A 55,693-nucleotide genomic window follows, 5' to 3' on the forward strand; every position below is an offset into this window, starting at 1 on the left:
GTCGGCGGCAGCAGCACGGGCACGCCGCCCGCCCGCTCGACCGCCCGGATGTAGGGCAGGGGCAGCACCGCCGCCTCGCGCACCCACACCCCCCAGCGGGCCGGTTCCTGGTAGGTCGTGATCCCGATCAGCGGTGGCTCGGCCCCCCGTTCTCCCGGCCCGTGCCCGGGTCCGCTCTCGCCGGTCCTTCGCCCAAGGGCCTCTCGTTCGCCGGTCCCCCGCTCGCCGGTCCCCCGTCCGCCGGACGCGTCGTCCCCGGAAGCCTGCCCTCTCGTGTCCGCCATGCGCGGTTTCCCTCCCTCCCCCCGGGAGGGCATATCTCTCCCGGAGTGCGGTGATTTTCCGCTTTCGGGGGGCCCCGATGCTGCATGCCCGCCATCGACCGTCCGCCCGGCCGCCCCCCGTTCCGGCAAGCTTGCCGCAAAGACCGAGTATTCGCAGGCCAACGGCCATACAACGGTCCACCCCCCAGGCTCGCCCCCAGCCCAGGCCCGGAGTACGCCACGGACGGGGGCACGGCGATGCGGCGACGTGACGCTCCGCCAATAGGGAACCTCATACCGGGGTAGAGAATCGCGCACCACCCGGCCGCCCCCCATCTCCACCGCGCCAATCCCCGGGTCCCGAACGCCGTGCGAACGGCATGTCGCACCGAGTTCCAATACCGATCAGTATTCATCTCCGAAATGACGAATTCACGATCGCCGGCGACAAAAACGACGGCTACTCTTCGAGATATTCCACGGCAGTTGACACGTAAGGGTTGAGCACCCGCGACCCCGGTGCGAGAATCTCGGTCAGTCGGACAACGCCGAGGGCGCCGGAAGCGCCGGAGAGCGTCGGCGTCGGCGAACAATTACCTGGGGGCGAGCCCGGTAAATGTCCTTGGAACCCCGAATCGTCAAAGAGAGTTTCGGCCACATCGAACCACACGGCGCGCAGGCCGTCGCCTATTTCTACGGACGGCTGTTCGCGGAGAATCCACGGCTGCGCACCCTTTTCCCACCCGCCATGGACCTCCAGCAGGACCGCCTGTTCCACGCGCTCACCACCCTCGTGTGGAGCCTCGACAGCCCCGGCGCCATGACCTCGTACCTGAGCCGGCTCGGCCGCGGCCACCGCAGGTTCGGCGTCAGGCCGGAGCACTTCCCGGCGCTCCGCTCGGCCCTGCTGGCGACACTGCGCCGGTTCTCCGGGCGCGCCTGGAGTCCCGAGGCCGAGGCGGCCTGGGCCGCCGCGTTCGACGCGGCGGCCCAGATCATGATCGCGGCGGCCGAGCAGGACGCCGAGCAGGCCCCGCCCTGGTGGGTCGCCGAGGTCGTCGAGCACGAACGCCGCACCCCCGACATCGCCGTCCTGACGCTGCGTCCGGGCGAACCGCTGCGCTTCGAGGCGGGCCAGCACGTCACCGTCCAGACCGCCCGCTGGCCGCGGGTCTGGCGGACGTACTCGGTCGCGAACGCGCCCCGCCCGGACGGGCTGCTCCGGCTGCACGTCCGGGCCGTCCCGGGCGGCTGGGTCAGCGGCGCGCTCGTCCGCCACACGGGCACGGGCGACACCCTGCTGCTCGGCCCCGCGCTCGGCGACATGACCCCGCCCGCCGATCCAGGCCGCGCCCTGCTGCTGGTCGCGGGCGGCACCGGGCTCGCGCCGCTCCGGGCGATCGTCGATCAGGCGGCGGCCGCCGGACGGCACCGCGAGACGCACCTGCTGCTCGCCGCCCGCACCGAACGCGACCTGTACGACCTGCCCGCACTGCGGCGGCTCGAGGAGTCCTGCCCGTGGCTGCACGTCGTCCCCGTCCTGTCGGACGCCCCGGAGCACGCACCCCGCCCCGAGCACGGCACGACCCCGGAACGCGACGTCGTCCAGAAGCGCGGCCTCCAGCCAGAGCGCGGCACGGCCATCGTCGAGGCGCTCGAACGGCTCGGCGACCTGTCCGGGCACGAGGTCTACCTCGCCGGACCGGCCGGCATGATCCGCTCCACCACCGCCGGGCTCCAGCGCCTCGGCGTCCCGCCCGAGCACATCCACCACGAGCTGCGCGAGGCCGAGCGGCAGGAGGAGGCCCTGCACCGCACCCGCGAGCACGCCCCGTCCGCCGTGTCCGCCGCCTCCCCGGTCGTGAGCCACACCGTCCTCGAGGCCAGGACGCCCGGCCTCGCGGCGGCTCCCCCACCAGATGCCGAACCCGCGGCCGTCGGCCGCGCACCCCAGGGCGCATGAACAGCCGGGCCGCAGACGCGAGCATCGTCTGCGGCCCGGCCACCAGCCGCCCCCGTCCCGCTGAGGGTCACCAGCCGGCGCGCGCCCGCAGGAACTCCGAGGTCGTCACGTCCGCCGGGTAGAACGACTCGATCGCCAGCTCGGCGACCGTGATGTCCACCGGCGTGCCGAACGTGGCGATGGTGCTGAAGAACGACAGCTCCACGCCGTCCGTCCGGATCCGCAGCGGGATGAACACGTCGTGCCCCATAGACGGCACCGCCGCCTCCTCCAGCGGGTCGGAGCCGGGGTAGTCGCGCAGCTCCTTGTAGAGCCGCTCCAGCGCCGGGTCGGCGGTGAGCGCGACGTGCCGCCGCACCCGGTCCACCATGTGCGCGCGCCACTCGCCCAGGTTGACGATGTTCTTGGCGATGCCGTCCGGGTGCATGCTCAGCCGCAGGACGTTCAGCGGCGGCTCCAGCAGGTACGGCGGCGCCGGCTCCGTGAAGATCGACGCGGCCTCGTTGGCGTCCACCAGGTTCCAGAACCGGTCCACGACCACCGCCGGGTACGGCTGGTGCCCGTCCAGCACCTGCCGCAGCGCGCCGCGCACCGCGTCCATCCGCGGCTCCTCCATCGACGTCTCGGCGTACATCGGCGCGTACCCGGCCGAGACGAGCAGCAGGTTCCGGTCGCGGAGCGGCACGTCCAGGTGCTCCGCGAGCCGCAGCACCATCTCGCGGCTCGGGGCCGACCGCCCGGTCTCGACGAAGCTCAGGTGCCGGGTCGACACGTCCGCCTCGGACGCCAGTTCCAGCTGGCTGAGCCTGCGCCGCTGCCGCCACGCGCGCAACTGCTCGCCGATCGGGTGGACGTCGCCAAGGGAGGAGGTCGCGGTGGAGCCGGAAGAGGCGGTGTTCGTCATCATGACGCAGACGTTACCGACCCCTATGTCACGAAGCCGATGACGTGAGAGGTAATGCGCACTCCGCGCGGCCGCCCGATTCTTCGCACACCTGTTCGGCTCTTTTGGGGTCGTCGTGACGCTCCGCATGCGAGCATCCCCGGAGAGACACCTGATCCGGGGAGGACCATTGACCGGCCACGCACTCGTCATCGGCACCCGCAAGGGCATGGTCGTCGCGCGCCCGCGCGACGACGGCGGCTGGGACGCCGACCCGATGCTGTTCAGCCCGTCCCCGGTCACCGCCGTCGCCGCCGATCCGCGCACCGGACGCCTGCTCGCCGCCGTCAACAACCCGTTCTGGGGCGTGTCCATCGCCGTCTCCGACGACCTCGGACGCACCTGGAGCGAACCCGCCCGCGAGGCCGACACCGCCCCGATCGCGTTCCCCGAGCGCACCGGCGCCGCGCTGCGCGACGTCTGGCAGCTCCGCTTCTCCCCCACCGAGCCGGGCGTGGTGTACGCGGGGGCCGAACCCGCCGCGCTGTTCCGCTCCGAGGACGGCGGCATGACGTTCCGCCTGGTCGAAGGGCTGTGGAACCATCCGCACCGGCCGTCCTGGAAGCCGGGCGCGGGCGGGCTGTGCCTGCACACCGTCCTGCCCGACCCGGCCGACCCCGCCACCGTGACGATCGCGATCTCCGCCGCGGGCGTCTACCGCAGCACCGACGGCGGGACCACCTGGACGCCCCGCAACCACGGCATCACCGCGAAGTTCCTGCCCGACCCGCCGCCCGAGTTCGGGCAGTGCGTGCACAAGGTCGACATGCATCCGAGCCGTCCGGAGCGGATGTTCCTCCAGCACCACGGCGGCGTCTACCGCAGCGACGACGCGGGCGGCGCCTGGACCCGCATCGACGCCGGGCTGCCCGCCGACTTCGGCTTCCCCATCGTCGTCCACCCGCACCACCCCGACACCCTCTACGTGCTGCCGCTGAACGCCGACGTCGACCGCACCCCCGCCGGGCACCGCTACCAGGTGCAGCGCTCCGACGACGCGGGCGCGACCTGGCGGGCGCTCGACAAGGGCCTGCCCGAGGGCCCCTGCTACGCCTCGGTGCTCCGCGACGCCATGTGCGCCGACACCCTCGACCCGGCCGGGATCTACTTCGGCACCCGTGACGGCTGGGTCTACGCGTCCCGGGACGACGGCGAGACGTGGACCGAGGTCGCCCGGCACCTCCCGGACGTCCTGTGCGTGCGGGCGGTGACGCGGTGAACGTCACCGTCCGGCTGCCGGCCGCGCTGCGCGACCTGGTGGGCGCGCCCGCCGCCGTCCCGCTCGACCTTCCGGCGGACGCCACGGTCGGCGACGCCCTGGCGGCGCTCGACGCGGCCCTGCCCGCCATCGGGCGCCGCGTCCGAGACGAGACCGGCGCCCTGCGCCCGCACGTGAACGTGTTCATCGGCGCCGACAACATCCGCGACCTGGCGATGCTCGCCACGCCGCTGAAGGCGGGCGCCGACCTGGAGGTCCTGCCCGCCCTCTCCGGCGGCTGACCGGCCCCGCCGCCGCGCGGGCCGACGCCTTTACGTTGTAGATCCGTTTTCGAGCTCGCCGTCCAGGAATCCGAGGATCCGCTCCCACGCCTCCGGCGCCTGCTCCTTGCCCTTGCCGAGCCCGAAGGTGACCTTGCCCACCGCGAGCAGCGGCGCGGCCAGCGACTCGTCCGACTCGGTCAGGAAGCTGTGCCCGGCCCCCGGGTACTCCTTCACGTCATGCCGCACGTCCAGCACGGTCAGCGCCCGCTCCAGCTTCGCCGCCGCCCCGGGGAGCGTCCGGTCCGCTCCCCCGTAGGACGCGACGATCGGGCACGCCCCCGCCAGCAACCGCTCGGCGTGCCGCGGCACGAGCCCGTAGTTCACCGCCGCCGCCTGGAAGTCCAGCTTCGCCGCCGCGACCAGCGCGAACCCGCCGCCCATGCAGAATCCGACGACTCCGACCCGTCCCGTGCAGTCGTCCCGCTCGGCCGCCCACCGCCGGGCCGCCTCGATGTGCGCGAATGTCGGCCCCCGCCGCGCCAGCAGGTCCCGGAACGCCTTCCGGACGCACCGCAGCCAGCCCCGTCCCTCGTACAGGTCCGGCAGCACCGCCAGGTAGCCCCGCGCCGCGAACCGGTCGGCCTGCGCCCGCATGTCGGCGGTGTCCCCGAACGACTCGAACAAGATCACCACGGCGGGCCAGGGGCCCTCCCCCTCCGGTACGGCCAGGTAGGCGGGCAGGTCACTGTGAATCCTTATCTCCGGCATGTCCGCACCCTCTCCCATCACCGGTCTCCTGCCCAGCCCCACCCCCGCCACAGCCCCGGGCGACGTAACCTGCGTCCCACGATGACGGTCCTGTCCCCCCATGCCCCAGACTGGTGGCGGAGATCGTGTTCAGAACGAGGACGGTGGCGGATGTCCGAACTGAAGGTGCTGGGCGCCTGCCCGCTGGACTGCCCCGACGGCTGCTCGTGGGTGGTGACCGTCCGTGACGGGAAGGCCGTCGGGCTGCGCGGGAACCCGGAGCACCCGTACACGCGCGGCGCGCTGTGCACGAAGGTGAACCGGTGGCTGGAGCGGGCCGGGCAGGACGACCGGGTGCTGCACCCGCTGCGGCGGGTCGGGGCCAAGGGCGAGGGACGGTTCGAGCGGATCTCCTGGGACGAGGCGCTGGACGAGATCGCGTCGCGGCTCGGTGAGATCGTCGAGCGGCACGGCGGGGAGTCGGTCTGGCCGTACTGGGGCATGGGGACGCTCGGGTTCGTCCAGGGCCTCGAGGGGCAGGCCGGACGGCGGTTCTTCAACACGATCGGGGCGTCCGCGCACCGGGCCGACCTGTGCTCGGCGGCGGGCAACGCGGGCCTGGAGCTGACCACGGGGTCGCCGGGCGGGATCGATCCGGAGGACCTGGCGCACGCGCGGCTGATCATCCTGTGGGGGACCAACACGCTGACCAGCGGCCACCACATGTGGAAGTTCGTCCAGGACGCGCGGCGCGAGGGCGCGCACGTGGTGGCGATCGACCCGGTGGCGACGCGGACGGCCAAGCAGGCGGACGAGCACCTGGCCCCGATCCCGGGGACGGACGCGGCGCTGGCGATGGCGCTGATGAACGTGATCGTGGGCCTCGGGGCGCAGGACGAGGAGTTCCTGCGCGAGCACACGCTCGGCTGGGAGGAGTTCCGGGAGCGGATCGCGGAGTTCCCGCCGAGCGTCGCGGCGACGATCACGGGGATCCCGGCCGAGCGGATCGTGGCGCTGGGCGAGCGCATCGCCCGGACGCGTCCGACGGCGATCCGCTCGACGCAGGGCCTGCAGCGGCACGGCGGCGGCGGGACGGCCCTGCGGACGCTGGCGTGCCTCCCCGGCGTCACGGGCGACTGGCGGCTGCGCGGCGGCGGCCTGACGTACTCGACGTCCGGGCATTCGCCGCTGAACACCGCCGCCGTGCACCGGGACGACCTGCGTCCCGGGCCGGTGCGGCGGCTGTCGATGTCGCGGCTGGCCGAGGGCCTGCTCGACCTGGACGATCCGCCGGTGAAGGCGCTGTTCGTGATCGCCGCGAACCCGGCCGCGAGCACGCCGGACCAGAACCGGGTGCGCGAGGGCCTGCTGCGGGACGACCTGTTCACGGTGGTGCTGGAGCAGTTCCCGACGGACACGACGGCCTACGCCGACATCGTCCTGCCCGCGACGATGCAGCACGAGCACGCCGACCTGAACGACGGGTACGGGCACCTGTACCTGGCGTGGAACGAGCCGGCGGTCGCGCCTCCGGGCGAGTGCCTGCCGACGACCGAGACGTTCCGGCTGATCGCGCGGCGCATGGGGCTGACCGAGCCCGCGCTGTTCGCCTCGGACGAGGAGCTGGCCGAGCAGGCCCTGTCCGGCGGGCACCCGTACCTCGAGGGCATCACGCTGGACCGGCTGAGGAAGGAGGGGTTCGTCCGGCTGGCGGTGCCCGACCCGTTCGTCCCGTACGCGGACGGGTTCCCGACGCCGTCGGGGCGGCTGGAGTTCCGGTCGGAGACGGCGGCGGCGCTCGGGCACGACCCGCTCGCGGGGTACGTGCCGTCGGTGGAGGGCCCGGACGCCGAGCTCGCCGGGCGGTTCCCGCTGATCCTGATCTCGGCGGCGTCGCACTTCTTCCTCAACAGCATGTTCGGGGAGAACGCGGAGCTGCGGCGGCGCGCCGGGGGCGGCCCGGTCGTGCGTCTGCATCCGGACGAGGCGTCCGCGCGGGGCCTCGGCGACGGCGACCGGGTGCGGGTGCGCAACGACCGCGGCGCGTTCGAGGCGGTCGTGGCGGTGACGGACGAGGTCAGGCCGGGGGTCGCGGCGACGACCAAGGGGCACTGGCCGCGGTTCTCGGGCGGCGCGAACGCCAACGCGGTGGTGGCCGAGCGGAGCACCGACCTCGGCGCGGGCCCGGTGTTCCACGACACCCGCGTCGAGGTGGAGCCACTGCCGATACGCTGACCGCCATGATCGACCCACGGGCGTTGCTGGAGCGGGCGCGGCGGTACGACCGGACGGGTCGTACCGACGAGGCCGCCTCCGCCTACGCGGAGGCGGCGGCGGTTCTGGAGGAGCGGCGCGAGCTGCCGATGGCGGTGCTCGCGCGCGCCCGGCAGGCGCGCGCCCTGGCGTCCCGGGGGCGGGCGGAGCGGGCGCTGGAGGTGCTCACGGCGGCCGAGCGCGCGGCCGCGGCGCTGCCTCCGGGCCCCGCCGCCGCGGAGCTGGCCGCGATCGCCGCCGAGGTGCTGGCGGAGGCGGGCGTCACGGGCGAGGCCGCACGGCGGGCGTGGGCGGCGATGGCCGCGTACCAGGCGCTCGGCGACGGGCAGCGCGCGGAGCGGGCGGGTGTGCACGCGGCCCGGCTGATCCTGCGGGACGCGGGCCGGGACGCGACGGGCCCGCTGCGCGACCTGCTGGCGCAGATGGCCCCGGGCGGGGAGGGCCACCGGAAGGTGACGGAGATGCTGTCCGAGGCGGAGCGCCGTCCGGACCGCGACCACGACGTGCTGATCACCGACCCGGAGGCCCCCGCCTGGGGGAAGCTCGCGCACGCGCTGGCGGTCGGCGCGCACCTGGCGGTCGGGAACGGCACGCCGTGGAACAGCCTCGCCGACCCGGACGGCCCGGAGGAGAACCGCAAGCTGCTCGCGCGCGACTGGAACGTGACCGATCCGGACAGCTGGCGTGAGCAGATCGACAAGCTGCTGGACGCCGAGAACAGCGACCCGGCGATCCAGGTCGTCCTGGACTGCCGGCAGTCCGACCCCGAGGCGTGGTCGCGGGAGATCCGCCGCTGGTGCGAGGAGCGGGACATCTCCCGCGACACGATCGAGGCGCTGGACGAGCTGTCCGAGCAGGTCCGGCGGTACGAGGAGCGGTTCCGCGCGGACGGCCTGCTACGTCCGCACGGCCGGGTGACCAGCGTGTACGGGTACGACTTCGGCCGGGCGGTGAACATGGCCCGGTGGGGTCTCAACGCCGGGTTCTGCGACGTCGAGACCGCCCAGGACTGCTCGCTGACCGCCGGGTACCGCGCGTACCGCACCTACGACTCCTGGGAGGAGTTCTCCGCCGGGTACATCCTGGGCCGGATGCTGCGGTTCGACGAGGGCGAGTTCGGCGACTGGTACCTGGGGTCCCTGGAGGGGCACCGCATCCTGACCACCGACCTGGCCAGCCCGTGGCGGCGGATGGCCTGGGGCTGACCGCCGCCCCGCACCCGGCTAGGCCGGGGTGACGGCGTCGATCTCGTCCAGGATCGCCTTCTGGTCGGCGGCGTCCAGGCAGGACGCCGTGACGCCGTTGCGGGCCAGGCCCGCCAGCTCGGCCGGGCCGAGGCCGAACACGTCGGCGGCGACGCGGTACTCCCCGGTGAGGGTGGTGTCGAACATGGGCGGGTCGTCGCTGTTGAGGGTGACGAACAGGCCCTCCTCCAGCAGCCGCGGCAGCGGGTGGGACGCCAGGTCGGGGACCTGCCCGGTGCGGACGTTGGAGGTCGGGCAGACCTCCAGGGGGATCTGCCGCTCGCGCAGGACGTCGACCAGGCGCGGGTCGGCGAGGCAGTTGATGCCGTGCCCGATGCGCTCGGCGCCGTAGTGGTCGAGGCACTCCCAGATCGTCTCGGGGCCGGTCATCTCGCCGCCGTGCGGGAGGCTGCGCAGCCCGGCCGCGCGGGCGGCGGCGAACGCGTCGCGGAAGGCCTCCCGGTGGGTGGGGCGGACCTCCTCCATGCCGCCGATGCCGAACCCGACCAGGGCCTCGGGGGCGTGCCGGACGGCGTGCTCGACGGTGCCGACGGCGGCGTCGCCGCCGAACTCGGCGGGGATGTCGAAGATGTAGGCGAGCCGGATGCCGTGCTCGTCACGGGCGCGGCGGGCGGCGTCGTCCAGGGCCTCGGTCACCGCGGGCATCGGCATGCCGACCCGCTGGTGGCTGTAGGGGGTGACGGTCAGCTCGAAGTAGCGGACGTTCTGCGCGGACAGGTCGCGGGCGGCGCCGAGGACGAGCGTCGCGACGTCCTCAGGGGTGCGGACGAGGTCGGAGACCGCGAGGTAGACGCGGGCGAAGTCGGCGAAGTTCCGGAAGGTGTAGAAGGCGTCGAGCTCGGCCTCGTTCGTCGGGACGCCGCCGTCCGGGTGGCGGTTGGCCAGCTCCAGGACGGTCGGGACCGACGCCGAGCCGACGAGGTGGACGTGCAGCTCCACCTTCGGCAGGGCGTCGATGAACGCGTGGACGGGGGTGTTCTCGGTCAGCATGCGGGCGAACGTAACAGCGCCGCGGGCGCCGGGACCATGCTCTGCGCCGCTATCTGCCACGATCTTGTCAAGAAGGGCCCGGTGCGCCCCAGAACGGGGTTTTTGCGCACCAGAATGGGTCCGTGCGCGCGTCCCGGCTGATCTCACTCGTCCTTCTGCTCCAGTCGCGCGGCGAGATGACCGCGACCGATCTCGCCGCCGAGCTGGAGGTGTCGGAGCGGACGGTGTACCGCGACATCGAGGCGCTGTCGGCCGCCGGGGTCCCGGTGTACGCGGACCGGGGGCCGGGCGGCGGGTACCGGCTCGTCGGCGGCTACCGGACGCGGCTGACCGGCCTGACCCGCGAGGAGGCCGAGGCGCTGTTCCTCGCGGGCCTGCGCGGCCCGGCCGGGGACATGGGCCTGGCGGACGCGGTCGCCACGGCCGAGCTGAAGGTGCGGGCGGCCCTCCCGTCGGTCCTCCAGGACGCGCCGCTGCGCGCCGGGCAGCGGTTCCACCTGGACGCGCCGGGCTGGTTCGGCGACGGCAGGCCGCCCGCCCAGCTGCGCGACCTGGCCCGCGCGGTCTGGACGGACGAGCGCGTCGAGATCCGGTACCGCCGCGACGAGGAGGTCGTCCGGACGGTCGAGCCGTACGGGCTGGTCCTGAAGAACGGCGGCTGGTATCTGGTCGGGCGGATCGGCCGCGGGCACCGCACCTACCGGGTCGACCGGATCACCGGCGTCCGGCCGCTGGGCGAGCACTTCGTCCGGGACGAGGGGTTCGACCTGGCCGCGTTCTGGCGGGAGAACACGGCCGCGTTCCTGCACGGGATGCTGCGCGCCGAGGTGACCGTCCGGCTGAGCCCGGGTGGGCTGCGGATGTTGAGGTTCCACCTCGAGGCGGAGGCCGTCACGCGCGCGCACGAGGCGGCCGAGAAGCCCGACGCGGACGGCTGGGTCACGGCCGTCCTGCCCGTGGAGTCGGTGGACGTGGCGTTCACCCAGCTCCTCGGCCTCGGCCCCGACGTCGAGGTGCTGGAACCGGCGGAGCTGCGCGCCCGGATGGCCGAGGCCGCCGAGCGCGCCGCGAGCCTCTACCGGTAGTCCTCCGGGTTCTCCGGTGTCACTCCGTCCCTCATCTGCCGGACGAAGGGCCACACGTTGGGCCGGCTGCCGTCCACGTCGGTGAAGCCGTACTCCCTGGCCAGGAAGCCACTGTCCAGGGACTGCCCGTTCCAGCGCCCCTTGTCCGGGTCGGCGGCGATGGACGTGACGGCCCGTCCGACAAGCGCGGGCGTCTCGGAGACCGCGAAGGCGGGCTCCTTCTCGGCCGCGTCCCGCCAGTTGTCCTCGGTGACGCCGAAGTTCTCCAGCATCGCCTCGGACCGCAGGAAGCCGGGCGTGACCGCCACGGCCGTCCCGCCGAACGGGCCGATCTCGTGCGCCTGCGCGGTGGCGAGCCGCAGCACCGACCACTTCGCCAGGTCGAAGAACGGCCCGCACTCGGCCCGGTAGACGGTGTTGAAGTCGGCCGTGCCGTCCGTGAGCTCGACGACCAGGCCGCCCGGGTTCCGGGTGAGCAGCGGCAGCGCGAAGTAGCTGGTGATCATGTGGGTGTCGACGGCGAGCCGCAGCAGGCGCAGCCCGTTCTCCAGGTCCTGCTCCCACAGCCGCTTGCCGAACTCGAAGAGGTGGTCGCTGCCCCACACGTCGTTGACCAGGACGTCCAGCCGTCCCTGTTCGGCGTCGATCCGCTTCACCAGCGCCTCGACCTGGGCGCGGTCGAGGTGGTCCACCTTGACCGCGATGCCCTCGCCGCCCGCCGCGGTGACGCGCTCGGCGGTCTCCTCGATCGTCTCCGGACGGTCGATCTCCGAGCGTCCCGCACGGGTCGTCCGGCCCGTCACGTACACGGTCGCGCCCAGCGCGCCGAGCTCGGTCGCGATGCCGCGGCCCGCGCCGCGCGTCCCGCCCGCGACCAAAGCGATCTTTCCTGCCAGTGTGTTCGTCGTCATGTGTCCCACGCTGGCAGGAAAGACTGACAGCCGACGTCAGGAATTCCGGGCCAGCCGCAGGGCGTTCGCCACGATCCGGTGCCCGGCCCGGCCCTGCGCGGTCAGGATCGACTCCGGGTGGAACTGGACGGCCCAGCGCCGACGCTCCGGATCCTCGACGGCCATGACCACGTCCCCGAGCAGCGCCGTCACCTCGAAGCCGCCCCGCACCCCGTCCGGCGTGGCGTGCAGAGAGTGGTAGCGGGCGGCGGTGAACGCGCCGGGCAGCCCGTCGAACAGCTTCCCGCCGGTCACCTCCACGGCGCCCGGCTTGCCGTGCGCGGGCTCGGGCAGCAGCGCCAGCTCGCCGCCCGCGTGCTCGACCATCGCCTGGAGGCCGAGGCACACTCCGAACGCGGGCAGGCCGCGCGCGTCGATCTCGTCCAGCAGCGCCGAGGTCGCGAAGTCCGCCGGACGGCCCGGGCCGGGCGACAGCACCACCAGGTCGGGCGCGTGCTCGTCCAGCAGTGCCACGGGGAAGCCGTGCCGCAGCGTCACCACGTCCGCGCCCTGCTGCCGGAAGTAGTCGGCGAGGGTGTTGACGAACGAGTCCTCATGGTCGACGAGCAGCACCTTCATGCCCTCGCCCGCCCCCTCCGGCTCCTCCGCGGCGGCGGGCTCGGCCTGCGCGCCCGCGCCCTCGGACGAGGCGAGCGCCCGCAGCAGCGCGCTCGCCTTCAGGTGCGTCTCGCGCTCCTCCTCGTCCGGGTCCGAGTCGTACAGCAGGGTCGCGCCCGCCCGGACGGTCGCGACGCCGTCCCGGATCTGCGCGGTGCGCAGCGTCAGGCCGGTGTTCATCGACCCGTCGAAGCCGACGAACCCGACCGCGCCGCCGTACCAGCGGCGCGGCGCGTCCTCGTGGTCCTCGATGAACTGCATCGCCCACGTCTTCGGCGCGCCCGTGACCGTCACCGCCCACATGTGGGTGAGGAACGCGTCCAGGGCGTCGAAGCCGGGCCGCAGCCGCCCCTCGATGTGGTCCACGGTGTGGATCAGCCGCGAGTACAGCTCGATCTGCCGCCGCCCGAGCACCTTCACGCTGCCCGGCACGCAGATCCGCGACTTGTCGTTGCGGTCCACGTCGGTGCACATCGTCAGCTCCGACTCGTCCTTGGCGGACGCCAGGATCGTGCGGATCTGCTCGGCGTCCTCCAGGGCGTCCTCGCCGCGCCGGATCGTCCCGGCGATCGGGCAGGTCTCGACCCGGTCGCCGCCCACCCGGACGAACATCTCCGGGGACGCGCCGACCAGGAACTCCCCGTCCCCGAGGTTGAACATGAACTCGTACGGCGCGGGGTTGGTCTCGCGGAGCCGCTCGAAGAACGCCGCCGGGTCCGTGCAGCGCCCGTACATGGCGTGGCCGGGCGTGACCTCGAACAGGTCGCCCCGGACGAACTTCTCCTTCGCGTCCCGCACCATCTGCGCGTACACGCCCGGGACGGGCTGCGGCGGCAGCTCGGCGACGGCCCGCACGGGCGTCGGCTCGGTCGCGCGCGGAATCCCGTCGGTGGACGCGCCGTCCACGGTGAACTCGTAGGACAGCCGGTGGGACGTCTCGCGCTTGCGGTCCACGACGACCATCTCGTCGGCCAGGTGCAGGACCAGGTCGCGCTGGTCGTCCGGGCGCTCGAGGCGGGTGCGCAGCGGCTCGAACTGGAGCGTCAGGTCGTAGCCGAACGCCCCGTACAGGCCGAGGTGCGGGTCGTCGCAGCGGAACAGGTCGGTCACCGCGCGCAGGGCGGTGAACACGGTCGGCTGGCGGCTGCGCTGCTCCTCGGGGAAGAACTCACCGGTCGGCGGGACGAACACCTCGACGAGGTCGCCGGTCCGGGCGCGGGTCTCGCCCGTCCCGGCCACGGCGGACGCGACGGCGGGCAGCAGGACCCTGCCGCGGTCGTTCAGCGCCCTGGCGGTGATCGTCCGGCCGCGCGCGACGATCTCCAGGCACGGGTCGACGTAGGCCATGTGCCAGCGGCTGTAGCGGCCCGGATACTCCATGCCGGAGCTGAGCACGCCGCCGCGCCGCTCCCCCACGGCGGCGACGAGCGCGTTGAGCACGTCGGACTTGCGCTCGGGGTCGACCGGGGCGGCCACACGCCGCACCCGCACTCCCCCGGCGGTCTCGAACTCGCTGGTCAGCGGCTTCTGCTGGACGGTCTCCACCGCGGTGGCCCCTCGTCTGCTCAAGGCCCCGCACCGCCGGACACGCGAAAGGCGACCGCCGGTGAGGGGCGATCGCCTGGTCGTCGAACATGCGAAACAACAGGCGCCGCCTCAGCGGCGCCACCACCACTGGCGGTGGGTGTCGGTTCGCATGCGCAGAGCGTACCCGCTCGCGCACCGCGCCCGCCACGCGACCCGCAGAAAGGGCGGGTCACCTCCCGGCCGGGGGCCGGGTCCCGCGCGGATCATCGACCGAACAGGGTTCTGCCGGGCCGGCGTTCCTGACAAGATGGATGAAAGGGATCACTTACCGAGACTGTGGCGGGAGGACGGCATGACCTCCACCGGGCCCGGCCGCACCAACACCGAGTTCGAGCTGCGCGGGGTGAACCACCTGGCGCTGGTGTGCCGCGACATGAAGCGGACCGTGGACTTCTACCAGGGCGTCCTCGGCATGCCGCTGATCAAGACGATCGAGCTGCCGATGGGCTGGGGCCAGCACTTCTTCTTCGACTGCGGCGGCGGGAACGCGCTGGCGTTCTTCTGGTTCCCCGACGCCCCGGAGGCAGTGCCCGGCGTGTCCGCGCCGAAGGGCCTGCCCGACCAGGGCGAGCTGCTGTCGGCGGTCGGCTCGATGAACCACATCGCCTTCGACGTCCCGCCGGACAGGATCGAGGAGTACCGGGACAGGCTGATCGCCAAGGGCGTGGACGTCGGCGTCCTGCTGAACCACGACGACAGCGAGTTCGGCGTCGCCAAGGACGTCCACGACGGCGTCTTCGTCCGCTCGATCTACTTCAAGGACCCCGACGGCGTCCTGGTCGAGTTCGCCTGCTGGCTGCGCGACCTGGACCGCCCCGAGGACGTCCGGCACGAGCCCAGGACCGCCGCCGACCGCACCGCCTGACCCACCCGAGGAGAAGCCCGATGCCCCGACTCCGCCAGGTACCCCGCGCCGAGCTCCAGGAGCGGGACGACAAGCTGGCCCTCTTCTTCTACGACCGGCTCTTCGGCGAGGACGCCGACCCCACCGAGGGCCAGGGGACGGCGACCGGGTCGCCCGGGGACTGGTGGACGACGTTCGCCCTCGACCAGGCGATCTTCAAGCACTGCGTCAAGGGCTTCCAGGTCTACCGGGGCGTCCGGCTGGACCCGGTCCTGCGCGAGCTCGGGCAGACGCGGGCCGGGTGGGCCCGCGGGAGCCAGTTCGTGTTCTCACAGCACTGCAAGCAGATGCGGGCGCTCGGCGTGCCGGACGAGAAGGTCCGGGCGGTCGCCTACTGGGAGGTGTCCGACCGGTTCGACGAGCTGGAGCGGGCCGTCCTGGCCTACGCGGACGCGCTCGTCCTCAACGGCGGCCGCGTCCACGACGAGGTGTTCGCGACCCTGAAGAGGCACCTCCCGGACGAGCAGATCCTCGAACTGACCTACGTGACCTGCCTGTACGAGATGCACGCGACGATGGCGCGGGCGCTGCGCGTCGAGTTCGACGACCGGGACGACCCGATCGTCGAGGTGCCCGCCCCGGACGGCTACGGCGCCCGCGACATCGCCGACGACATCGCGGGCGCCTGAGGCCACGGGGCCTGAAACCACGCGCACCCGAGAACCGAAGGTCGCGCGGGCCGCGTCCCCTGAGTCGGCGTCTCGCATATTGGAACGCTCCATGAGTCGTGGCGCTCTCGAGACCCCACCGTAATCGGACAAACGCTATGCTTCCGGCCACCCACCCCAGGTCAGTGGCTGTCTCATATTTTGGACAGCCCCGATCGGCCGTTTGCGTCACGTGCGCGAGGAGGACCCCTTGTCCCCGCAGGACCCACCCCCCGAGCAGCCTCCGAAGGTCGCGGCGCCCGTCCGGCCGCGCCGCTCGGACCACCACCCGGTCAACTGGCTGCTGGTCATCCCGGTCGTCGTCCCCCTGCTGACCCTGCTGTTCAACCACGACGGGCCCCGGCTCGGCGGGTTCCCGGCGTTCTACTGGATGCAGTTCGCCTTCATCCCGCTCGGCGTGCTCTGCACGGCGATCGTCTACCAGGTCACCAAGCGCCGGAAGGGGGATGACCGGTGAAGGACCACATGACAGAGTTCATCGTCTTCGCGGTCCTGTTCGTGCTGGTCAGCGGCATGGGCTTCGTGGCGGCGCGGTGGCGGCGGCCGGAGACCATGGACAGCCTGGACGAGTGGGGCCTCGGCGGCCGCTCGTTCGGCAGCTGGATCACCTGGTTCCTGATCGGCGGCGACCTCTACACCGCCTACACCTTCGTGGCCGTCCCGGCGCTGGTGTTCGGCGCGGGCGCGGCCGGCTTCTACGCCGTCCCGTACACGATCGTGGTGTACCCGCTGGTGTTCCTGGTCCTGATCCGGCTCTGGTCGGTGTCGCACCGGCACGGCTTCGTCACCCCGGCCGACTTCGTCCGGGCCCGGTTCGGCTCGCCCGGCCTCGCGGCCATCATCGCGGTCACCGGCATCGTCGCGACCATGCCGTACATCGCGCTGCAGCTGGTCGGCATCGAGTCGGTGCTGAAGGCGATGGGCGTGACCGGGCACTGGCCGATCCTGATCGCGTTCGGGATCCTGGCGGCCTACACCTACCAGTCGGGGCTGCGCGCGCCGGCGCTGATCGCCTTCGTCAAGGACGCGCTGATCTACATCGTGATCATCGCGGCGGTCCTCTACATCCCGTCCAAGGTCGGCGGCTGGGGGAACATCTTCGACACGGCGCAGGCCAAGTTCGCCAAGACGCCCGCGCCGAGCGACGGCGTCCTGCTGGACGGCACGAACCAGCTGAACTACGCGATGCTCGCGCTCGGCTCGGCGCTCGCGCTGTTCCTCTACCCGCACAGCATCACCGGCGTCCTGGCCAGCAAGAACCGGGACGTGATCAAGCGGAACATGGCGGCCCTGCCGGCCTACAGCTTCGTGCTCGGGCTGATCGCGCTGCTCGGCTACATGGCGATCGCCGCGGGCGTGACGCCGCTGACGAGCAACGGCAAGCCGGACACCAACACGGTCGTCCCGGTGCTGTTCGACAAGATGTTCCCGGACTGGTTCGCGGGCGTGGCGTTCGCGGCGGTCGGGATCGGCGCGCTGGTCCCGGCGGCGATCATGTCGATCGCGGCGGCGAACCTGTTCACCCGCAACATCTACAAGGAGTTCTTCCGCAAGGACGCGACCGACAAGGAGGAGGCGGTCGTCTCCAAGCTGGTCTCGCTGGTCGTCAAGGTCGGCGCGGTCGTCTGCATCCTGGCGCTGGACCCCCAGTTCTCCATCGACCTGCAGCTGATCGGCGGCGTCATCATCCTGCAGACGCTCCCGTCGGTGGGCCTCGGCCTGGTGACCAACTGGTTCCACCGGGGCGGGCTGATCGTGGGCTGGCTCGCGGGCATGTCGGCCGGCCTGTGGATGCTGTGGGAGATCCCGAACCTGGCCAAGGGCAAGAAGCACTTCGGCGGCTCGGCCTACAAGCTGAGCGACCTGGGCCTGGACACCAAGATGACGGTGTACGTCGGCATCCTGGCGCTGCTGGTGAACCTGGTCGTCGCGGTCGCGGTCTCGCTGATCCTGAAGGCCTCGGGCCTGAAGGACGGCGAGGACGTCACCACGCCGGACGACTACACCGCCGACGAGGGCGACCCGAAGGTGCACGAGCTGAAGGTCGCCTCCAGCACCTGACCCGGACGCCCCGGTTCGTCACCTGACCTCATGGTCACGTGACCGCAGGACCCCGGCCCGACCCTCGCTCCCGGGGGCCGGGCCGTTCCCGTCCCCCGGGAGCTCCCGGCGGTCAGTCCTCCAGATGGCGGGGGTCGGTGACGGTCAGCTTGTCGCGGACCATGGCGGTCAGCGCGTCCCGGACCTCGACGTGGCGGTGGTCCAGGTCGCCGTCCCGGATGGCCGCGGCGAGCGCCGCGTCGTCGGGAAAGCCCAGGTCGCGCAGCCGGGCGCGGTGGTCTTCGGCGTGGCCGGGGCCGAGTTCCAGCTCGCGTTCGACGATCCCGAGGGTGTTGATCGCGACGAGGGCGTGGAAGCGGGTGCGTCCGTCCAGTCCGGCGAGGACGTCCCGCTCCAGGAACTCGCGGACGGCCGCGACCAGTTCGCCGGGCCCGGGAACATCGTGTGGTTCGGGCATCGCGCGTCTCCTCCTCCTGGGACAGAATGCGATTCTAGGAGGTGGTCGGATGAGCTTCGAGGTTCCCGCGTCGGTGCGTCCCGTCCGCGACGCCGTGCACGCCTTCATGACCGAACGGGTCGAGCCCGCCGAGCCCGTGCTGCGGCGCGGCGGCGAGGAGGCCCACGAGACGATGTCCCGGCTCCAGCGCGAGGCCAAGGCCGAGGGGCTGTGGGCGCTCGGGCATCCCAAGGAGCTGGGCGGGGGCGGACTGCCGTTCCTCGACTACGTGTACGTCAACGAGGTGCAGGGCCGCAGCGAGTACGGCCAGGTCGCGCTCGGCACGCTCACGCTCCAGGACTCGCTGATGCTGCACCGGCACGCGAGCGAGGCGCAGCGCGAGCGGTTCCTGAAACCGCTGGTGCAGGGCGAGATCTGGCCGAGCTTCGCGATGACCGAGCCGGGCGTGTCCAGCTCGGACCCGACGCAGATCACCACGGCCGCGACGCTGGAGGACGGCGCGTGGGTGATCCGCGGACGCAAGTGGTTCACCACGTTCGCCGACCGCGCCGCCTACACGACCGTGATGTGCCGCACCGAGCCGGACGCGCCGCCGCACCGCGCGTTCAGCATGATCCTCGTCCCGACGGACACGCCGGGCTACACGATCGTCCGCGACACCCCCGTCCTCGGCCTTCCCGGCGGGCACTGCGAGGTGCTGTACGACGAGGTCCGGGTGCCGCGCGAGAACCTGCTCGGCGAGCGCGGGCACGGGTTCGTCATCGCGCAGGAGCGGCTCGGACCGGGCCGGATCTTCCACTGCATGCGCTTCCTCGGGCAGGCGCAGCGCGCGTTCGACCTGATGTGCGAGCGGCTGAACTCCCGGACGGCGTTCGGCGGCCCCCTCGCGGGCAAGCAGCTCATGCAGCAGCACGTGTTCGACTCCTACGCCGAGATCCAGTCGGCGCGGCTGCTGACCCTGCACGCCGCGCACCGCATCGACCAGGGCGACCAGGCGCGGGTCGAGATCGGCGTGATCAAGGTGGTCGCGGCGCGGATGCTGAACGCGGTCATCGACCGGGCGATCCAGGTGCACGGCGCGCAGGGCCTCACCCCCGACACCCCGCTGGACGAGATGTACCGGCACGCCCGCGCGGGCCGCATCTTCGACGGCCCGGACGAGGTGCACGTCACGACCACGGCCCGGCGCCTCCTGCGCGAGTACGCCGACGGCCGCGGCTGGGAGTTCGCCCTCCGCTGAGGCGGGCGCGCCCGGTCACGCCTGGGCGGTGGGCCTGACGACGATCTCGCTCACATCGACGTCGGCGGGCTGCTCGATGGCGAACGCGATGGCCCGGGCGATCGCGTCCGGGGGGATGGCGATCCGGTCGCGCATCTCGACGATGCGCGACCGGACCTCGTCGTTGCCCGACGCCTCGGCGAAGGGCGTGTCGACGACGCCGGGCGAGACCGTGGTCACCCGCAGGTCCGCGCCCGCCTCCTGGCGCAGCCCTTCGCAGATCGCCCGGACGGCGTGCTTGGTCCCGGCGTAGACCGCCATGGACGGCACGATGCGGAACGCGGCCGTGGAGGCGACCGTGACGAACTGCCCGCTCCGCTGGGCGCGGAAGACCGGCAGCGCCGCCGCGATCGCGTGCAGGACGCCCTTGACGTTGACGTCGACCATCTCGTCCCACTCGTCGACGCGCAGATCGTCCAGGGGTGAGATGGCTCCCGACCCCGCGTTGGCGACCAGCACGTCGAGCCGTCCGAAGCGTTCGCGGGCGAGCGCGACGAGCGCGTGCAGGTCCTCCCGCCTGGTGACATCGGTGCGGAGGTGGGCGGCCTCGCCGCCGAGCTTCTCGATCCGGGCCGCCAGGTCGTCCAGGCGGTCCGTCCGCCGGGCGCCCAGCACCACACGCGCGCCCCGCCCGGCGAGCAGGAGCGCCGTCGCCTCCCCGATCCCGCCGCTCGCCCCGGTGATCGCCACGACCTTGCCGTTGTTGTCTGCCATGCCCCTAGTCTGCGAGGCCCTCAGCCTGGTATCCAGAACGTACTTATTCTGGAACTGGAGGTGCCATGTCCGCGGCTCAGCGGCGTGAACTGGGAGCGTTCCTGCGCAGCCGCCGCGAACGGATCACTCCGGACGACGTCGGCCTCCCCAGGACGGGCCGCCGGCGCACCCCAGGCCTGCGCCGCGAGGAGCTCGCCCTGCTCGCCGGGATCAGCGCCACCTGGTACACCTACCTGGAGCAGGGCCGCGACATCCGCGCATCCGACCAGGTGCTCGGGTCGCTGGCCCGCGTGCTCCGGCTCGACCGGCACGAGCGCGACCACCTGTTCCGGCTGGCCGGGCACACCGACCGGGCCGAGCCGGACGAGCCGCTCCCCGACGAGGTCGCCGCGATCCCCCGGCTGCTCGAGCCGAACCCGGCCTACATCATCGACGCGGCGTACGACGTGCTCGCCCGCAACCGGGCGGCCGAGGAGCTGTTCCCGATGCTCACCGCGCGGTCACCGGCGAACTTCGTCCGCTGGGTGTTCCTCGAGCCGGAGTCCCGCCGAACCCTGCTGGACTGGGAGCCGGAGGCGCGAGGGCTGCTCGCCCGACTGCGCACGATCGCGGGGCGCGGTCCGGGCCACCCCCGCCTCGACCGCCTGGTCGAGGAGCTTCACGAGGGCAGTCCCGAGGCGCGGGCCTGGTGGCCGCGCTACGACGTCCAGGACCGGCACGGCGGACGCAAACGACTGCGGCGTCCGGACGGCACGGCGGCCGACTACGCCTACACGGCGTTCCACCTGGCCGAACGCCCCGACCACACCCTGGTCATCTACTCGGCCCCCCGGGAACTCCTGGGCTAGGGGTTCGCCGGGCCCCGTCACCGCCGGGGCCGGGGAGCGAGGTCAACCTCAGGGCCGTGTCCGGTTGCGGACGGTGGGTTCGGCCTGCGGGTTTCGGGGTGGCCGGATCAGGGCGGGCGGAGATCGCCAAGGGCCGGAAATAGGCAGGTTACTTTCCTGTTCATGTCGCAGCCAGCCCTGAGAAGACCGCCCCGGATGGCGGTGCTCGTCCCGGTCGCCGCGTTGACGGCCGCCGGGGCGGCGGTGCTCGCGTCCGCGCCCGCGTCCGCCGCCTGCCACCCGGATCCGCGTGCGCTCCAGATGACGTGGCAGCCGGTCGACCACACGGTCACCGACGCCGTCTACTTCCGCGCCCGCCTCACCCTGGACGACCACGACCGCAGGTGCGGGCTCGGGTCGTCCGGATGGGCCATGTACTTCACCTCCGTCCGGCAGCCCGCGGCCGTGCTGTCCGGGACGCCCGGCGACGTCGGCCGCAAGCAGCTCGCCGACCAGGGGCTCAGCGTCGCGCGCGCCGACAAGGCGCAGAGCGGCGACTTCTACGTCCTGAAGCCGACCGCGGCGTTCAGGCCGGTGAAGCCCGGCGAGCGCCGCCAGATCGATTTCAACATGGAGCTGTGGGCGGTCCAGAAGACCGACGCCCCGGCCGGGTGGAGCATCTCCTACGACGGCGGCGCGCCGCACTGGATGCCCGCCAAGGCCCTGCTCGACCCGACCGACCCGAAGCAGACCAAGGCGTTCAGCGGGGACAACCGGCCGGTGCAGGACGCCGCGCACCGGTACGCCGACAACACCGAGACCAAGGTGTCGCTGACGCTGAAGCAGAGCATCCTGCCGCAGCCGCTGTCGGCGGCGGCGTCCGGCGGGACGGTCGCGATCGGCGGCGGCTCGGACGTCCGCGCGCCGAAGAACCTGCGCGGCGAGGCCGGATATCTGCGGTCGGCGCTGGGCGACGTCACCCGCGCCCAGGGCGCGCCGATCACGCTCCGCACCGACCCGAGGCTGGACGTCGACCACGACGGCAAGCCGGACGCCGAGGGCTACACGCTCACCTCCGGCGCGTCCGGCGTGGAGATCGTCGGGACGGACGCGGCCGGGGTGCTGCACGGCGTCCAGACGCTGCGGCAGCTCGTCCCCGCGAAGGCGTACCAGGACGCGGCGGCCGGGCACACGAACGGCGCGGTGCAGGTACCGCGCGCGGTGATCGCGGACGCGCCGCTGTTCCCCTACCGCGGCCTCGCCATCGACGTCGCCCGCCACTTCGAGAGCCGTCAGACGATCCAGAGGTTCCTGGACCTGATGTCCTTCACGAAGCTGAACAAGCTGCACCTGCGCCTCACCGACGACGAGGGCTGGCGGCTCCAGATCCCGGGGCTGCCGGAGCTGACCGGGTTCGGCGCGCACCGCTCGTTCGACCTGAACGAGACCAACGCGCTGCACGAGGGCATGAGCTCGGTGAACGACCTCGGCGGCGGGGACGGCATCGAGGGCAAGGCCAAGAACCAGACTCAGGCGAACCTCGGCCGTCCCCCGGCGTACCAGGGGTACGAGCCGGACGTGCTGAACTTCGTCGGCAAGGGCAGCGGCTCCTACTCGATCGCCGACTACCAGACGATCCTGCGGTACGCCAAGGACCGGCACATCGACGTGATCCCCGAGTTCGACTTCCCCGCGCACGCGCGGGCGGCCGTCCAGGCGATGGAGCGCCGCTACAAGGACACCGGCGACGCGACGTACCGGATGCTCGACCCGAACGACACGTCCCACCACGTCAGCGTGCAGGGCTACACCGACAACATGGCGAACCCGTGCCTGCCGGGCACCTACCGGTTCCTGAGCAAGGTCGTCGGCGAGGTCAAGAAGATCTACGCGGGAGCGGGAGCGCCGCTCACCCGCATCAGCCTCGGCGGGGACGAGCCGCCCGGCGCGCCCGACGCCTGGTGGTCCGGCTCGCCCGCGTGCAAGAGCAACCCCGAGACCGCGGGCAAGGACGGCAACGCGCTGAAGAACCTGTTCTTCACCAAGTGGAACGACATCGCGCGCACGGCCGCCCCGGAGACGTCCGGGTGGGAGGACATCACCGACCCGACCACGTCGTTCCGCCTCAAGGGCTTCACGCCGCTGCCGTGGCAGAACGTGTGGGGCTGGGGACGCGAGGACTGGGCCTACCGGTTCGCGAACGAGGGCACGCCGGTGATCCTGGCGCACGCCACGAACCTGTACATGGACCTCGCCTACAACAAGGACCCGGACGAGCCCGGCTACTACTGGGCCGAGTACGTCGACGAGAAGTCCACCTTCACCTACCAGCCGTACGACGTGTACGCGAACGCGACCGAGGACCGCTGGGGCAACCCGCTCACGCCGAACCCGTCGTGGACGAAGCTGACCCCCGAGGGGCGCAAGAACATCCTCGGCATGGAGGCGCAGCTGTTCGGCGAGAACGGCATGACGCCGCAGCTGCGCGAGTACCAGGCGTTCCCGAAGCTGCTCGGCGCGGCCGAGCGGGCGTGGAACCGGAACACCCCGGCGCCCGCGCAGATGCCCGCCGCGTGGAACGTCTTCACCAACACGCTCGGGCAGGTCACCTTCCCGCTGCTGTCGTCGTACCGCCCGGTCGGGCTGCCCGGCGCCGGGGCTTCGGGAGCCGGTGTGAACTACCGGATCCCGCTGCCCGGCGGGAAGATCGACGGCGGGACGCTCAGCGCCAACGTCCGCGACCCGGGCCTGGCGATCGAGTACTCCACCGACGGCGTCCGGTGGCAGGGGTACTCAAACCCCGTCCGGGTCGGCGCGTCCGCGCTCACCCGCACGCGCGCGGTGGACGGCCGGACGAGCCGGATCTCCCCCGTGGACGTTCCGGGGTGGAAGCCCGGCGACTCCTACAAGCAGGGAGCGCTGGTCGCCTACCAGGGTGAGCTGTTCCGGGCGCTCCGTCCGGGCTCGGGCCAGGCCCCGGACGTCTCCCCCGCCGCTTGGCGGCTGATCCAGTAGGCGCCGCTGATCCTGTGGTCATGAGAGTGCCCCGGCCGGTCATGCCGGTCGGGGCACTCGGTAAAGAAACCGTTGGCGCCCCCTTGCGACGCGAGCATGCCGGGAAGACCGCACGTGACCGGAGAATCACTCCATGTCGCCCGCATGTTTCGGGGGGAACCGTGCGCATCGTGACCGCCCGCCACGCCGCCGCCTGCTCCGCGCTCGCCTTGTCCGCGCTCGCCGGCGGCGTGGCGCTGTCCGGCGGCACGGCCCGGGCCGACGACCTCGACGTGTCGCCGAGCGTCGTCCGGCCGGGCCAGTCGATCACCGTGTCCGGCGGCTGCCGGACCACCGACCGGTACGTGAACATCACCGGCGCGGCGCGCGGCCGGGGCGTCGTGAACGACGGCTGGTTCAGCGTCTCGGCCACGCCGACCAGGAACCGCGCCGGCCGCTACTCGATCACCGCCAAGTGCATCACGTCCAACTACTCGCAGGACGGCGCGTTCCGGATCGGGAAACGGCACCCCGAACGGGAGCGGCACGAGGGCCGCAGGCCGCACGGCGGGGCCATGACCGGCGGCGGCGGGACGCAGGGCCCGGACGTCCCGTGGACCGGCCTCGGGCTGACGATGCTCGTCGGGGCGACCGCGATCGGCGCGATCTCGCTGCTGCGGCCGCGCGGCGCGCGCGACCGCGCCTGACCGGGCAGACGGACGCCTCATGGCCGGGGCCGACGGACGCCGCATGACCGGGCCGACGGGCGCCGCATGACCGGCCGCGCCTACCTGCTCGCCGGGGGTCTCGCCGTCCTCGGCGCCGTGGCGCTCGGCCACGGCGTCCGCTCACGCCCCGAGGCCGCGCACTACCGCGACCTCGGCGGCCCGCGCGCGCTCTGGAACATCCCTGACGGCACGGACCTGCCCGCCGCGATGCCCGAACGCGTCGAGATCCCGGACGCGGGCGTCCACGCGTCCGTGATGCCGGTCGGCCAGAACCGGGACGGAACCGTCGAGGTACCGCCCCTCCAGACCGCTGAACGCGTCGGCTGGTACCGGGGTGGCCCGGCGCCGGGGACGCGCGGCTCGGCGGTGCTGCTCGGCCACTACGACGACCAGAGCGGACCGGCCGCCTTCTACAAGCTGCACAAGGTGAGGCGGGGCGCGGTCGTGAGGGTCGGACGCTCCGACGGCCGAACGGCGCTGTTCACCGTGGACGCCGTCGAGAAGGTTCCCAAATGGAACTTTCCGGGCAGCAGGGTCTACGGGGACGTCCGGTACGCCGGGCTCCGGCTGGTCACCTGCGGCGGCTCGTACGACCGCGCCGAGCACTCCTACCGGGACAACCTCATCGTCTACGCCCACCTCACCGGCACCGCCTGACGGCTACGTGGCGGGCAGCATCCGCAGCAGGTCCCACTCGTTCTCGGCGACGCGGCGGCCGAGCGCGGCCAGCTCCACGGAACGCTCGGCGCCCTGGCGATGCCGTTCCGCCTGGACGACGCAGAGGATCCCCCAGCGGGCGGTGCCGAACATCTCCCACCAGCGCAGCGCGTCCCGGTCCACGGGCCCGCCGCCCGCACGCTCGTAGCCGGACACCAGGTCGTCGTAGCCGCCGAACCCGCCGACCGGCGCGTCCGCGCCGAACCGCCACGCCCTCACGCACAGCCAGCCGAGGTCCTCGAGCGGATCGCCGAGGTGCGCCAGCTCCCAGTCCAGGACGGCGCGGATCCCGTCCGGGCCGATGATCAGGTTCCCGTTCCGGAAGTCGCCGTGGACCACGACCGGCGGACGCGCCGGAGGACGGTTCCGGTCGAGCCACCGCAACGCGAACTCCAGCGCCGGATACGGCTCCGGCGCCGCCGCGAGGATCTCCCGCCAGGCGTCCAGCTGGTCGGCGGCGGAAAGACCGGGAACGTCGTCCGCCGGGACCCGGTGGACGGCCGCGAGGATCTCCCCGCAGCGCGCCGCGAGCCGGGGCCGGACGTCCGCGAGCGCCGGATCGCGCAGGATCCGGCGCGGGATCGTCTCCCCCTCGATCCGCTCCATGACCACGAACTCGACGCCGAGCGGACCGTCCTCGTTGCCCGCCGCGAGCACCTCGGGACCGGGCACCCCCACATGTGCGCCCGCCCGCATCAGCGCCGCCTCCCACGCCAGCGGCACGCTGGCGGACGCGCCGGGCGTCCCCAGCCGCAGGATCAGCGGGACCACCGTCCCGTCCCCGCCGACGGCCTCGAACCCGCAGGTCACACGGGATGCCCCGCCGCCGCCCCGGCGAAGCCCGCGCACCCGCGTGCCCGCCCCGAACCGTTCTTCCAGCACCTCGCCCAGAGGCCCGGCCAGCCGTTCAAGGTCCATGCCCGCCATCCTGACAGAGCACCCGATCGCCGACATGCCGGAAAAGGGTCGGACCCTGGGCTCAGTCCTCGAGGCCCTGGGCTCAGTCCTCGAGGACGCGCCCGCCGGACGCGGCGGGCAGCCCGCCGAGGATGAGGTCGGCGAGGCTGTCCACGACCGTCTCGCGCGACACCTCGGCGCTGTGGTCGAGCCACCAGTCGCCCGCCGTCTGGACCATCCCGACGACCGCGTGCCCCCACACGTACGCGCGGACCGGGTCGTCCAGCTCGCCCTCGGCGACCATCACCTCGGCCAGCGTCCGGCCCAGCTCGCGGATCATCGTGCTCATCGCGCTGTGCGTCGCGGCGTCCTCGGCGCTCGCCCGGTGCATGAGGAACCGGTAGAGGTTCAGGTTCGCCGAGATCATCGACAGGTACGTGTCGATCGTGGTGCGGGTGCGGTCGCGCACCGGCACCGCGCGGGAGAACTCCTCGCGCACGCCCTCGATCAACTTGCGCGCGTGCCGCTCGGCGAGCGCCTGGTACAGCCCGCTCTTGTCGCCGAAGTGGCGGTACAGGATGGGCTTGCTGATCCCGGCCTCGGCGGCGATGGCGGCCATCGACGCCTCCGGCCCCTCCCGCTGGATCACCCGGTCGGCGGCCTCCAGCAGCGCGCGGCGCCGCCCGGGATCGCGCCCCGCGCCCCGCCCCGCAATCCCGTTGACTCTGGTCATTGTGCGCTCACCCTACGGCATCGGAGCAACCACCGACGGACCGCCAGGCCGGGAACGTCTACCCATGTCCGCGACACACCATGCGTTCGGTGACGAAAACCTTGCTCTCCGTGCACGCGGACCATAGTTTCGGGGCGATCCCTCCACCGTCTGCCGAATATCAAGAGGTGAACCGACAAATGCCGCCGGAACCGTCCAGCGTCAGCGTGCTCCAGCGCGTCGAACTGTGCGACACCGACGTCACCGGGCACTACCACCACTCGACGGTGATCCGGTGGGTGGAGTCGGCCGAGCAGACGCTGCTGCACCGGCTCGGCCTGGACCACCTGCCCGTCATGCCCAGGGTCAACTACACCGCCAGCTACCGGCGCCGCCTCTGGCGGCACGAGGTGGTCGAGACCCTCCTGCGCGTCACCCGGCTGGGCCGCACCTCGCTCAGCTACGAGTTCGAGGTCCGCAGCGGCGACGCGGGTCCCTGCGTCGACGGCTCGCTCACCGTCGTCAAGGTCGCCCCCTTCACGGGCGAGCCCCTCGTCTGGGACACCGGAGAGCGTGAGCTCCTCCTCCACTCGGGCAACCAGGAGGGCGACTTCCTCCGCCCGGGCGTCCCGCTCGTCCCCGCCGAGGGCGACCCCAGCACCCTCCCCATGCCCCGTCCGATGGCCGACGAATGGGGCATCGGCTACGGCTGACGGGCCTTCGCCTTCCCGCGGCATCGGGCCGCCGACCGGCATGGCGCCGGTCGGCGGCCCGTCCTCGGTGAGTGTCAGAGGAGGCGCCGCCCGTGTACCGGGCGGCGTTCCGTCGGGCCTGTCCCCCCAGGCCTCGTCAGCGGACGGGGCGGCAGCTCGTCCCGGGCCTCAGGACGGGTTGGGTTGGAGGGTCTCGAGGGTTCGGGTGAGCCAGGCGCGTTCGGCGGACGAGGTCTTGCGGGCGATGTGCTGGATGCCGGCGCGGAAGGGGGACTCGAGTTCGTGTTCGCGGAGCGCGCGGTCCTCGTCGACGAAGAACCCCCGCTGCGGGTCGTCCAGGAAGTCCAGGCGGCGGCGGAGGATGCCGGCCTGGGCCGGGGGCGGCAGCAGGTGCAGGAACGCCAGGATCACGAAGTACTTGTTGCGGTCGGTGATGTCCAGGTCGTCCGGGTGCGTCAGTTGGCGTTCCAGTTCGGCGCGTCCGGCGCCGGTGAGCGCGAACACCTGGCGGGCGGGGCCGCCGGAGCCGGGCGCGGGGGTCCGGGTGACCAGGTCGCGGCCGCGCAGGCGCTGCAGGGCCGGGTACAGGGAGCCGTCGCTGACCGGTCGCACGTGTCCCACCAGCTTGCTGATCCGCTTGCGCAGCTCGTAGGCGTGCATGGGGTCCTCCGCCAGGAAGCCGAGGATGGCGAGTTCGAGGATGGCTCCTACCTCCCGGTGCGGGTTCGGCCGGCGGGCCGCGCGGGACAGCGTGCCGAACGCCACGATGGCCGCGACCACGGCTCCGGCGGCGGCGAGCTGGAGTGCCGACAGGCGTTCGTCCAGCACGATCGTACCCAGCAACATGGACACGACCGGCGCGGCGAACGACACCAGGGACGCCTGGACGGCACTCACCCGCTGAACCAGGACGGTGTTGGCGAGCCAGCCCAACCCTGAGCACAGGACACCCAGTGCCAGGACCGCAGCCCACGGCCCGGGTTCCCACCGGACGGCGGAGAGGTGCGTCGCGGCGAACGGCGCCGTGATGACGGCCGCGACCATCATCTGCGCGCCCGTGAGGGCGAACGCGTCGACATCCCGCAGCCGGTGGCGGACGAGCAGGTTCCCCGCGGCGTAGCTCAGCGCGGCGGTCAGGGGCAGGGCGGCCCACAGCAGTGGCCCGCCGGTTCCGCCGCCCGCGGTCATGAGGGCCGTCCCGCACAGTGCCGCCAGCAGGCACGCCGCGCGCCGCGGGCCAAGTCGTTCGGCGGGGAACAGCAGCGGGTTGCCCAGGGCGATCCACATGGGGGTCGTGGCGAGCAGCAGCGACGTCAGGCCGGTCTGGACGTGGTGCTCTCCGACGGTGATGAGGATGGACGGCAGCGCGGCGCAGCACACCCCCACCACCAGGACGTCGACCGGCCTGGACACCAGGAGGCGGACGGGCGCGCCGAACGCCTCGGCACGTCCGCGGCGCGCCCAGGTCACCGCGAGCAGGGTGGCGGCGGCCAGCGCGAACCGGGTGCACGTCAGGACGTCGGCCGGCAGATCGCGCGCCGCGATCGAGATCAGCAGGAACGGGACGCCCAGGGTCAGCGTCACCCACAGCCCCAGCGCCCCGTTGGGGGAGAGTCGAACCATCCGCAGATACTAACTCGATTCGAGGTACTCACCACAGGCCCGACGCCCTCGCGACGTCATTGGACTCCTCCGACAACGGCCGCCAATGCGGGCGTCGTCCAGCCGACCAGGGATCTGAGCGTTCACCTCGCAGGCAGCGGGGGCGCGACAACGCCGTACCGCTCGGGCCGATCGAGACGCCGGACCGGCGGGCGGTCTTCGACCGCCCGCCGGTCCGGTCGCGCTGGAGAAGCGGCCGACGAGGACGCGGACGGCCAGGCATAGGGCCCGGCCGTCGTCCGATCCGGCGTCAGAGGCTTCCGCGCGGTTACCGGGGCGGGTTGCTACGGCCTACTGGGGAGTTCGCCTGACTTGTCCACGACGCCGCGCTGGAGGACCGCGGTGGTGGCGGTGATCATGCCCTTCTTGGCCAACTTGGTGTCCTTCACCATGTAGCCGCGTTCACCCAGGTAGGTCAGCGTCTTCTTGTCGAAGATCCATTCGTTGCGCTCGCCGTAGGCGACCAGCGCGACGGCAACGCCGTGCCGGCCCGCCGCGTCGACCGAGTCGGGCACCACGACCACTCCGGGGATCTTCGCGGCGGCCCGGTAGATGGCGACGGCGAGCTTGGGCGGCAGGATCTCCTCGGACAGGAGCTCGCCGAGGTCATGGAAGGCCGTGGCGTTCCGGACGACCGGGTCGGCGGTCTTTCCGGACTTCGGGATCTTCGCGTAGACGCCGGCCAGCAGGGCGTCCGGCTCGGTCGGCATGGCGGCGAGTTTCCGGTAGGTCAGGTCCTCCTTCGAACCGACCATCACCATCCCACTCCCGCCCCCCTCCCGGAGCAGGCCGTGCTGGCCCACGCTCTGCGCCTTCCAGATCTCCCGCACCCGCAGCGGCTGCGGAACCCGAGGCCCGCCGTCCGTACTGATGGTCCACGCGACCTTGCTCTTGATGTAGACGAACTGGTCTCCCCGTACCGGCAGGGCGGGCTGGTGCGCGGCGGCCAGCGAGATGCGGTCCAGCAGCGTGGTGGCGTTGTTCTCGTTGCCGGGCTCCGCCGCGGGCGAGGACGGGCTGTCGCCGCCGCCCCGCAGCCCGACGAACAGGCCCGCCGCCACCGCCGCGGCGGCGAGCGGGGCCGCCAGCAGCACAAGCCGGCGGCGCCGGGGACGCTTCGGGGCGGTCGCGGGCTCTTCGAACTGCAGCATCAGATGCTCCTTGAGGAGATGGCGCCGGCCGTCGGAGAGCTCAGGGTCGCCCGGGGGCGGCAGAAGCCGCACGAGCTCGGCGAGCTCGTCGGGTTCCGGTCCGCGCCGTGGACTGCCGTTCATGAACGCCTCTCTTTCGACCGGACCGCGTTCGCGCGGTCGTCACCTCGAAGCTGTCCGCCACGCGGCGAGGGTTCCCGTTCCGCGTCGGTGAGCTTGCGCAAGCGGGTCCGGGCTCGTGACAGCCGCGATCGCACCGTGCCTTGCGGGACGCCGAGCGCCGAGGCGGCCTCCGCGTAGTTCAGGCCCGCCCACACGCAGAGCGTGAACACCTCGCGTTCGGCCTTGCGCAACCGGCCGAGCGCGGTGCGCGCGGCGGCCAGCTCCTCGGCGTCGGCGAGTCGGCCCACCAGCTCGTCGGAGAAGTCCGGCACCACGTCCCGGCGGGGCATCCGGTTCAGCGCCGCCTCGTGCCGCCGCGCGGACCGGGACGCGTTGCGCAGGACGTTGGTCGCGATGCCGAACAGCCAGGGCCGCAGCGACTCGCCGTCCAGCCGGATCCTCCCCCGCACGCGCCACGCCTCCAGGAAGGTGAGCGACACGATGTCCTCGGCCGCCGCCCAATCCCCGGTGACCCGGACCGCGTAGCGGTACAACACGGACGCATGCTCATCGAACAGCTCCCCGAACGCAGCGGGGTCGCCTGCCCGTATTCGGGCTCGTGCTGACAGTTCCACGTCCCGTCCTGTCCGACGGCCCCACTGGGTTCCCTGTTCCCCCGGACACCCGTGCTACCCCAGCTGGAACTGACCCGTCACATCAACCTGGTCGACCACGACACCGGCACCATCGTCGCCCACTCCTACACCGCCGATCGCCAGGTATGCCCACCTGGTTGGATGCGGCAGTGTCCGGCTAGCCTCGTGGCCATGCTGCGATGCGGGATCTGCGGATCGGAACGACTGAGCCCTCTGGGAGTGCTGGAGACCGACAACCGACTTGGTGATATGCGCCAGCCACGATTGCGTTTCCGTCGTCCGGGAGTGTTCAAGTCCCGTCCGGAGTTCTCCGCCTTCTACGGGCGGGCGTGTATGGATTGCGGCGTACTGCTCCCCTTCCTCGGACCGGCCGAACTGCGTCGGCTCAACACCGAAGCAGACACTCTTGAGCCCGAGAGCACTGTCGACTACGAGTGATCGATCGGCCTCTCATCGGCCGCACCCACCGATGACCTCAGAAGAGTCTGAGAACGTCCCGGCCCCTCGACGGACACTCGCCGACCGGTTCGACGCAGGACGACGGACAGAACCAGGGCCAGATGAGTCTCGTTCAGCGGCACATCGCGTCGATGAGGTCCGAGAAACGCGGGAACTCTGCTCGTGCGGCGGTCACGATCTGGATGGGGAATCGGCGGCGCCCGGGTGCGTGACGCTCGGCGATCGCATGGAAGGCCTCATTCGGCTGCATAGCGGAGTCGGGGGCCGTGAAGGCTTCGGCGGGGCCCAGACCGGCGGCGAACAGCCAGAGGAGGTCGCCGAGATCTCTGGCTATCACGCCGCACTCGCCCTCGGAACCGATGTAGACGACGGGCTGGTCGGTGATCGGGCCATCGGGCCGTACGAGCCAGAAGCCGGTGTAGTCCCCCGCCCCGGTCGTGCCGAAGAACCGGAACTCGCTGCCGTCGACCTCTTGGTTGCCGGTCCATAGGCGGAACCACCACGCCGTGCGGTCGGGCTCCTCGAACTGCTCGTACAGCTCGAAGTCACAACCGCGGGTCTCGTCGGTCTCCTCGTCCCACTCCCACTCGAAGCCGACCTCGGCGACCTCGGCCAGGGCGGTGGGCAATGCGAGATCGTCAGGTGTGTCCGCCATTCCGGAAGAGTAGCGATCACCGAAGACACTGGAACGTGGTTTGCAGGGCCAGCCGACCGTAACGGCCTGAGCGAAGCGGCGCGGGAGGCCCTGCGCACGGGACGCGAGGTGCGCCGCGTGCGCAGGGCTGCAGCTTGCACGTCACCGCCCTGCCCGATCTGCACCACACGCTGCTCGCCGCAGCGGCGACACTCGGCGTCAACGGCGCGTCCCTGGCCCAGCGCAAGGCGTACCGGATCTACGCGGACCGGCTAAACAACGCTGCGGTGTCCGCAGTGCCGTGGCAGAAGACATCCAATCAATGAGGTCGATTTCAAAGATTCCTTTCCGTGAGTACGGATCGCCGGACCCATGAGCGATCCACTGGGTTTTGCTCCCGGGTCTCAGTCAGGGGCAGCGGTGGTTTAGCGGCTGCCGAGCTCTCCCTTGGTGAACCCGTATTTGTGTGCCGCGAGCACAGTGGCGAGTGCAGGGACGAGCAGTGCGAGCGTGACCCGACTCAGCCAGGATGCGCCCAATCCGCTGAGGACGATGCCACCGATGATGCCACCACCGGCGATTCCGACGTTCCATCCGGTGGTGAGGAGTGCTTGGGCGACATCGCCGGCGTCGCCTGCTGCTTCGGCGACTGCGGTCTGCAACAGGGTAGAGGTGCCGCCGAACGCGAGCCCCCAGAGCGCTGCGCTGGCGTAGACGAGCGAAGGCACGCCGGAGAAGATGCCGAGCAGCAGCGCGCATGCCGCGAAGAGCACACACGCGAGGATCATGAGGAGGCGCAGGTGCCGATGGACGAGCGCTCCGGCGATCCAGATGCTCACCAGCGACACCAGACCGAAGGTGAGCAGCACGGCGTCGACTTGACCTGCCATGCCGAGCGGCTTGAGGAACGGGGCGATGTAGGTGTAGAGGATGCTGTGGGCGAGCACGAACGTGAGGGTCACGAAGAGCACGGGCGCTACGCCGGGAATGCGGAAGGTACGGGTGAGCGGGAGCCGTGAGCCCTTGGGCTGTCCGGGGAAGTTCGGCACCGCCGCGACGACCCACACGATCAACGCGAGCGTGAGGACGGTCATGATCCCGAACGCGTATCGCCACTCGACGAGCTTGGCCAGAGACGCCGCAGCAGGAACTCCGACGGACAGGGCAACGATTGCGCCCCCCATCGCGATCGCCATTGCCTTGCCGCGCTGATGTGAGGGAACCATCCGTACCGCGTACCCGGCCAACAGCGCCCAGAGCAACCCGCCGACGATGCCGCCGAGGCACCGGGCGGCTAGCGTAAGTGCGAAGCTCTCGGAGAGCGCGGTGACGGTGTTGGCGATCGCGAATCCTGCGATCGCCACCAGCAGCAAGTGTCGGCGCGGCCAGCCGACCGTCGCCTTGGTGAGCGGGATCGCGGCGAGGATCGCCCCGATCGCGAAGACGGTGACGCTCTGCCCGGCAGCACTCTCGCTCACACCCAGGTCTCGGCTCATCCCGGGAAGCAGCCCGGCGGGCATCGTCTCGGTCAGGAGCGTAATGAACCCGGTGGCGGCCAAGGCCAGAAGACCCGCCAGCGGGAGCCGGGCGTTCGTTATCGAGGGAGATGGCACAGCATGTGTTCGTGTCATGGCCTTATGATCAAAGGGTGACATCAGTGTGAGGGTCAATTCGGTGTCCGCTGAGTCACACGACGCCAGCCTCAGAGGGCGAGGAGAGGGATATGCGGATCGGTGAGTTGTCGACGCGCACGCGGACTCCGGTGAGGTTGCTGCGCTACTACGAGGAGCAGGGACTGATCGCGTCAGATCGACTGCCCAACGGATACCGGGACTATGAGGAGTACGTCGTTGACCGGGTTCTCCAGGTACGAGGCCTGCTCGACGTAGGGCTGCCCACACGGATCATCAAGCAGATCCTGCCCTGCCTGAACACCCCCCGCACGATCCACATGCCCTACGTCACGCCAGACATGGTCGCAACGCTCGAACACGAACGCGACCGCATGGCCGAAAAGATCGAATGCCTCACCAAGAACCACCGAGCCGTCACCGACTACCTCGACGCCGTACGCCGCGATATCCGAGCCTCCTAGACGATCCCCGAACCGGCCGACCAGGCCGGCCACCGCCTACGCCGCGGGGCCCGCGGCGGCCGACCGCCCGGGTTCGATCCGGTCGACTACCGCGAGCGCCACGCCGTGGAGTGCGGCATCAACCGGCTCAAACGCCATCGGGCACTGGCCACCAGGTTCGACAAACTCGCCGTCCGCTACCAGGCCACCATCCACATCGCCGCCATCAACGAATGGCTCTGATCAACTTTGAAACAGGCCCTAGCTGATGTGGGGTGGCATCCCGTTCAGGACGGCATCGGTGGTGAAGAACCGGCTTCTGCCCGCACTCAGCGTCTGACTTCCCATGCGGGCCGCTGGAGTTCGTCGTTGTTCACGATGATGTCGGCGTGGTCGGTCGGACGGGCCTGAGCGAAGTGGAGCTGTTGGGAGGGGATGTAGCGGTTGCGCCAGGACCGCTCGATCTCGGTTGTCTCGGCGGTGAGTCCGGCCAGTGCGGTGCCTCGGGCCTGGGCGCGTTCCAGCGTCCGATCGAACTCGACCGAGACGAAGATGCTCAGGTCCCACCGGTCGATCAGCTCTGGGCGCAGGAGGAAGACGCCGTCGAAGAGCAGTACGGCGTCCGCGGGGGCCGTGGCGGCCGGGAGGGACAGGGTGGTGTCGGTTTCCCGGTGGTAGACCGCTGTCTGGAATCTTCGATCTCCGTCCGGGCCCAGCGGGTCGAGCAGCACTCGGCGCATCGCGTCGCGGTCGTGGGCGTCGAAGTAGCAGCCTTCGGCCGAGTACTGGCCGCGTCGATAGCGCTGGGCACGGGGGAACAGGAAGTCATCGATCGTCGCGCGGATGACGTCGCGGCCCTGCGCGCCGAGAACGGCGGCGAGTTCGTCGGCCAGTGTGGTCTTGCCGGCGGCGGGCGGCCCGTCGATGGCGACCCTGAGCGGGTGCGTGGTCGTGGTGGATTCAATCTCTGCGGTCAGTCGGTCGAGGGGATCGCCGCGGGTGCCGTGTCGCATCATCCGTCCCCATCCGTGCGGTCTGGCGCAGTGACCTCAATGTATCGACCGACATATCGAGCTGAATGGGGAGTTGGCGCTGCTGCGTAAGGTCTCATCGCGATCCTTGTGATGTAGGTCCAATACCTTCGGATCCGGAGACGGATGTTCGTGTGGGCGGCGGGTCATGGCACCAACGGAGTGCGCGCGAACCTGAGGCGGGAGCAGCTCATGACCACCACCCATCGGCTGAACTGGGCCGAGCTGCCCGCTCATGTCCGTGAAGCCGTCGCCGAGGGGCTCAACTCCCCGGTCGTCCGGACGCACCCCTGCACCGGCGGATTCTCACCCGGCCTAGCTTCTCGTCTCATCTTGGCCGACGGCCGCAGCGTCTTCGCCAAGGCGATCAGCGCCGACCGCGACGCCTACGCCCAGGACCTCAACCGGCGAGAAATCCAGGCCATGCAACGGATGCCGCGCGCCGCGCCCGCACCCCGGCTCCAGTGGAGCCTGGACGACACCGGCTGGGTCGTCCTCGTCATGGACTGGATCCCCGGCACCATGCCCACGCAGCCCTGGCAACCCGCTGACCTCGACATCGTGGTTCGGGCGCTCGCCGCCATGGCTGAGGACTTGACGCCCGCGCCGCCGGGCACCATGCCGATCACCAGCGACCTCGCCGACGACTACAGCAGCTGGCGACGCCTCGCTGCGACGGCGAGCCCCGAGGCCGACCTGCTGCCCGACTGGGCCCGGGCCCACCTGGACGCTCTGGCCGACATGGAAGCCGGGTGGGAGCAGGCCGCCACCGGAACCACGCTGGCCCATACCGACCTCCGCGCCGACAACGTCCTGCTCACCCGGCACGACAGGCAGCCCGTGATGATCGTGGACTGGGCCTGGGCCGTCGCCGCTGCACCCTGGGTCGACCTCGTCATGCTCCTGTCCTCCGCCGCCGTTCACACCCCAGACGTCGAACAGATCTGGAGAAGCTCCCCGCAAGCACGTCTCGCAGACGACGGCCAGGTCAACGCTCTCCTCGCCGCCATGTGCGGCGACTACCTGACGCAGTCGGTGCGCCCTGCCCCGCCCAACATTCCCGGCCTGCGCGCTCATCAGCGAGAGAAAGGCGAGGCCGCCTGGCGATGGCTCACCTCACGGCCAGGCGGCATCGCAGCCGTCACCGCTTCCTGATACCGCTCCGCCAGGACCGACCGCGGATCCTGCTCACGCTGCGGCGATCTGGGCCAGGACGGACACAACCTGTGGGTGACCTCCGAGCAGCGTGTTACGTGATCGTCCACATTGGATGTACCGCTGAGGGCGCGGTCGTTGAAGCTGCTCAGCAGATCATGCCAACCCACTACTGGGAGCTTGATGACGACGCTGCCCCCTCCGTGGAAGGAGCCAGCGTCTCGGGTGACCGCAGTACGTAGCCGTCAGCAGCAGGTGGGACCCGCTGCGGCCTTCTCTCCCTCGCTGGGAGCGGCAGGGGTGCAGCAGGTCGAGTCCGTGGCCTTCTCCAGGGTGTCGGCGTCGCCCTTCACCACGTAGACCTCCCAGGGCTCGCCGCCGGGGGCGGTGACCCAGACCTTGTCCTGCACGGCGTAACAGCAGGAGGTGTCGTTCTCCTCCAGGGTGACCAGGCCCGCGTCGGTGAGACGGTCGGTGGCGGCGTTGACCTGTGCGGTCTCCTCGACCTCGACGCCCAGGTGATCCAGCCGGGTCGGCTCCTCGTCCTCACCCTCGATGAGGACGAGCTTCAGCGGCGGCTCAGCGATCGCGAAGTTGGCGTAACCGGGGCGCAGCTTGGCGGGCTCGGTGCCGAACAGCTTGGAGTAGAAGGCGATCGAGCCCTCCAGGTCGGACACGCGCAGGGCGAGCTGGACGCGGGACATGCGACCTCCTGTTTTGAAGACTGTCTAATCAGTCACGATGCCCCGAGTTTGCGTCCATGGATAGATAGATGTCAAATTAGAGGTATGTCGAAGCAGGAGTTGCCGGTCGTGGACGTCTCGTCCGCCTCCTCGCCGATCAGCGGCGAGGGCGGAGAGGCGTGCTGCGCGCCGCTGGTGTGCGAGCCGCTGAACGAGGGCGAGGCGGTGGAGCTCGCCCCGCTGTTCAAGGCGCTGGGTGATCCGGTGCGGCTGCGCCTGCTGTCGCTGATCGCCTGCCACGAGGGCGGGGAGGCGTGCGTGTGCGACCTGACCACCGCGTTCGAGCTGACCGCCCCGACGATCAGCCACCACCTGAAGGTGCTCAAGCAGGCCGGGCTGATCGACTCCGAGCGGCGCGGGACATGGGTGTACTACTGGATCCAGCCCGCGACGCTCCAGCGGCTGTCGGCGATCCTCGGCCCCCGCACCGGCTCAGGGTTCGCCCCGGCCCTCGCGTCGCCCGTGGCCGCCTCATGACCAGCGCCCCACCCGACCAGCACCCCGCTCCTTCGACGCCTGTCGGACCGGACGGCGCCGTCGCCGCCCGGCTCGGACGGTTGGACCGGTTCCTGCCGGTATGGATCGGCGTCGCCATGGCGGTCGGGCTGCTCGCCGGACGCACCATCAGTGGCCTGAACAGCGCGCTGGACGCGGTGAAGGTCGACGGGATCTCACTGCCGATCGCCCTCGGGCTGCTGGTGATGATGTACCCCGTCCTGGCCAAGGTCCGCTACGACCGCCTCGACTCCGTCACCGGTGACCGGCGGCTGCTGATCGGCTCGCTGGTGGTGAACTGGCTGATCGGCCCGGCCGTGATGTTCGCCCTGGCCTGGATCTTCCTGCCCGACCTGCCCGCCTACCGGACCGGGCTGATCATCGTGGGGCTGGCCCGCTGCATCGCCATGGTGATCATCTGGAACGACCTGGCGTGCGGGGACCGCGAGGCCGCCGCCGTCCTGGTCGCGCTCAACTCCCTGTTCCAGGTGATCGCGTTCGGACTTCTCGGCTGGTTCTACCTGACCGTCCTGCCCGGCTGGCTCGGCCTGGACCAAGCCCACCTGGACGTGTCGGGATGGGACATCGCCCGCAGCGTCCTGGTGTTCCTCGGCATCCCCCTGGCCGCCGGGTACGCCACCCGCCGCCTGGGCGAACGCGCGCGCGGCCGCACCTGGTACGAACAGAACCTCCTGCCCAGGATCGGCCCCGCCGCGCTGTACGGGCTGCTGTTCACCATCGTCATCCTGTTCGCCCTGCAAGGCGACGCGATCACCTCCCGTCCCTGGGACGTCGCGCGCATCGCCCTCCCGCTCCTGGCGTACTTCGCCCTCATGTGGGCCGGATCCTTCGCGCTCGGCCGCGCGGTCGGCCTCGGCTACGCCCGCACCGCCACCCTCGCCTTCACCGCGGCGGGCAACAACTTCGAGCTCGCGATCGCGGTCGCCATCGCCACCTTCGGCGTCACCAGCGGCCAAGCCCTCGCCGGAGTCGTCGGCCCTCTCATCGAGGTTCCCGTCCTGGTCGCCTTGGTCTACGTCTCGCTGGCGGTCCGCCGCCGCCTGTTCCCGCAGGAGTCCCGATGACCCCACATGAGAACCCGGCCGACGAGCGCGTTCCCGAGGTGCTCTTCGTGTGCGTCCACAACGCCGGACGCTCCCAGATGGCCGCCGCGCTGCTCGACCACCACGCCGCCGGACGCGTCCGGGTCCGCTCCGCCGGATCCGCCCCCGCCGACAGCGTCAACCCCGCCGTCCTGGTCGTGATGGACGAACTAGGCCTGGACCTGTCCAAGGAGTTCCCCAAGCCGCTGACCGGCGAGGCCGTCCAGGCCGCCGACGTGGTCATCACCATGGGCTGCGGCGACGTCTGCCCCGTCTTCCCCGGCAAACGCTACGAGGACTGGCGACTCGACGACCCCGCAGGCAAGGCCCCCGACCAAGTCCGCGCCATTCGCGACGAGATCGATCAGCGGGTCCGCGCTCTGCTGGGCGAACTCGCGGGCAACTGAGACCCCTTCGAACAGAGCAAGCCGACGGGCGCGCGGCGCACCACGAAGGACCGCCACCGCGCCCATGACCGGACGGGCCTCGCCCCTGCCCAGACCATCAGCCGGACGGGGCCGTGTGGGCTGGAAGTTGGCGCCGAAGTAGAAGCTCGCGAGGAGCCAGGCCTGCGGCCGGTGCGGCCGAGCCGTTGCAGGAACGACCGAGACTCCGGACCAGCCCTGCTGTTCCATCGCGGTCAGCAAGGGGAAGGCGGCGGCCTCGGTCTTGCCCTCGGCGGTCGGCGCGAGCAGGACGGCGTCGGAACCGTCCGGGAGCGGCCTGAGCGCCTCCCGCTGCAGGGGCCTGAGCGTGGGCCGGCCGAGAGTGTTGACGATGTGGTGGGTGAGCGTCGGGTGAAGCGCCTCGACCCGTTCGGTGTTCACCCCCATTCGGCGTTCACAGGTCCAGTTCCACGTCCCCGGCGCGAGCCGCTGCACGCCTTGCGGTCCTTCGACGCCCGCAATATGCATGTATGGCGAGGGCAGAATACCCGCCGGGCCTCGCCCGGACATGCGCTTTTATGATCATGGATGCCATCAATCCGGCACAGATGGAAACCAGCCCTGGCCGGGCCAGGGGTCAGGGGTTTTGGACACCATCACATGCAATTGAGGACAGGTTCGCAGTCGCGTCAGGTGCGCGTCCGCTTGAGGAACGCGTCAGACGACGGAGCTCGGAGTCACGGAGAGTCGGCTGACGTGTCGCGGATCTGACCCGTTGGATGACGTGCTCGGAGCGGCCCGTCGGAGGAGCCCCGGTACGCACTGGTGTTGATCTTGACCTGAGAGGTGAAGATCGTCATTCTGGGGAGCCCTCCTCCCCCGTGAATGGTGAAGCAATGCGTCCTGCCCTGCCCGCAGTGGCCCTTCTGACCGGATCGATAGGGGCCTTCGCCGTCGTCCCGGCCGCGCATGCCGCACCCGTGACGAAGACGCGGGTCGCCGACTTCCGCGCCTCGCGGGACCAGGTGGACGCCGACCACGACGAGGTGACGTTCACCGGCAGGATCGTGACCGACGAGGCCGAGCCGCGTCCGGTCGGGGACGCGCTGGTGGTCGTCCGGTGCATGCGCGGCTGCGACAACTTCCTGGAGGTCGGCAGGATCCACGCGGACGCCGAGGGCCGGTTCAACCTGTCCGGCCACCTGGAGTCCGCCGGTTTCTATGCCGCGCAGTACGCCTCTTCCCAGCCCACGCGGTACAACGACGGGTGGTCGCCGCTGGTCAAGATCACGGCGGGGGCGAAGGCTCCGGCGATCGTCACCCTCGACCCGCCACCGGCCCGCGTCCTCGGCTACGGCACCAAGTTCGCCTACACCGGGCGGGTGCGGCGCCAGGACGGTCGTCCCGTCGCCGGCGCCGGGGTTCTCGTGGCGGAGTGCCGGACCGGCAACCTCTGCTACACCGGGATGGTCCGGACCGCCCCGGACGGGCGGTTCCGGTTCAACGCCGTCGCTGTTGCCCCGGCGGTGGTGGACGCCGATCTCTCCAGCGGCCTCTTCTCCGTCGCCCGCGTCCCGACCATCCGCTACGACGTCCGGTACGAGACCCGCGTCACCGACATGAACGTCCGCGTCGAGCCGAAGTCGAGCGGATGGGTCGAGGCCGACATCCGGATCCAGCGGAAGACGACCCGGTGGGAGCCGGACGAGGGCCTCTACAACGCAGTCGCGTTGTACTTCCGCCCCAAGGGCGGCAAGACGTGGACGCGGCAGAACGGCTGCGGCGTTTCCGACGCCGACGGCTGGATCCGCCGGTGCGTCGCTCCCTCACCCGGGGACGGCGACTGGCAGGCCAAGGTCGCCCTGACCGACTCGACGCGGCCGAGCGTGAGCGTCCCCCGCGCCCTGACCATGCGGTACCCCACGCGCATCGAGATGTTCGACGCCGCGCCCGAGCCCGTCCGGAAGGGCGGCACGGTCAAGCTGTCCGGCTACCTGTTCTGGATGAAGCCGAACGGGCGGGACAATCTCGGGGTGTCGACAGCGCTCGGCAAGCGCAGGGTCGCGTTCTACTTCCAGGCCCGCGGTTCCACGAGGTGGAGCTACCTCGGGGGCGGCGCGACCAACCGCTACGGCTGGTTCAGGTCCCGATTCACGGCCAAGCGCGACGGCACCTGGCGAGTCGCGTTCGCGGGAGACGGGCGCCTGTTCGCCACGTCGGCGAACGACTACGTGGACGTCCGCTGACCGCCTGCCGCCTCCGAGCGGGAAGCAGCCGGTCCGACGCCTCGCGCTCGAGGGTGTTCGACCGGCTGCGACACCTCCCGGATCCTTGCCGGGGTGGTCACGCTTGGATCGTGGCCTCCGCGGTTCGGCGCACCTTCTGGTGCGGGACGTGCCGGGACCGATCGCCACCCGGTGCGGCTCCGCCTCCGGGCTGCGCTCATAGGCCGCCGGGACAGGACTCACGAAGTCGGGCGATTGGCAGTACGGTCCTCCGCCGGTGACGACGGCCGGCAGCTCCAGCCGGTGGACGCGCAGGGCCTCGCGCGTCGGCCGCCGCCATTGCCTGCCGAGTTGGTCCGGGTGATGCCAGAGCATGAGGAGCTCGTCCGCCGCGTGCACGGGCGAGATCGCGAACGTCCTCCGGGCCAACCCGTCCGTCCCCAGGCCAATCCGGATCATCTACCCCAACCAGTGGTCCATTCGGACCTCAACAAATCATTCGGACCTCGGCCTGTCATGCCATTACGATCACCCCCTGTGCCCGGACGGGGGCGCCAGGCGTTCCCCCGTGACGGGGTGTGAACCTGGACAGGAGTTGACGGTGACGGAAGCGGTCATCACGGACGGGCCCGTGGACGGGCGGGGCGAGCGATCCCGCATCGCGGACCGGCGCGGGCGCAACGCCTGGGTCCTGGTGGTCTTCACCATCCTGACGAACCTGGCGGACGGGATCACCAAGATCGCCCTGCCGATGATCGCCACGTCGTTGACCCACTCTCCGGCGCTGGTCTCCGGAGTACTGCTGACGTTGTCGCTGCCGTGGCTGCTGATCGCGCTGCCGGTGGGCGTCCTGGTGGATCGTGCCGACCGGCGCGGGCTGTTGTGGGTCGCGGGCGGCATGCAGATGGCGATCGTGCTCGTCCTGCTGGCCCTGGTGGCCGCCGACCGGATGACCCTGCCGGTGCTCTATGCGGGCGGGGCGGCGCTCGGTGTCGCCGAGGTGATCGCGCTGACCTCGGCCGCGGCCATCGTGCCCGCCGCGGTGGCGCCGGCCGGCCGGCAGCGGGTCAACACGTGGATGAGCGCGGCCGAAACGCTGTGCAACGAGTTCGCCGGACCGTTCCTGGGAGGCCTCCTCATGGTGGCGGGCGCCGCGGTCGCGCTCGGGACCACTGTCGGCGGCTACCTGCTCGCCATGGTCTTCCTGGTGTTCCTCGCCGGCCGGTTCCGGGTCCAGCGCGCCGTCGGCGGGCCCGTGCCGTCCGTCCGCGAACAGGCCGCCGAGGGTGTGCGCTTCCTGTGGCGCCAGAGACTGTTGCGGATGCTGGCGCTGACGGTCGCCGTGCTGGCCACCTGCTGGGGCGCGTGGTTCGCCCTCATGCCGCTCGTCGCGACCAGGATGATGGGCCTGAACGCGGGCGAATACGGCGCGCTGGTCGCCGCACTGGGCGTCGGCGGCGTCGTCGGGACGCTGGCCGTGGGCGTCCTGAACCGGCTGTTCGGACGACGACGGGTGATGTTCGCCAACGTCTTCCTCACCTGCGCGATGGTGGCGGTGCCCGCGGCGACCACGAACGTGTGGGCGGTCGGTTTCGCCGCCTTCCTCGGTGGCCTGGGAGGCGGCCTCTGGACCGTCAACTCCCGCACCCTCAGCCAGGTGCTGGTCGACCCGGACATGATGGGCCGGTACAGCGCCGCCTCCCGGCTGTTCGGCTGGGGCTCCATCCCCTTGGGCACCGCGTTGGCCGGCGCACTCGCGCAGTGGTTCGGACCCCAGGCCGCCTTCGGCGTCTTCGCGGCGGCGACCGCGGTCATCGTCGTCCCGTTCCTGCGCACCTTCACGTCCGACGCCCTCACCGACATCGAAGCCCGCCTCGCCCGCGGCTGAGACCCTCTTCGGACGAAGGTCTCCCCACGGCGACGCCCGGGTCGCGCCCCTCGGCCATGTCCCCGATGAGTCGGGTGATGTGCGGGTGGCCCCCGATCCCCCAACGCAAGGACGACCGGTCCGAGGCCCTTGAAACTGGCCTCGGACCGGTCGTCACCTGGACCGCACCTCACGGGCGGGAGTGTCCGAGCCGGGTCGGGCGGTCAGCGCACCGGGAGGCCGGTGATGGTGCGGCCGATGACGAGGCGCTGGATCTCGCTGGTGCCCTCGAAGATCGTGAAGATCTTGCTGTCGCGGTGCATGCGCTCGACGGGGTACTCGCGGGTGTAGCCGTTGCCGCCGAGGATCTGGATGGCGTCCTCGGTGACGCGGACGGCGGCCTCGGAGGCCATGAGCTTGGCCATGGAGCCCTCGGCGCTGGTGAACTCCTTGCCGTTGCGGGCCATCCAGGCGGCGCGCCAGACCATGAGGCGGGCGGCGTCGACCTGGCACTTCATGTCGGCGAGCTTGAAGGCGACGGCCTGGAAGTCGCCGATCTTGCGGCCGAACTGCTCGCGCTCGGTGGCGTACTGGAGGGCGTAGTCGTACCCGGCGCGGGCGACGCCGACGGCCATCGCGCCCACGGTGGGACGGGTGGTCTCGAAGGTCTTCATCGCGGCCTGGCCCTTGGCGCGCTTGCCCTCGCGGACGCGGGCGATGCGGGCGTCGAACTTCTCCTTGCCGCCCACGATGAGGTTGCCGGGGATCCGGACGCCGTCCAGGACGACCTCGGCGGTGTGGGAGGCGCGGATCCCGTGCTTCTTGAACTTCTGGCCCTGGCGGAGGCCGGGGGTGTTCGGCGGGATGATGAAGCTGCCCTGGCCGCGGCTGCCGAGGTCGGGGTGGACGGACGCGACGACCACGTGGACGTCGGCGATGCCGCCGTTGGTGGCCCAGGTCTTGGTGCCGTTCAGCACCCACTCGTCCTTGGCCTCGTCATAAACGGCGCGGGCGCGGATGGCGCCGACGTCGGATCCGGCGTCGGGCTCGGAGGCGCAGAACGCGCCGAGCTTGACGTCGTCGGCGGTGCCGAACATCTGCGGCACCCACTCGGCGATCTGCTCAGGGGTGCCGGTGGCGGCGACGGACGCGGCGGCGAGGCCGGTGCCGACGATGGACAGCGCGATGCCCGCGTCGCCCCAGAACAGTTCCTCGAAGGCGACGGGGATGCCGAGGCCGGTCGGCTCCAGCCACTGGGTGGCGAAGAAGTCCAGCGAGTACAGGCCGACCTTGGCCGCCTCCTGGATGATCGGCCAGGGGGTCTCCTCGCGCTCGTCCCACTCCTCGGCGGCGGGGCGGATGACGTCGCCGGCGAAATCGTGCACCCAGCTCTTGACCTCGGAGAGGTCCTCACTCAGTTCCAGCGAGAACGGCGTCGTCGCCTCGGTGTCGGACATCGTTATTGACCCTTCCTCCAATATCAACTGTTACCCACGGTAGCACCGTTCGCGGGTTACCGTGGGTAACAGGCGTCCGGGGTCACATGACCAAACGCCCGCCGGAACCCCTGTGTCAAGGGTTCCGGCGGGCGTTTCCCGTGTTCGCCGCGCTATTCGGCGGAGTGCTTGTCCAGGAACATGTAAACGTCGGCCTCGTCCACGCCGGGGAACGCGCCGGGCGGCAGGACCGACAGGACGTGCGAGTGCGCGCGGGCGGACGGCCAGGCCATCCCCTCCCATCGTTCGGCCAGCTCACGCGGCGGACGCTGGCAGCAGTCGCCGTCCGGGCAGGCCGACTTGACCCGGTTGGTGGTCTCGCGGCCGCGGAACCAGCGCGAGTCCTCGAACCGGACGCCGAGCGTGATGGCGAAGTCGCGCTCGTGCGAGGGGTCGATGTGGGACAGGCACCAGTACGTCCCGGTCGGGGTGTCGGTGTACTGGTAGTAGACCGAGAAGCGGTCGGCGGCGCCGAAGACGTGGCGTCCGGCCCATTCACGGCACATCCGCTGGCCCTCGATCGCGCCGTCCTCGTCCTGCGGGAAGACCAGGCCGTCGTTGGCGTAGGCCTTGTAGATGGTGCCGTTCTCGTCGTTCTTGGTGAAGTGCAGCTGCAGGTCGAGGTGGTGGGTGGCCATGTTGGTGAACCGGTGCGCGGCCATCTCGTACGACACCGAGAACACGTCCGCCAGGTCCTCCACCGACAGCTCGCGCGCCTGCTTGGCCTCCGACAGGAACGGCACGACGGCCCGCTCGGGCATGAGGATCGCCGCGCCGAAGTAGTTGGCCTCGACGCGCTGCCGCAGGAAGTCGGCGAAGTCGCGGGGCTGGTCGTGGCCGAGCGCGATGTGCCCGAGCGTCTGCAGCAGGATCGTGCGCGGCGTGTGCATGCCGAGCTGCTCGCGCTCCAGGTAGATGCGCCGGTTCCGCAGGTCGGTGATGGACCGGACGGACCGGGGCAGGTCGCGGACGTACTGGAGGCTGAACCCGAAGTGGCCGACCAGGCCCATCAGCATGCCCTGGGAGACCGCGCCGGTCCGGTAGCCGACCGCGTCCAGGGTCTGGGCCGCGACCTGTTCGATCTCGCCGAAGTAGTTGCCGCGCTCGTGCATCTGGCGGCGCAGTTCGGCGTTGGCCTTGCGCGCCTCCTCCGGGGAGGCGGTGGGCTTGGTGTGCGAGCGCCGCAGCTCCCCGTACAGGGCGAGGAGGTGCTCGAGGATCTCGTTCGGCATCCGCTTGCCGACCTTGAGGTGCGCCAGGCCCAGCTGCCGGTAGAGCGGGTCGCGCTGGGCCTCCTCCAGCGCGATCTCCAGCTGGGCGCGGCGGGACGGCGGCTGGCGGCGCAGCAGCTCCTCGATCGGCACCTCCAGCGCGTTCGCCAAAGCCTGCAGGAGCGACAGTTTCGGCTCGCGCCGCCCGTTCTCCAGCAGGGACAGCTGGGACGGCGCGCGGCCGACCCGCTCGCCGAGGTCGGCGAGCGTCATCCCGCGGCTGCGCCGGAGATGGCGGAGCCGCTGCCCGAAGGTGACGAGATCTACGTCACTCGTCAAGTTAAGGGGTTCTTCTGGCCGCAAGGTCGTCACGGCTTCATCATAGCGAAAATTCGGCAGAAGTTTCGCTACTTCCCGGTTCATTTGGCGTGTCCGACGTGGGCATAGTCGAGGCAAGCACCCAGGGGACGACATCCCCGGGGCGGTTCGGCCCCGGTCGGTTCCGTCCCGTCCCGGGCTTATGGAAGGGCAGAACGATGAGCGAAGGTCGCCTCAAGGGCGCAGCGGACGAGCTGCGGCGGCAGTGGAGCACCGACCAGCGGTGGCAGGGCGTCGAGCGGACCTACACGGCCGAGGACGTCGTCAAGCTGCGCGGCTCGGTGCAGGAGGAGCACACTCTCGCCCGTCTCGGCGCGGAGCGCCTGTGGAAGCTGCTGCACGAGGAGGACTACGTCCACTCGCTCGGCGCGCTCACCGGCATGCAGGCCGTCCAGCAGGTGAAGGCCGGACTCAAGGCCATCTACCTGTCCGGCTGGCAGGTCGCCGCCGACGCCAACCTGGCCGGCCAGACCTACCCCGACCAGAGCATCTACCCGGCCAACTCGGTCCCGGCCGTGGTCCGCCGCATCAACAACGCGCTCATGCGCGCCGACCAGGTGCAGTGGAGCGAGGACTCGGGCGACGTCCACTACATGGCCCCGATCGTCGCCGACGCCGAGGCCGGGTTCGGCGGCGTGCTCAACGCCTTCGAGCTGATGAAGGGCATGATCGCGGCCGGTGCCGCGGGCGTGCACTGGGAGGACCAGCTGGCCTCCGAGAAGAAGTGCGGCCACCTGGGCGGCAAGGTCCTCATCCCGACCTCGCAGCACGTCAAGACGCTGAACACCGCGCGCCTGGCCGCGGACATCGCCGGCGTCCCGTCCCTGATCATCGCGCGGACCGACGCCGAGGCCGCGACCCTGATCACGACCGACGTGGACGAGCGCGACCGCGAGTTCATCACCGGCGAGCGCACCGCCGAGGGCTTCTACCACGTGAGGAACGGCATCGAGCCGTGCATCGCGCGCGCCAAGGCCTACGCGCCGTACTCCGACCTCATCTGGATGGAGACCGGCACCCCGGACCTGGAGCAGGCCCGGAAGTTCGCCGAGGCGGTCAAGGCCGAGTACCCCGACCAGATGCTCGCCTACAACTGCTCGCCGTCCTTCAACTGGAAGCAGCACCTGGACGACGCGACCATCGCCAAGTTCCAGCGCGAGCTCGGCCACATGGGCTTCAAGTTCCAGTTCATCACCCTGGCCGGCTTCCACGCGCTCAACCACGGCATGTTCGACCTGGCCTACGGCTACGCCCGCGAGGGCATGACCGCCTACGTCGAGCTGCAGGAGCGCGAGTTCGCGTCGGTCGAGCGCGGCTTCACCGCCGTCAAGCACCAGCGCGAGTCGGGCACGGGCTACTTCGACATGGTCAGCACCGCGATCTCGCCGGACTCCTCCACCACCGCGCTGAAGGGCTCCACCGAAGAGGCGCAGTTCCACTAAACCCGCGTCATCGGGCCGTCCCCCGGGCCCGTGACGGGCCGGTCGACACGGCCCCCGCCGGGCCGGTCTCGCGACCGGCCTGGCCGACCGGCCCAGCGGCCGTGGTCGCCCCCACGGCCGCACCGCGACAGAAGGCCCCTCCGTCCTACACCCGGAGGGGCCTTCTGCCGTGTCCGGGACGGGCGCGGCCCGACTCTCCGCAGGTGGGTGGACGACGCGCGAGACGGCGTCTCGGTTGTCACTCGCGAGGCGATTCGTCCAATAAGGGAACATCTATCGACTTTCGTCCCCCTCGGAGGCAGGGTGATCTTCACACACCCCCCGAGGGAGAGGATCACAACCGATGGCAAGGCGTTCCCCCCGCCTCATCCCGTCCCTCCGCACTCCCGGCCGTTTCCTTCCGCTCGCGCTGGCCGCCGTCACCGCGGTGGGACTCGCGTCCGCCCTCCCCGCCTCCGCGTCCCCGCCCCGGTACACCCCGGGCGCCGAGGGCGTGGGCGACCCCTACTTCCCCCTGGAGGGGAACGGCGGCTACGACGCCCGGCACTACTCACTCGACCTGGCCTACGACACGAGCAGCGGACAGCTCGCCGGCACGGTCACGATGACCGCCAAGGCCACCCAGAACCTGTCCTCCTTCGACCTCGACCTGACCGGGATGGAGGTGTCGAAGGTCGTGGTGGACGGGCGCCGCGCCTCCTTCCACCACCAGGGCCAGGAACTGAAGATCACGCCCCGGCACGGGCTGCGCCGGAACTCGGAGTTCCACGTGTCGGTGACCTACGGCGGCGTGCCGAAGACCATCGTGGGCTCGCCGATCGTGTTCGGCTCGCCCTACGGGTTCCTCAAGACGCCCGACGGCGCGTTCATCGGGGACGAGCCGAACGGCGCGAACACCTGGTTCCCCGTCAACGACCACCCGAGCGACAAGGCCACCTACGACTACACGGTGACCGTGCCGAAGGGCCTGACCGTCGTCGCGAACGGCCTGCCGACCGGCAAGCAGGACAGGACGGCGACGTTCCGCGGCCGCACCGCCGCCGTGCCGGCCAGCACGTTCAAGTGGCGTGAGGACAAGCCGATGGCCAGCTACCTGGCGACCATCGACATCGGCAAGTGGGACGTCAGCCGGACCAAGACGCCCGGCGGGCTGAACAACTACGTCGCGGTCGACCCCGTCCTGGAGACCAGCCAGCCGGACGCGGTCAAGTTCTTCACCGACACCACCGCCGAGGCCACCGACCTGTGGTCCAAGATGTGGGGCGAGTACCCGTTCGAGACGACCGGGGCGATCGCCGACAACGCGGTCTACGAGGGCAAGCCGCTCGGCTTCTCCCTGGAGACGCAGAGCAAGCCGGTCTACTCGGCCGTCCGGAACACCTCCACCATCGCGCACGAGCTGGCCCACCAGTGGTTCGGCGACAGCGTCTCGGTCGCGCAGTGGAAGGACATCTGGCTGAACGAGAGCTTCGCGTCCTGGTCGGCGTACTACTGGACGGAGAAGCACGGCGGCGTGACCGTCCACGACCGGGTCCGGTCGATCTACAACTCCTACCCGTTCCCGGACAAGCCGGACAACCCGTACTGGTCGGTGAAGATCTCCGACCCGCAGCGGGACACGATGTTCAACGACCGCGTGTACAGCGGCGGCGCGACCGTCCTGCAGCTGCTGCGCGAGAAGATCGGCGACGACAGGTTCTTCTCCCTGCTGCGGGCCTGGGCGACCACGCACCGGTACGGCAACGGGAACACCGCGCAGTTCGTCGCGCTCGCGAACAAGGTCTCCGGCCAGGATCTGAACCCGTTCTTCCAGACCTGGATCTATTCGACCGGAAAGCCCGCGCTTCCGTAGTAATTCGCATGCGCCCGGCGGCGCCCCCTCGCTACGGTGACCATGTTCGCACGCGTTTCTACGCGTTCGCCGCATTCATCACCGCACGAGAGGGGGCGCCGTCCCATGCCGAAGCTCAACCAGATCATCGCCGTGGAGAAGGGCGTGAAGTCGCGCACGCAGCGCGAGCTGACCGACGCCTACCACGAGCTGCAGAAGCCCGCGCTGCTCTCGGGCCTGTCGCGCACCTACCGGCCGCGGGACGAGGACGGCGAGACGCTGCCGGCCGAGTCCACCCGCGTCCAGGTGAAGGCCGAGGACGCGCTCCGCGACGTCGCCCGCGCGCTGACCCGGCTGTTCGACGTGACCGCCACCAAGGACTGGGCGAACCGGGACGCCGTCGCCGACGTGGTCGTGGACGGCCGGACGCTGCTGACCGCCGTCCCGGTGCCGTACCTGCTGTTCCTGGAGAAGCAGCTCACCGACCTGCGCACGCTGGTCGACAAGCTGCCGGTGCTCGACCCGTCGGAGCCCTGGACCTACGACGAGAGCCAGGACGTGTGGCGCACCGAGCCGGTGGAGACCGCGCGGACCAAGAAGATCCCGCGCAGCCACGTCCTGTACGAGGCGACCAAGGAGCACCCGGCGCAGGTCGAGATGTACACCGAGGACGTCGTCGTGGGCACCTGGACGAAGGTGTCCTTCTCCGGCGCGCTTCCGGCCCGCCGCGTGAACGGCCTGCGCGACAGGGTCGAGCGGCTCCAGGCGGCGGTGAAGTTCGCCCGCGAGGAGGCCAACGCGACCGAGGTCACCGACCGCAAGATCGGCGACGCGGTGTTCGCCTACCTCTTCGCCCCCGAGGGCTGACCGCCCGCGCCGACGTCCTACAACTGAACACCAGAGACTCCCCCGCTTGGAGCGCGGGGGCGCGCCCCGGAGGGGGCGTGAAGCTGAGGATGAAGCTCAGTCTGATCCGAGTCGGTGACAGTGGAGGTTCGAGTCCTCCCCCGTGCACTCCATGCCCGGGTGGCCCAAGCAGGTAGAGGCAGCCGCATGAAGTTGAGACTCTCGCTCCAGATTCAGCATCTCCGCTCATCGCCGGATCGACCGGAGACGGACGGACTCCGTCGGATGCCAGTTCGAATCTGGCTCGGACCTCTTCCATGGTCCGATAGCTCAATCGGGAGAGCACGAACGGATTGATGATGATCCGTCTCCTTAAACGCCGCCGGCGTGCGAAGGGGCGGCAACCTCCAGGGCCCCGGGACCAGGGCAGGTCCCGGGGCCCGCCGCGTCTCCCGGGTCGGCGCGGAAAACTGCTGGAACGTTCGCGCGGGGCGTTCTAGGCTCCTGACAGGTGGGCGTCATTCCGTGGGTCTCCTGGTACGCACTGCGACGACATTCCGCCTATCCCCTCGGCTCGATGGCCGAGGCCGTCACGAACTCCTTCTTCGGCGTCGTCCGCGCCGCGATCCTGCTCGCGCTCTGGCACGCCCGTCCCGGGCTCGGCGGCTACGACGCCACCGACGCGGTGACCTACTCCTTCCTCACCCAGGCCCTGATCGGGCCGGTGCAGATCTTCGGCGGCATGGAGCTGGCCCAGCGCATCCGGTCCGGGGACGTGGCGATCGACCTGCACCGCCCGGTGGACCTGCAGGCGTGGTGGCTCGCCGACGACGTCGGCCGGGCCCTGTCGACGCTGCTGCTGCGCGCAGTGCCGCCGATGCTGGTCGGGGCGCTGCTGTTCACGATGCGGCCGCCGTCCCCCGGCGAGGCGGCCGCGTTCGCGGTGTCGGCCGGGCTGGCCGTCCTGCTGAGCTTCTCGCTGCGGTACCTGGTCACGCTCTCGATGTTCTGGCTGCACGACGAGCGCGGCATCAACGCCGTGATGCTGGTGCTGTCGATGTTCTTCTCCGGGATGATCGTGCCGCTCGTGGCGTTCCCCGAGACGCTCGGGAACGTCGCGCGGGCACTGCCGTGGTCCGGGCTGGTCCAGATACCCGCCGACGTGTTCCTCGGTCAGCGCACCGGCGGAGCGCTGCTGTCCGGGCTGGCGTTCCAGGCGGCCTGGGCCGCCGGGCTGCTCGCGGCCGGACGGCTCCTGACCCACGCCGCGACGCGCAGGCTGGAGGCCCAGGGTGGTTAGCGAGACGGCCGGCGGCGCCGGGCCGCTCCCCCGGGCCGGGCAGGCGGTCTCGACGTACTGCCTGCTCGCCTGGACGTGGATCCGGGCGGCCGCGCAGTACCCGGTGTCGCTCACGCTGCTCGCGCTCGGGACCATGGTGACGACCGGGCTCGACATCATGGGGATCATGGTCCTGTTCAGCCGGACGCCGCGGATCGCCGGGTTCACCGCCTCGGAGGTCCTGTTCCTGTACGGCACGTCCGCGCTGGCGTTCGCGACGTCCGACATCCTGCTCGGCACGACCGAACGGCTCGGTGAGCACGTCCGGGAGGGGACGCTCGACGCGCTGCTGGTGCGTCCGGTGAGCCCGCTGATCCAGATCGCGACCGAGGACTTCTCCCCGCGCCGGTTCGGCCGGCTCGTCCCGCCGACGCTGGTCCTGGCGCTCGCGCTGCCCCGGCTGCCGATCGCGTGGACGCCGGGCCGCGTCGCGATGGTGCCGGTGATGGTGGTGTCCGGCGTGGTGATCTTCGCCGGGCTGTGGGTGCTGTGCGCGGCGCTCCAGTTCGTCCTGCTGAACAGCCAGGGCGCGACCAAGGCGATCACCTACGGCGGGGCGTTCCTGACGCAGTACCCGATGACGCTGTTCGCGCGCGACTTCGTCCGCGGCGTGACGTTCGTCGTCCCGCTGGCGTTCGTGAACTGGGCGCCCGCCCTGTACGTCCTCGGCAGGCCCGACCCGCTGGGGCTTCCGGGCTGGACGCGGTTCGCCTCGCCCGTCGTCGGGGCGGCGCTGTGCGCGGTCGCGGCCGTGGCGTGGCGGGCGGGCCTGCGCCACTACCGCTCGACAGGCAACTGACGCCGGGAGGGGAACCCATGATCGAGATGACCGACGTGACCAAGACCTTCGTCCTGCGCCGCAGGAACGGCCGGCGGCTGCGCCGCGAGCGGACGCCGGTCCGCGCGGTGGACGGGGTGACGTTCACCGTGGACCGCGGCGAGTTCCTCGGGTACCTCGGGCCGAACGGCGCGGGCAAGAGCACCACGATCAAGATGCTCACCGGCATCCTCACCCCGACGTCCGGACGGGTCCGGGTGGCGGGTCTCGACCCGTCCCGTGCCCGGACCGCGCTCGCCCGCCGCATCGGCGTGGTGTTCGGGCAGCGCACGACGCTCTGGTGGGACCTGCCGCTGAAGGACAGCCTGACCCTCGTCCGGCGCCTGTACCGGGTCGAGGAGCACGCCTACCGGACGCGCCTGGCGGAGCTGACCGCGCTGCTGGAACTGGAGCCGTTCCTGGCGACCCCCGTCCGGCAGCTCAGCCTCGGCCAGCGCATGCGCGGTGACCTGGCCGCCGCGCTCCTCCACGACCCCGAACTGCTCGTCCTGGACGAGCCGACGATCGGCCTGGACGTGGTGAGCAAGGCGACCGTCCGCGGTTTCCTCGCCCGCCTGAACGCCGAGCGCGGCACCACGATCCTGCTGACCACCCACGACCTCGGCGACATCGAACGCCTCTGCCGCCGCGTGATGATCATCGACCACGGCCGTCCGGCGTTCGACGGGGACCTGGCCGCCCTCCGCCGCGCCGCCGGGGCTGACCGCCAGCTGGTCGTCGAACTCGCCGCCCCGATCCCCCCGATCGAACTGGACGGCGTCGAGGTGACCGACACCGAGGGCCCGCGCCAGACCCTCCGCCTCCCCGACGGCGCGAACGCCGCGTCCGTGGTCGCCGCCCTCGCCGCCCGCTACGACGTCCGCGACATAGCCCTCCGCGAAACCGGCATCGAAGACATCGTCGCCCGCCTCTACCGAGGCGACCACGAGATCTCCACCCCGGTCATGAACCCACCACCCGACCTGGCAACCCGCTGACCTGCCCCTCCACGCCGATCGCCCCGCAAGTGACCACGAGTCCCCTTGCCCCCCAACGGCACGACGATCTCGCACGGATGAGCGGGATGGTCAAGGTGTCAGGTCCTCCTGGTCGGGACCTACCGGTCCGCCGTTCAGTGACACGACTTCAGCCACAGGCACCCGAGCCACAACGATGAGCACCTTCTGTGCGTCGCGAGGGGTGCGATTCGTGACCTCGACTTGGCGCTGCTCATCAGGGGAGGCACGAACCAACGCGTCGAACAGATAGTGATCGCCTTCGTCGCTATAGCCGTCCGCCCAGATTTCGATCTCCGAGCCGCTCTTGAGGGTCAAGATCCACCGGCTGGGCGGTCCTGAGGCGAACTCCATGATCACATCCTGACGTGTAGCGATCAGCGCTCCCGATCGACGGAGGCGAGAGTATCCCCCGCAGCCTGCATACAGCCGCGCGCTTGGCCCTCGACCGCACTGGGCACACCGTGCCACAGACACGCGAACCAGTCCGGAGAGTGCTCCCTCCGGGCCGCAGGGTCCAGGGAGCGGCGCTGGTTCGAGCCCGCTCAACCAAATCTTGCGCGGATCTCATTGGCCTGCGCCCGAGCGGCCTCTGCTGGTCGACGGGTACGCACCTCGCGTCGCCGCTTCAAGGAACGTCCTTTTCCGAACCGGGGCGGAGGGCCGGGTCACATCTCTTCGAGGGTCGTGAACGGAACATCCAGCTTGATGCCCTCGGGGAGTTCGGTGGTGAGCGCGCCGCGGTGGACGGTGATCAGGCGGTAGGCACGTCCCGCCCAATCGAGGCGGTAGTCCTCCACAGAGTGGATGCGGGTGTTCTCCATGACCACGATGAGGAAGGCGGGAATCCGCTGGAAGGCGTACTCGGCCTTCTTGTCGACGAAGTCGGTGTCCTCGTTGGTGCTGGTGATCTCGATCGCCACCAGAACATCGGCGGAGGTCATCCTGCTTCCGCGCTCAATGCAGCGCAGGACGCTGACGTCCGGACGACGCAGAGTGAACCGCTTGCGCTCGTCGCTGATGCGCGGGTTCACGAACGCGAACTTCATGTCCGTGCCTTGGAACACCTGAACGGACGAATCGGAGGGCCTGGCTGTCAGCAGGGCCGTCTGCAACCGGAAGGCCACCATCTGGTGCTCGGACGTCGGGGGCTGACAGAAGATGATGTTGCCCTCGACGACCTCGACTGTGTGAGCGAGGTCCTCGGGAAGGTCGTCGTACTGCTTCTCCGAGATGAGGAGAGTGGACGGATCGGTGGCCCAGGCAGGCTGTGTCATACGTTCCCGCTGTGTGGGTGCTTGCAGGTGGACGCGCCGAGGTCAGGCTACGCATGGGCGGAGTCGGGCGCTGGCAATGACGGTTCGCGGTTCCGCGGATGGGAATCGGCGTCGAACCGGCTTGGCCGCGGGGCGGCGAGTAGGGTCGGGGGAATGTCCAAGATCGTTCTTGCTCCGCCGGATCCACGGTGGCCGGCGCTTTTCGTGGAGATCGGGGCGGACCTGCGCGGGGCCTTGGCGCCCGTCCTGGGTGATCGGCTGACCGGCATTCACCACATCGGTTCCACCTCGGTTCCGGGGCTCGCGGCCAAGCCGGTCATCGACGTCCAGGTGTCGGTGCGCGACTTCCGTCCCTGGGCCCGGACCGGCATGGTCCCGCCGGACGAACCGGTCGAACAACCCTCGCGCGAGCACATCGGCGAGAGCGGCGCGCTCATCGACGCGGTCGAGTCCACCGGA

The 55,693-nt window shown here is 71.0% G+C and carries 53 protein-coding genes and 1 pseudogene (2 of these 54 only partly in view); 32 read left to right on the forward strand and 22 right to left on the reverse strand.

The features are described 5' to 3' along the window. A protein-coding gene (locus AB0L06_RS08275; RefSeq protein WP_500230240.1) for a gamma-glutamyl-gamma-aminobutyrate hydrolase family protein crosses the window boundary here: on the reverse strand, positions 1-284 show its 5' end (the start). It extends 562 nt beyond the left edge of the window; the window shows 284 of its 846 coding nt (coding positions 1-284); the start codon lies at positions 282-284; its stop codon lies off the left edge, out of view. A gap of 595 nt (positions 285-879) precedes the next feature. Between AB0L06_RS08275 and AB0L06_RS08280 the strand changes: the two genes are divergently transcribed. Continuing rightward, positions 880-2,226: a globin domain-containing protein gene (locus tag AB0L06_RS08280; protein ID WP_500230241.1), complete on the forward strand. Its 1,347-nt coding sequence runs from the start codon at positions 880-882 to the stop codon at positions 2,224-2,226. Positions 2,227-2,293: 67 nt separating this feature from the next. Here the strand turns inward: AB0L06_RS08280 and AB0L06_RS08285 are convergent, their stop codons facing one another. After that, entirely contained in the window at positions 2,294-3,133 is an 840-nt protein-coding gene (locus AB0L06_RS08285; RefSeq protein ID WP_500230242.1) for a helix-turn-helix domain-containing protein, read from the reverse strand. 166 nt (positions 3,134-3,299) lie between these two features. Here AB0L06_RS08285 and AB0L06_RS08290 point away from each other — a divergent pair, with 166 nt between their 5' ends. Together AB0L06_RS08290 and AB0L06_RS08295 are read left to right on the forward strand one after the other, a co-directional pair. Continuing rightward, positions 3,300-4,388, forward strand: a complete 1,089-nt coding sequence (locus AB0L06_RS08290; RefSeq protein WP_500230243.1) for a WD40/YVTN/BNR-like repeat-containing protein — start codon at positions 3,300-3,302, stop codon at positions 4,386-4,388. Then, positions 4,385-4,669, forward strand: a complete 285-nt coding sequence (locus AB0L06_RS08295; RefSeq protein ID WP_500230244.1) for a ubiquitin-like small modifier protein 1 — start codon at positions 4,385-4,387, stop codon at positions 4,667-4,669. Before AB0L06_RS08290 ends, AB0L06_RS08295 begins: the two co-directional genes overlap by 4 nt. Before the next feature lie 30 nt (positions 4,670-4,699). Here AB0L06_RS08295 and AB0L06_RS08300 read toward each other — a convergent pair whose 3' ends face one another. Continuing rightward, the gene (locus AB0L06_RS08300) at positions 4,700-5,419 is read right to left on the reverse strand and encodes a dienelactone hydrolase family protein (RefSeq protein ID WP_500230245.1); all 720 of its coding nucleotides are present in this window, start codon (positions 5,417-5,419) and stop codon (positions 4,700-4,702) included. A gap of 150 nt (positions 5,420-5,569) precedes the next feature. On the opposite strand from AB0L06_RS08300, the gene AB0L06_RS08305 reads away from it, so the two are divergent. After that, entirely contained in the window at positions 5,570-7,633 is a 2,064-nt protein-coding gene (locus AB0L06_RS08305; RefSeq protein ID WP_500230246.1) for a molybdopterin-containing oxidoreductase family protein, read from the forward strand. 5 nt (positions 7,634-7,638) lie between these two features. Beyond that, positions 7,639-8,877 (forward strand): DUF1266 domain-containing protein, encoded by a 1,239-nt coding sequence (locus AB0L06_RS08310; protein WP_500230247.1) that lies wholly within the window; start codon positions 7,639-7,641, stop codon positions 8,875-8,877. Positions 8,878-8,895: 18 nt separating this feature from the next. Here the strand turns inward: AB0L06_RS08310 and add are convergent, their stop codons facing one another. After that, positions 8,896-9,927, reverse strand: coding sequence for an adenosine deaminase (add, locus tag AB0L06_RS08315; protein ID WP_500230248.1), 1,032 nt, complete (start codon positions 9,925-9,927; stop codon positions 8,896-8,898). Between the two features lie 122 nt (positions 9,928-10,049). Here add and AB0L06_RS08320 point away from each other — a divergent pair, with 122 nt between their 5' ends. Continuing rightward, on the forward strand, positions 10,050-11,012 hold the full coding sequence (locus AB0L06_RS08320; RefSeq protein ID WP_500230249.1) for a helix-turn-helix transcriptional regulator: 963 nt from the start codon (positions 10,050-10,052) through the stop codon (positions 11,010-11,012). On the opposite strand, the gene AB0L06_RS08325 is transcribed toward AB0L06_RS08320, so the two are convergent. Continuing rightward, a complete protein-coding gene (locus tag AB0L06_RS08325; RefSeq protein ID WP_500230250.1) occupies positions 11,003-11,923 on the reverse strand; it encodes an SDR family oxidoreductase in 921 nt (306 codons plus the stop codon). The genes AB0L06_RS08320 and AB0L06_RS08325 overlap by 10 nt on opposite strands. A 36-nt stretch (positions 11,924-11,959) precedes the next feature. Beyond that, on the reverse strand, positions 11,960-14,149 hold the full coding sequence (locus tag AB0L06_RS08330) for an anthranilate synthase component I (RefSeq protein WP_500230251.1): 2,190 nt from the start codon (positions 14,147-14,149) through the stop codon (positions 11,960-11,962). Between the two features lie 310 nt (positions 14,150-14,459). Between AB0L06_RS08330 and AB0L06_RS08335 the strand changes: the two genes are divergently transcribed. The 4 genes from AB0L06_RS08335 (at position 14,460) to mctP (ending at position 17,800) form a co-directional block, all read left to right on the forward strand. Then, positions 14,460-15,032: a VOC family protein gene (locus AB0L06_RS08335; RefSeq protein WP_500230252.1), complete on the forward strand. Its 573-nt coding sequence runs from the start codon at positions 14,460-14,462 to the stop codon at positions 15,030-15,032. A 20-nt stretch (positions 15,033-15,052) separates the two neighbouring features. Then, positions 15,053-15,700: a carboxymuconolactone decarboxylase family protein gene (locus tag AB0L06_RS08340; protein ID WP_500230253.1), complete on the forward strand. Its 648-nt coding sequence runs from the start codon at positions 15,053-15,055 to the stop codon at positions 15,698-15,700. Positions 15,701-15,929: 229 nt separating this feature from the next. Further along, on the forward strand, positions 15,930-16,196 hold the full coding sequence (locus AB0L06_RS08345; RefSeq protein ID WP_500230254.1) for a DUF3311 domain-containing protein: 267 nt from the start codon (positions 15,930-15,932) through the stop codon (positions 16,194-16,196). Between the two features lie 8 nt (positions 16,197-16,204). Further along, positions 16,205-17,800, forward strand: a complete 1,596-nt coding sequence (gene mctP, locus AB0L06_RS08350) for a monocarboxylate uptake permease MctP (RefSeq protein ID WP_500230255.1) — start codon at positions 16,205-16,207, stop codon at positions 17,798-17,800. Between the two features lie 112 nt (positions 17,801-17,912). Here the strand turns inward: mctP and AB0L06_RS08355 are convergent, their stop codons facing one another. Beyond that, the gene (locus AB0L06_RS08355) at positions 17,913-18,257 is read right to left on the reverse strand and encodes a DUF6285 domain-containing protein (protein ID WP_500230256.1); all 345 of its coding nucleotides are present in this window, start codon (positions 18,255-18,257) and stop codon (positions 17,913-17,915) included. A 49-nt stretch (positions 18,258-18,306) separates the two neighbouring features. On the opposite strand from AB0L06_RS08355, the gene AB0L06_RS08360 reads away from it, so the two are divergent. Further along, positions 18,307-19,497, forward strand: a complete 1,191-nt coding sequence (locus tag AB0L06_RS08360) for an acyl-CoA dehydrogenase family protein (protein WP_500230257.1) — start codon at positions 18,307-18,309, stop codon at positions 19,495-19,497. A 15-nt stretch (positions 19,498-19,512) separates the two neighbouring features. On the opposite strand, the gene AB0L06_RS08365 is transcribed toward AB0L06_RS08360, so the two are convergent. Next, positions 19,513-20,250, reverse strand: coding sequence for an SDR family oxidoreductase (locus AB0L06_RS08365; RefSeq protein WP_500230258.1), 738 nt, complete (start codon positions 20,248-20,250; stop codon positions 19,513-19,515). Positions 20,251-20,315: 65 nt separating this feature from the next. On the opposite strand from AB0L06_RS08365, the gene AB0L06_RS08370 reads away from it, so the two are divergent. From AB0L06_RS08370 to AB0L06_RS08385, 4 genes are all read left to right on the forward strand, one after another. Further along, complete coding sequence (locus AB0L06_RS08370; RefSeq protein WP_500230259.1) at positions 20,316-21,098, forward strand: helix-turn-helix transcriptional regulator; 783 nt, start codon at positions 20,316-20,318, stop codon at positions 21,096-21,098. 162 nt (positions 21,099-21,260) lie between these two features. Then, positions 21,261-24,092 carry a family 20 glycosylhydrolase gene (locus AB0L06_RS08375; RefSeq protein ID WP_500230260.1) on the forward strand — a complete coding sequence of 944 codons (2,832 nt, stop codon included), beginning with the start codon at positions 21,261-21,263 and terminating at the stop codon, positions 24,090-24,092. A 170-nt stretch (positions 24,093-24,262) separates the two neighbouring features. Then, entirely contained in the window at positions 24,263-24,778 is a 516-nt protein-coding gene (locus AB0L06_RS08380) for a hypothetical protein (protein ID WP_500230261.1), read from the forward strand. A gap of 66 nt (positions 24,779-24,844) precedes the next feature. Next, positions 24,845-25,456 (forward strand): class F sortase, encoded by a 612-nt coding sequence (locus AB0L06_RS08385; RefSeq protein ID WP_500230262.1) that lies wholly within the window; start codon positions 24,845-24,847, stop codon positions 25,454-25,456. Between the two features lie 3 nt (positions 25,457-25,459). Here AB0L06_RS08385 and AB0L06_RS08390 read toward each other — a convergent pair whose 3' ends face one another. Together AB0L06_RS08390 and AB0L06_RS08395 are read right to left on the reverse strand one after the other, a co-directional pair. After that, positions 25,460-26,434, reverse strand: a complete 975-nt coding sequence (locus AB0L06_RS08390; RefSeq protein WP_500230263.1) for a phosphotransferase family protein — start codon at positions 26,432-26,434, stop codon at positions 25,460-25,462. An 82-nt stretch (positions 26,435-26,516) separates the two neighbouring features. Next, positions 26,517-27,146: a TetR family transcriptional regulator gene (locus AB0L06_RS08395; RefSeq protein ID WP_500230264.1), complete on the reverse strand. Its 630-nt coding sequence runs from the start codon at positions 27,144-27,146 to the stop codon at positions 26,517-26,519. A gap of 179 nt (positions 27,147-27,325) precedes the next feature. On the opposite strand from AB0L06_RS08395, the gene AB0L06_RS08400 reads away from it, so the two are divergent. After that, on the forward strand, positions 27,326-27,838 hold the full coding sequence (locus AB0L06_RS08400) for an acyl-CoA thioesterase (RefSeq protein WP_500230265.1): 513 nt from the start codon (positions 27,326-27,328) through the stop codon (positions 27,836-27,838). 168 nt (positions 27,839-28,006) lie between these two features. On the opposite strand, the gene AB0L06_RS08405 is transcribed toward AB0L06_RS08400, so the two are convergent. The 3 genes from AB0L06_RS08405 to AB0L06_RS08415 form a co-directional block, all read right to left on the reverse strand. Beyond that, positions 28,007-29,461 carry an EamA family transporter gene (locus AB0L06_RS08405; protein WP_500230266.1) on the reverse strand — a complete coding sequence of 485 codons (1,455 nt, stop codon included), beginning with the start codon at positions 29,459-29,461 and terminating at the stop codon, positions 28,007-28,009. Positions 29,462-29,784: 323 nt separating this feature from the next. After that, entirely contained in the window at positions 29,785-30,774 is a 990-nt protein-coding gene (locus AB0L06_RS08410; protein WP_500230267.1) for a CU044_5270 family protein, read from the reverse strand. Further along, positions 30,771-31,388, reverse strand: coding sequence for an RNA polymerase sigma factor (locus AB0L06_RS08415; RefSeq protein ID WP_500230268.1), 618 nt, complete (start codon positions 31,386-31,388; stop codon positions 30,771-30,773). Before AB0L06_RS08415 ends, AB0L06_RS08410 begins: the two co-directional genes overlap by 4 nt. 51 nt (positions 31,389-31,439) lie before the next feature. On the opposite strand from AB0L06_RS08415, the gene AB0L06_RS08420 reads away from it, so the two are divergent. Next, positions 31,440-31,847: a hypothetical protein gene (locus tag AB0L06_RS08420; protein ID WP_500230269.1), complete on the forward strand. Its 408-nt coding sequence runs from the start codon at positions 31,440-31,442 to the stop codon at positions 31,845-31,847. 133 nt (positions 31,848-31,980) lie between these two features. Here AB0L06_RS08420 and AB0L06_RS08425 read toward each other — a convergent pair whose 3' ends face one another. After that, entirely contained in the window at positions 31,981-32,523 is a 543-nt protein-coding gene (locus AB0L06_RS08425; protein ID WP_500230270.1) for an SMI1/KNR4 family protein, read from the reverse strand. Between the two features lie 134 nt (positions 32,524-32,657). Between AB0L06_RS08425 and AB0L06_RS08430 the strand changes: the two genes are divergently transcribed. Next, the gene (locus AB0L06_RS08430) at positions 32,658-32,828 is read left to right on the forward strand and encodes a hypothetical protein (protein WP_500230271.1); all 171 of its coding nucleotides are present in this window, start codon (positions 32,658-32,660) and stop codon (positions 32,826-32,828) included. Between the two features lie 99 nt (positions 32,829-32,927). Here the strand turns inward: AB0L06_RS08430 and AB0L06_RS08435 are convergent, their stop codons facing one another. Further along, positions 32,928-34,133 carry an MFS transporter gene (locus AB0L06_RS08435; RefSeq protein ID WP_500230272.1) on the reverse strand — a complete coding sequence of 402 codons (1,206 nt, stop codon included), beginning with the start codon at positions 34,131-34,133 and terminating at the stop codon, positions 32,928-32,930. 92 nt (positions 34,134-34,225) lie between these two features. Between AB0L06_RS08435 and AB0L06_RS08440 the strand changes: the two genes are divergently transcribed. After that, on the forward strand, positions 34,226-34,597 hold the full coding sequence (locus tag AB0L06_RS08440) for a MerR family transcriptional regulator (RefSeq protein ID WP_500230273.1): 372 nt from the start codon (positions 34,226-34,228) through the stop codon (positions 34,595-34,597). Positions 34,598-34,905: 308 nt separating this feature from the next. Here the strand turns inward: AB0L06_RS08440 and AB0L06_RS08445 are convergent, their stop codons facing one another. Next, on the reverse strand, positions 34,906-35,592 hold the full coding sequence (locus AB0L06_RS08445) for a cytidylate kinase family protein (RefSeq protein WP_500230274.1): 687 nt from the start codon (positions 35,590-35,592) through the stop codon (positions 34,906-34,908). 207 nt (positions 35,593-35,799) lie between these two features. Between AB0L06_RS08445 and AB0L06_RS08450 the strand changes: the two genes are divergently transcribed. After that, positions 35,800-36,762: a phosphotransferase family protein gene (locus tag AB0L06_RS08450; RefSeq protein WP_500230275.1), complete on the forward strand. Its 963-nt coding sequence runs from the start codon at positions 35,800-35,802 to the stop codon at positions 36,760-36,762. A 245-nt stretch (positions 36,763-37,007) separates the two neighbouring features. Here the strand turns inward: AB0L06_RS08450 and AB0L06_RS08455 are convergent, their stop codons facing one another. Further along, entirely contained in the window at positions 37,008-37,466 is a 459-nt protein-coding gene (locus AB0L06_RS08455) for an ArsI/CadI family heavy metal resistance metalloenzyme (RefSeq protein WP_500230276.1), read from the reverse strand. Positions 37,467-37,550: 84 nt separating this feature from the next. Between AB0L06_RS08455 and AB0L06_RS08460 the strand changes: the two genes are divergently transcribed. From AB0L06_RS08460 to AB0L06_RS08470, 3 genes are read left to right on the forward strand one after another with little or no spacing between them, the layout of a single operon-like run. After that, complete coding sequence (locus AB0L06_RS08460; protein ID WP_500230277.1) at positions 37,551-37,982, forward strand: ArsR/SmtB family transcription factor; 432 nt, start codon at positions 37,551-37,553, stop codon at positions 37,980-37,982. After that, the gene (gene arsB / locus AB0L06_RS08465; protein ID WP_500230278.1) at positions 37,979-39,085 is read left to right on the forward strand and encodes an ACR3 family arsenite efflux transporter; all 1,107 of its coding nucleotides are present in this window, start codon (positions 37,979-37,981) and stop codon (positions 39,083-39,085) included. Before AB0L06_RS08460 ends, arsB begins: the two co-directional genes overlap by 4 nt. Further along, complete coding sequence (locus AB0L06_RS08470; protein ID WP_500230279.1) at positions 39,082-39,510, forward strand: arsenate reductase ArsC; 429 nt, start codon at positions 39,082-39,084, stop codon at positions 39,508-39,510. Before arsB ends, AB0L06_RS08470 begins: the two co-directional genes overlap by 4 nt. Before the next feature lie 198 nt (positions 39,511-39,708). Here the strand turns inward: AB0L06_RS08470 and AB0L06_RS08475 are convergent. After that, positions 39,709-40,059, reverse strand: a pseudogene (locus AB0L06_RS08475) (DEAD/DEAH box helicase); the annotation flags it as partial. 410 nt (positions 40,060-40,469) lie between these two features. Between AB0L06_RS08475 and AB0L06_RS08480 the strand changes: the two are divergent. After that, on the forward strand, positions 40,470-41,735 hold the full coding sequence (locus AB0L06_RS08480; RefSeq protein WP_500230280.1) for a carboxypeptidase-like regulatory domain-containing protein: 1,266 nt from the start codon (positions 40,470-40,472) through the stop codon (positions 41,733-41,735). 580 nt (positions 41,736-42,315) lie between these two features. Further along, positions 42,316-43,602, forward strand: a complete 1,287-nt coding sequence (locus AB0L06_RS08485) for an MFS transporter (RefSeq protein ID WP_500230281.1) — start codon at positions 42,316-42,318, stop codon at positions 43,600-43,602. Between the two features lie 203 nt (positions 43,603-43,805). On the opposite strand, the gene AB0L06_RS08490 is transcribed toward AB0L06_RS08485, so the two are convergent. Together AB0L06_RS08490 and AB0L06_RS08495 are read right to left on the reverse strand one after the other, a co-directional pair. Further along, on the reverse strand, positions 43,806-45,038 hold the full coding sequence (locus AB0L06_RS08490) for an acyl-CoA dehydrogenase family protein (protein ID WP_500230282.1): 1,233 nt from the start codon (positions 45,036-45,038) through the stop codon (positions 43,806-43,808). Between the two features lie 152 nt (positions 45,039-45,190). Beyond that, entirely contained in the window at positions 45,191-46,627 is a 1,437-nt protein-coding gene (locus AB0L06_RS08495) for a helix-turn-helix domain-containing protein (protein WP_500230283.1), read from the reverse strand. A gap of 197 nt (positions 46,628-46,824) precedes the next feature. On the opposite strand from AB0L06_RS08495, the gene aceA reads away from it, so the two are divergent. The 6 genes from aceA (at position 46,825) to AB0L06_RS08525 (ending at position 53,939) form a co-directional block, all read left to right on the forward strand. Further along, positions 46,825-48,108, forward strand: a complete 1,284-nt coding sequence (gene aceA, locus AB0L06_RS08500; protein WP_500230284.1) for an isocitrate lyase — start codon at positions 46,825-46,827, stop codon at positions 48,106-48,108. 343 nt (positions 48,109-48,451) lie between these two features. After that, entirely contained in the window at positions 48,452-49,960 is a 1,509-nt protein-coding gene (locus AB0L06_RS08505) for a M1 family metallopeptidase (RefSeq protein WP_500230285.1), read from the forward strand. A 105-nt stretch (positions 49,961-50,065) separates the two neighbouring features. Further along, positions 50,066-50,806 carry a DUF7873 family protein gene (locus AB0L06_RS08510; RefSeq protein ID WP_500230286.1) on the forward strand — a complete coding sequence of 247 codons (741 nt, stop codon included), beginning with the start codon at positions 50,066-50,068 and terminating at the stop codon, positions 50,804-50,806. Between the two features lie 490 nt (positions 50,807-51,296). Continuing rightward, a complete protein-coding gene (locus AB0L06_RS08515; RefSeq protein ID WP_500230287.1) occupies positions 51,297-52,085 on the forward strand; it encodes an ABC transporter permease in 789 nt (262 codons plus the stop codon). Then, positions 52,078-52,923 (forward strand): ABC transporter permease, encoded by an 846-nt coding sequence (locus tag AB0L06_RS08520; RefSeq protein ID WP_500230288.1) that lies wholly within the window; start codon positions 52,078-52,080, stop codon positions 52,921-52,923. The genes AB0L06_RS08515 and AB0L06_RS08520 overlap by 8 nt, the downstream gene beginning before the upstream one ends. A 17-nt stretch (positions 52,924-52,940) precedes the next feature. Beyond that, positions 52,941-53,939, forward strand: a complete 999-nt coding sequence (locus tag AB0L06_RS08525) for an ABC transporter ATP-binding protein (RefSeq protein WP_500230289.1) — start codon at positions 52,941-52,943, stop codon at positions 53,937-53,939. Positions 53,940-54,029: 90 nt separating this feature from the next. On the opposite strand, the gene AB0L06_RS08530 is transcribed toward AB0L06_RS08525, so the two are convergent. Both AB0L06_RS08530 and AB0L06_RS08535 read right to left on the reverse strand, forming a co-directional pair. Next, positions 54,030-54,311: a hypothetical protein gene (locus AB0L06_RS08530; RefSeq protein WP_500230290.1), complete on the reverse strand. Its 282-nt coding sequence runs from the start codon at positions 54,309-54,311 to the stop codon at positions 54,030-54,032. Positions 54,312-54,625: 314 nt separating this feature from the next. Then, the gene (locus AB0L06_RS08535; RefSeq protein WP_500230291.1) at positions 54,626-55,234 is read right to left on the reverse strand and encodes a Uma2 family endonuclease; all 609 of its coding nucleotides are present in this window, start codon (positions 55,232-55,234) and stop codon (positions 54,626-54,628) included. 153 nt (positions 55,235-55,387) lie between these two features. Here AB0L06_RS08535 and AB0L06_RS08540 point away from each other — a divergent pair, with 153 nt between their 5' ends. Then, positions 55,388-55,693, forward strand: the start of a protein-coding gene (locus AB0L06_RS08540) for a GrpB family protein (RefSeq protein ID WP_500230292.1). Its footprint extends 318 nt past the window's final position; the window shows 306 of its 624 coding nt (coding positions 1-306); the start codon lies at positions 55,388-55,390; the stop codon falls past the right edge of the window.

Origin of the sequence: Spirillospora sp. NPDC052269 (genome assembly GCF_040679435.1) — a bacterium.
In the GTDB taxonomy this organism is placed as follows: Bacteria; Actinomycetota; Actinomycetes; order Streptosporangiales; family Streptosporangiaceae; genus Spirillospora.

Excerpts from the sequence above, each read along its gene's own strand:
- AB0L06_RS08390 (WP_500230263.1), bottom strand. The coding sequence starts at position 26,434 with ATGGACCTTGAACGGCTGGCCGGGCCTCTGGGCGAGGTGCTGGAAGAA.
- AB0L06_RS08525 (WP_500230289.1), top strand. The coding sequence starts at position 52,941 with ATGATCGAGATGACCGACGTGACCAAGACCTTCGTCCTGCGCCGCAGG.
- AB0L06_RS08325 (WP_500230250.1), bottom strand. The coding sequence starts at position 11,923 with ATGACGACGAACACACTGGCAGGAAAGATCGCTTTGGTCGCGGGCGGG.
- AB0L06_RS08425 (WP_500230270.1), bottom strand. The coding sequence starts at position 32,523 with ATGGCGGACACACCTGACGATCTCGCATTGCCCACCGCCCTGGCCGAG.
- AB0L06_RS08510 (WP_500230286.1), top strand. The coding sequence starts at position 50,066 with ATGCCGAAGCTCAACCAGATCATCGCCGTGGAGAAGGGCGTGAAGTCG.
- AB0L06_RS08490 (WP_500230282.1), bottom strand. The coding sequence starts at position 45,038 with ATGTCCGACACCGAGGCGACGACGCCGTTCTCGCTGGAACTGAGTGAG.
- AB0L06_RS08535 (WP_500230291.1), bottom strand. The coding sequence starts at position 55,234 with ATGACACAGCCTGCCTGGGCCACCGATCCGTCCACTCTCCTCATCTCG.
- add (WP_500230248.1), bottom strand. The coding sequence starts at position 9,927 with ATGCTGACCGAGAACACCCCCGTCCACGCGTTCATCGACGCCCTGCCG.
- AB0L06_RS08470 (WP_500230279.1), top strand. The coding sequence starts at position 39,082 with ATGACCCCACATGAGAACCCGGCCGACGAGCGCGTTCCCGAGGTGCTC.
- AB0L06_RS08340 (WP_500230253.1), top strand. The coding sequence starts at position 15,053 with ATGCCCCGACTCCGCCAGGTACCCCGCGCCGAGCTCCAGGAGCGGGAC.
- AB0L06_RS08445 (WP_500230274.1), bottom strand. The coding sequence starts at position 35,592 with ATGATGCGACACGGCACCCGCGGCGATCCCCTCGACCGACTGACCGCA.
- AB0L06_RS08385 (WP_500230262.1), top strand. The coding sequence starts at position 24,845 with ATGACCGGCCGCGCCTACCTGCTCGCCGGGGGTCTCGCCGTCCTCGGC.
- AB0L06_RS08435 (WP_500230272.1), bottom strand. The coding sequence starts at position 34,133 with ATGACACGAACACATGCTGTGCCATCTCCCTCGATAACGAACGCCCGG.
- AB0L06_RS08400 (WP_500230265.1), top strand. The coding sequence starts at position 27,326 with ATGCCGCCGGAACCGTCCAGCGTCAGCGTGCTCCAGCGCGTCGAACTG.
- AB0L06_RS08310 (WP_500230247.1), top strand. The coding sequence starts at position 7,639 with ATGATCGACCCACGGGCGTTGCTGGAGCGGGCGCGGCGGTACGACCGG.
- AB0L06_RS08405 (WP_500230266.1), bottom strand. The coding sequence starts at position 29,461 with ATGGTTCGACTCTCCCCCAACGGGGCGCTGGGGCTGTGGGTGACGCTG.
- AB0L06_RS08395 (WP_500230264.1), bottom strand. The coding sequence starts at position 27,146 with ATGACCAGAGTCAACGGGATTGCGGGGCGGGGCGCGGGGCGCGATCCC.
- AB0L06_RS08285 (WP_500230242.1), bottom strand. The coding sequence starts at position 3,133 with ATGATGACGAACACCGCCTCTTCCGGCTCCACCGCGACCTCCTCCCTT.
- mctP (WP_500230255.1), top strand. The coding sequence starts at position 16,205 with ATGACAGAGTTCATCGTCTTCGCGGTCCTGTTCGTGCTGGTCAGCGGC.
- AB0L06_RS08335 (WP_500230252.1), top strand. The coding sequence starts at position 14,460 with ATGACCTCCACCGGGCCCGGCCGCACCAACACCGAGTTCGAGCTGCGC.
- AB0L06_RS08440 (WP_500230273.1), top strand. The coding sequence starts at position 34,226 with ATGCGGATCGGTGAGTTGTCGACGCGCACGCGGACTCCGGTGAGGTTG.
- AB0L06_RS08280 (WP_500230241.1), top strand. The coding sequence starts at position 880 with ATGTCCTTGGAACCCCGAATCGTCAAAGAGAGTTTCGGCCACATCGAA.
- AB0L06_RS08450 (WP_500230275.1), top strand. The coding sequence starts at position 35,800 with ATGACCACCACCCATCGGCTGAACTGGGCCGAGCTGCCCGCTCATGTC.
- AB0L06_RS08365 (WP_500230258.1), bottom strand. The coding sequence starts at position 20,250 with ATGGCAGACAACAACGGCAAGGTCGTGGCGATCACCGGGGCGAGCGGC.
- AB0L06_RS08530 (WP_500230290.1), bottom strand. The coding sequence starts at position 54,311 with ATGGAGTTCGCCTCAGGACCGCCCAGCCGGTGGATCTTGACCCTCAAG.
- AB0L06_RS08375 (WP_500230260.1), top strand. The coding sequence starts at position 21,261 with ATGTCGCAGCCAGCCCTGAGAAGACCGCCCCGGATGGCGGTGCTCGTC.
- AB0L06_RS08455 (WP_500230276.1), bottom strand. The coding sequence starts at position 37,466 with ATGTCCCGCGTCCAGCTCGCCCTGCGCGTGTCCGACCTGGAGGGCTCG.
- AB0L06_RS08360 (WP_500230257.1), top strand. The coding sequence starts at position 18,307 with ATGAGCTTCGAGGTTCCCGCGTCGGTGCGTCCCGTCCGCGACGCCGTG.
- AB0L06_RS08410 (WP_500230267.1), bottom strand. The coding sequence starts at position 30,774 with ATGAACGGCAGTCCACGGCGCGGACCGGAACCCGACGAGCTCGCCGAG.
- AB0L06_RS08355 (WP_500230256.1), bottom strand. The coding sequence starts at position 18,257 with ATGCCCGAACCACACGATGTTCCCGGGCCCGGCGAACTGGTCGCGGCC.
- AB0L06_RS08370 (WP_500230259.1), top strand. The coding sequence starts at position 20,316 with ATGTCCGCGGCTCAGCGGCGTGAACTGGGAGCGTTCCTGCGCAGCCGC.
- AB0L06_RS08460 (WP_500230277.1), top strand. The coding sequence starts at position 37,551 with ATGTCGAAGCAGGAGTTGCCGGTCGTGGACGTCTCGTCCGCCTCCTCG.
- AB0L06_RS08300 (WP_500230245.1), bottom strand. The coding sequence starts at position 5,419 with ATGCCGGAGATAAGGATTCACAGTGACCTGCCCGCCTACCTGGCCGTA.
- AB0L06_RS08505 (WP_500230285.1), top strand. The coding sequence starts at position 48,452 with ATGGCAAGGCGTTCCCCCCGCCTCATCCCGTCCCTCCGCACTCCCGGC.
- arsB (WP_500230278.1), top strand. The coding sequence starts at position 37,979 with ATGACCAGCGCCCCACCCGACCAGCACCCCGCTCCTTCGACGCCTGTC.
- aceA (WP_500230284.1), top strand. The coding sequence starts at position 46,825 with ATGAGCGAAGGTCGCCTCAAGGGCGCAGCGGACGAGCTGCGGCGGCAG.
- AB0L06_RS08305 (WP_500230246.1), top strand. The coding sequence starts at position 5,570 with ATGTCCGAACTGAAGGTGCTGGGCGCCTGCCCGCTGGACTGCCCCGAC.